Here is a 56,825-nt window from a genome sequence, read left to right on the forward strand (position 1 = left end):
CTGCGCGGCAACATCGGCCGCCCGGGCGCCGGCGTGTGCCCCGTGCGCGGCCACTCCAACGTGCAGGGCGACCGCACGATGGGCATCTTCGAGCGCCCCGCCCCCGCCTTCCTGGACGCCCTGCAGAAGGAGTTCGGCTTCGCACCCCCGCGCGCGCACGGCTACGACGTCGTACGGGCCATCCGCGCCCTGCGCGACGGCGAGGCGAAGATCTTCTTCGCCATGGGCGGCAACTTCGTCTCCGCCTCACCCGACACCGATGTCACCGAGGCCGCCATGCGGCGCGCACGGCTCACCGTGCACGTGTCGACGAAACTCAACCGCTCGCACGCCGTCACGGGCGCGCGTGCCCTGATCCTGCCCACCCTGGGCCGTACCGAGCGCGACCTCCAGGACGGCGGCGAGCAGTTCGTGACCGTCGAGGACTCCATGGGCATGGTGCACGCCTCCCAGGGCCGTCTGGCCCCCGCGAGCCCGCACCTGCTGTCGGAGCCCGCCATCGTCTGCCGGCTGGCACGCCGGGTGCTCGGCGCGGACAGCACCGTGCCGTGGGAGGAGTTCGAGAAGGACTACGCCACGATCCGCGACCGCATCGCGCGCGTGATCCCCGGTTTCGAGGACTTCAACACGCGCGTGTCGCGCCCCGGCGGCTTCACCCTCCCGCACGCCCCGCGCGACGAACGCCGCTTCCCGACGGCCACCGGCAAGGCCAACTTCACGGCGGCGCCGGTGGAGTACCCCGAACTGCCCGAGGGCCGGTTGCTGTTGCAGACACTGCGCTCGCACGACCAGTACAACACCACGATCTACGGCCTGGACGACCGCTACCGGGGCATCAAGAACGGCCGCCGAGTGGTGCTGGTGAACCCCGAGGACGCCCGCGCGCTGAAGCTCACGGACGGCTCGTACGTCGACCTGGTCGGCGAGTGGAAGGACGGCGTGGAACGGCGCGCGCCCGGCTTCCGCGTCGTGCACTACCCCACCGCGCGGGGCTGCGCCGCCGCCTACTACCCCGAGACCAACGTCCTCGTCCCGCTGGACGCCACCGCCGACACCAGCAACACCCCGGCGAGCAAGTCCGTCGTCGTACGTCTGGAACAATCGACCACCGACTGAGCGTTTGCTCAGACGGTTGGGCCGGACGGCCCGACCCTCCCGACGAATGGAGACCGGGCCCCATGGGCGAGCAGCAGTTCGTTAACTTCCCGCCGGAGGTCATCGACGAGTACGCGGCACTCGGCGTCGACCTCCACGCCCTGTTCTCCGCGGGCCACCTCGGGACGCGCATGGGCGTGGAGATCGTCGAGGCCTCGGCGGAGCGGGTCGTCGCGACGATGCCGGTGGAGGGCAACACCCAGCCCTACGGGCTGCTGCACGGAGGCGCCTCCGCGGTGCTCGCCGAGACCATCGGGTCGATCGGCGCGATGCTGCACGCCGGCAGCTCCAAGATCGCCGTCGGCGTCGACCTGAACTGCACCCACCACCGCGGCATCCGCTCCGGCCTCGTCACCGGCGTCGCCACACCCGTCCACCGGGGACGCACCTCGGCGACGTACGAGATCGTGATCAGCGACGAGGCCGGCAAGCGCGTGTGCAGCGCCCGCCTGACGTGCGTCCTGCGGGACGTACGGCCCGGCGACGCGGGGCACATCAAGACAGAGAACTGACGGCTCGTCGACTCACGCCCCGCAATCCGGCATGTCCAGGAATGCGGGGCTTTGTCGACTACGCCGGTCCACCTTTCCTTGGCGTAACTCTGCGTAATGCAGGCGCAATGGCAAACCTCGGAGAACCGGGGCCCATTACGGCCGCCCGCCCCGCCCCGGACGCCCCCGAAGAGCACTCAAGTCGCCTGCGGCAACGACTTCTCGTCATCACCAAAAACGAAAACACTGCTGAAAAGGCCAGCACGCGTCCTGCGGGTTCTCACTATGCGGACGGGGCGAATCGGCCCGAATTCCACGCATCCCCCCACCGAGTACCGCTCTGCATTACGTCGTGTCATAACAAGAGCGTCACAGCCTTGGTCAGACACTCCTCCACCTTCCCCGCACACGCTTAGAGTCACGCCCAGTCACCGCGCCATCGGATTCGAAGTCAATTCGGCCCAGCGCTCGACTCGGCGCGTTCCAGGGGGGACCGCCGTGCCAGGGAAAGGACCTGATTCGTGCGTCAACGTTCGATCATCGCCATCACCGCCGCGCTCGCGGCGGGATCGCTGACACTCACCGCCTGTGGGTCGCGTGACGACGACGGCAAGAGCAGCAGCGGAGACAAGACCACCGTCGTGATCGGCGTCGACGCCCCGCTCACCGGCGACCTGTCCGCGCTCGGCCTCGGCATCAAGAACTCCGCCGACCTCGCCGTGAAGACCGCCAACAAGCAGGAGTTCGTCAAGGGCGTCGAGTTCAAGATCGAAGCCACCGACGACCAGGCCCAGCCCTCCGTCGGCCAGCAGAACGCCCAGAAGTTCATCAGCGACAAAACCGTCCTCGGCGTCGTCGGCCCACTGAACTCCGGCGTCTCCCAGCAGATGCAGAAGCCCCTCAACGACGCGGGCCTCACCCAGATCTCCCCCGCCAACACGGGCACCGAGCTCACCCAGGGCGACGGCTGGAAGACCGGCAAGTCCGTCCGCCAGTTCAAGACCTTCTTCCGCACCGCCACCACGGACGAGATCCAGGGTGCCTTCGCCGCCGAGTACCTCTACCAGAAGGCCGGCAAGAAGAAGGTCTACCTGATCGACGACCAGAAGACCTACGGCGCCGGCCTCGCCGCCTCCTTCAAGACGAACTTCACCAAGCTCGGTGGCAAGATCGTCGGCAGCGACCACGTCAACCCCGACGACCGCGACTTCAACGCCGTCGTCGCCAAGATCAAGAAGACCGGCGCCGACGCCCTCTACTACGGCGGCGAGTACCCCGCCGCCGCCCCCCTGAGCCAGCAGCTCAAGGACAGCGGCCAGAACATCCCGCTCATGGGCGGCGACGGCATCTACTCCGGCGAGTTCCCCAAGCTCAACAAGAAGGCCGAAGGCGACCTCGCCACCTCCGTCGGCAAGCCCGTCGAGCAGCTCCCCTCGGCGAAGGAATTCATCGCCAACTACAAGAACGCCGGCTACAAGGACGCCTACGAGGCCTACGGCGGCCTCACCTACGACGCGACCTGGGCCATCATCGAGGCCGTCAAGATCGCCGTCGAGGGCAACGACGGCAAGGTCCCGTCCGACGGCCGCAAGGCAGTCCTGGACGCCATGGCCAAGGTCAAGTTCGACGGCGTCACCGGCACCATCTCCTTCGACGAGTTCGGTGACACCACCAACCACATGATGACCGCCTACAAGGTCAAGAACGGTGCGTGGGCCCCCGAATACAGCGCCGCACCCAACGTCAGCTGAGCGAGGCCGAGCAACACACCCTCCCCACCTCACATTGATCCAGGCCGCGCGGGAGTGCCCACCAGCGCTCCCGCGCGGCGCCATATCCGAACCACTCCAACGGAGGCCCTGCGGTGCACGAACTGCCGCAACAGCTGGCCAATGGACTCATCCTCGGCGCGATGTACGGTCTCATCGCGATCGGTTACACGATGGTCTACGGCATCGTTCAGCTCATCAACTTCGCCCACGGCGAGATCTTCATGGTCGGGGGCTTCGGGGCCCTCACCGTCTGGCTCACCCTCCCCGACGGCTTCGCCCTCGGCGCAGCCATCCCCCTCATGATCCTCGGCGGCGTCATCGTCTCCGTCGCCGTCGCCACCGCAGCCGAGCGCTTCGCCTACCGGCCCCTGCGCACCGCCCCGCGACTGGCACCCCTCATCACCGCCATCGGCCTCTCCATCGTCCTCCAGCAGGCCGTATGGATGTGGTACCCCGACGCCAAGAAGGACCGCCCCTTCCCGCAGTTCAGCGGCGGCCCCATCGACGTCCTCGGCGCCAACGTCCAGCGCGGCGACCTCTTCGTCCTCATCGCCGCACCCCTGTGCATGGTCGCCCTCGGCCTCTTCGTCACCAAGACCCGCTCCGGACGCGGCATGCAGGCCACCGCACAAGACCCCGACACCGCCAAACTCATGGGCATCAACACCGACCGCATCATCGTCATGGCCTTCGCCATCGGCGCCGCGTTCGCCGCCATCGCCGCCGTCGCCTACGGCCTCAAGAACGGCCAGGTCGGCTTCCGCATGGGCTTCCTCATGGGCCTCAAAGCCTTCACCGCAGCCGTCCTCGGCGGCATCGGCAACATCTACGGCGCCATGCTCGGCGGCATCGTCCTCGGCGTCGCCGAATCCCTCGCCACCGGCTACATCGGCGACATCCCCGGCATGGACCTCTTCGGCGGCGGCGCCTGGAAGGACGTATGGGCCTTCGCCCTCCTCATCCTCGTCCTGCTGTTCAGGCCACAAGGTCTACTCGGCGAACGCGTCGCGGATCGGGCGTGATAACCATGACCACCAACATCCCCACCCAGAAGACCACCGACGCGACCAAGTCGCCCACCACACAAGCGACTCCGCTGGTCCCGCTCCCCCCGGCCGTGGCACGCATCGTCACCATCGCCGGAACCGCCGTCGCCCTCGCCGGCACCTTCCTCGCCTGGACCTGGACCGAGGAGTTCCCCGGCAACCTCACCGTCACCGGCTACCCCGGCGGCCTCCAGGTCCTCACCCTCGTCGGCACCATCCTCACCCTGCTGTTCGCCCTCTCCGGCTACGGCATCAAGGGCCTCGGCTGGCTCACCCCCGGCGGCACCAACAGCCCCGTCCTCGTCCTCACCCTCGGCGTCCTCGGCACCACCGGCTACGCCATCGGCGCCATCGCCCAGGAACTCGGCGGCCTCGTCAACCTCGAACCCGGCGCCTGGGTATCCGGCATCGGCGCCCTCATCGCCGTCATCGGCGCCCTCGGCCTCCCCGTCGACCAGCCCTACGACGACGAAGACACCCCCAACGCCTGGGGCCGCATCCGCCACGCCCTCACCGCCCCCGAACCCGGCCGCGCCAAGGACCTCCCCTCCTGGGCCGAGATCCTCATCATCGCCGCCGGCTTCGGCGCCGGCCTCTACGTCTTCGCGTACGGCATCGGCACCGAATACTCCGAACTGTTCATCGGCTTCCTCATCCTCGCGGCCTTCGGCTTCACCGCCCTCAACCGCGCCGGACTCCTCAAGCGGCTCTCGGCCCTCACCGCCAAGCACCGCACCGTCACCCTCGCCGCCGCCTTCGCCGCCGCGATCTGCTTCCCCTTCACCCAGACCAACGACCAGTTCGCCCTCATCGGCGCCAACATCCTCATCTTCGCCACGGTCGCCCTGGGCCTCAACGTCGTCGTCGGCCTCGCCGGCCTCCTCGACCTCGGATACGTCGCCTTCCTCGGCGTCGGCGCCTACGCCGCCGCCCTGGTCTCCGGCTCCCCCCAGTCGACCATCGGCGTCCACTTCCCCTTCTGGGCAGCGGTCATCACCGGCGCCCTCGCCTCACTGATCTTCGGCGTCGTCATCGGCGCCCCGACCCTGCGGCTGCGCGGCGACTACCTCGCCATCGTCACCCTCGGCTTCGGTGAGATCTTCCGCATCACCATGAACAACCTCAACGGCAACAGCGGCCCCGACGTCACCAACGGATCCACCGGCATCCCTAACATCCCCGACCTGGAGATCTTCGGCTTCAACCTCGGAGTCCCCCACAACGTCCTCGGCCACGAACTGACACGCCCCGGCAACTACTACCTGCTGATGCTGCTGTTCACCGCCATCATCGTCACGGTCTTCCGACGCTCCGCCGACTCCCGCATCGGACGCGCCTGGGTCGCCATCCGCGAAGACGAGACCGCCGCCACCGCCATGGGCATCAACGGCTTCCGCCTCAAGCTCCTCGCCTTCGCGCTCGGCGCCAGCCTCGCCGGCCTCGCCGGCACCGTCCAGGCACACGTCTCCTACAGCGTCACCCCCGAGCAGTACCAGTTCGCCGGCTCCGTGCCGCCCAACTCGGCCTTCCTGCTCGCAGCAGTCATCCTCGGCGGAATGGGCACCATCAGCGGGCCGCTCGTGGGCGCCGCACTGCTCTACCTCATCCCCGCCAAACTCCAGTTCATGGCCGAATACCAGCTGCTCCTCTTCGGCATCGCGCTCATGCTCCTCATGCGCTTCCGCCCCGAAGGCCTCGTCGCCGACCGCAGGAAGCAGCTCGAATTCCACGAGACCGGACAGCTCGACGTACCCGACGACAAGGGCCTGCCCGAGACCGCCACCGGCGTCGCCAAGGCAGGGGCGTGACCGCGATGACCACCACCACAACCACCACGACCGCCACGGTCCTCGACGCCACCGGCGTCACCATGCAGTTCGGCGGCCTCACCGCCGTACGCTCCGTCGACCTCACCGTCGGCAGCGGCGAAATCGTCGGACTCATCGGCCCCAACGGCGCCGGAAAAACCACCTTCTTCAACTGCCTGACAGGCCTCTACGTCCCCACGACCGGCACCGTCAGCTACAAAGGCACGGTCCTCCCGCCCAAGCCCCACCTGGTCACCCAGGCAGGCATCGCCCGCACCTTCCAGAACATCCGGCTCTTCGCCAACATGACCGTCCTGGAAAACGTGCTCGTCGGCCGCCACACCCGCACCAACGAAGGCCTCTGGTCCGCACTCCTGCGCCTGCCCAGCTTCAAGAAGGCGGAAGAAGCCTCCCGCGAACGAGCCATGGAACTCCTCGAGTTCGCCGGCCTCGCCGCCAAGGCCGACCACCTCGCCCGCAACCTCCCCTACGGCGAACAGCGCAAGCTGGAAATCGCCCGGGCGCTCGCGAGCGAGCCCGGTCTGCTCCTGCTGGACGAACCGACCGCCGGCATGAACCCCCAGGAGACCCGGGCCGCCGAAGACCTCATCTTCGCCATCCGCGACAAGGGCATCGCCGTCCTCGTCATCGAGCACGACATCCGGTTCATCATGAACCTCTGCGACCGCGTCGCCGTGCTCGTCCAAGGCGAAAAGATCGTCGAAGGCCCCGCCGAAGTCGTCCAGGCCGACGAACGCGTCATCGCCGCCTACCTCGGCACCCCCTTCGAAGGCGCACCCGGCGCCGAGGAAGCGGCAGAGGTCGAAGCAGCCGAAGAAGCAGCCGAAGCCACGGAGGCGCCCAGCACCACAGAAGGAGACAACAAGTGACCGCACTGCTCGAGGTCGAAGACCTCAGGGTCGCCTACGGCAAGATCGAGGCGGTCAAGGGCATCTCCTTCAAGGTCGACGCCGGCGAAGTCGTCACCCTCATCGGCACCAACGGCGCCGGCAAGACCACCACACTGCGCACCCTGTCCGGCCTGCTCCAGCCCCTCGGCGGCCAGATCAAGTTCGACGGCAAGGTGCTGAACAAGATCCCCGCCCACAAGATCGTCTCGCTGGGACTGGCCCACTCCCCCGAAGGCCGGCACATCTTCCCCCGCATGACCATCGAGGACAACCTCCGCCTCGGCGCCTTCCTCCGCGACGACAAGGACGGCATCGAAAAGGACATCGCCCGCGCCTACGACCTCTTCCCCATCCTGGGCGAACGTCGCAAGCAGGCCGCAGGCACCCTCTCCGGCGGCGAACAGCAGATGCTCGCCATGGGCCGCGCACTCATGTCCCGCCCCAAACTGCTCATGCTCGACGAACCCTCCATGGGCCTCTCACCGATCATGATGCAGAAGATCATGGCCACCATCAAGGAACTCAAGTCCCAGGGCACCACCATCCTGCTCATCGAGCAGAACGCCCAGGCGGCCCTCTCCCTGGCGGACCACGGCCACGTCATGGAAGTCGGCAAGATCGTCCTCTCCGGCACGGGACAGGACCTCCTGCACGACGAATCCGTACGCAAGGCGTACCTCGGCGAGGACTAACACGCATCCACGCGTATAAGAGGAAGGCCCGCGCCCCACTTCTCCGGGGGCGCGGGCCTTCGTCGTCCGTCTGTTCTCAGCCCTTGTTGGCCTTCTTCTCGTCCGCGTCCAGAATGACCGCCTCCGCGACCTGCTGCATCGACATGCGCCGGTCCATCGACGTCTTCTGGATCCACCGGAACGCGGCCGGCTCCGTCAGCCCGTACTCCGTCTGCAGGATCGACTTCGCCCGGTCCACCAGCTTGCGCGTCTCCAGCCGCAGCGTGAGGTCCGCGACCTCCTTCTCGAGCTCCTTCAGCTCCGTGAACCGCGAGACGGCCATCTCGATCGCCGGTACCACGTCACTCTTGCTGAAGGGCTTCACGAGGTACGCCATCGCACCGGCGTCCCTCGCGCGCTCCACGAGGTCGCGCTGCGAGAAGGCCGTGAGCATCAGCACGGGGGCGATGCGCTCCTCCGCGATCTTCTCGGCCGCCGAGATGCCGTCCAGCTTCGGCATCTTCACGTCGAGGATCACGAGGTCCGGCTGGTGCTCCCGGGCGAGCTCGATGGCCTGCTCTCCGTCCCCGGCCTCCCCGACGACCGAGTAGCCCTCCTCCTCCAGCATCTCTTTGAGATCCAGCCGGATCAGGGCCTCGTCCTCGGCAATGACGACACGGGTCGTCAGCGGAGGCACGTGCGACTTGTCGTCGTCGGGCGCGTCTACGGGCTGGGGCGACTCGGGGGAGGTCACGGGGGCTCCTTGTTCAGGCAGGGGTGGTGCTGACAAGAGCGTACCTAGCTGCGGTAAGGTGGGTGCGCGGAGGGTCAGGGGAAACCTTTGATTCTGCGAGCCCCGGTAGCCCAATTGGCAGCAGGCAACGGATTCAAAACCCGTACAGTGTCGGTTCGAGTCCGACCCGGGGCACTTTTCCTTCGATTCTAAGGTCGCCATTAAGGAAGCGGATGTTCCCGTTCTCGTGAACATCCGCTTTTTGCTGCGTGTCGTCGCGATCACTCTCACAGAGTGGCCGCATGTACAACGTCAGCACACGCAAGCGAGCACTCGCGCTAGTCGCAAAGGGCCGCAGCCTGAACTCGGTGAGCCGAGAGACCGGCATCTCACGTGCCGCGATCCGATCCTGGCAAGGGCGACTCGAACCACTGCCCCGCATGGCGGCTCCGCCACCCGGCCCACCTGCCGACGAAGTCGCGTACGCCTACCTGTTGGGCCTGTACCTCGGCGACGGCTGTATCAGCGCGCACCCGCGCGGCACGGGCTATTACCTCCGCATCGCGTGTGCGGACGCCTGGCCGGGGCTGATCGACGCCTGCGAGAACGCGATGCGTGCGGTCAACCCCTCGCGCAATGCCTACCGCACGCAGACTCAGGGCTACGTGTCGGTAGTCGGCTATTACCCGCACTGGCCCCATCTCTTCCCTCAGCACGGACCGGGAAAGAAACACGAGCGCCCCATCGCCCTCAAGCCCTGGCAGCAAGCCATCGTCGACGCCCACCCCTGGGAGTTCGTCCGAGGCCTCATCCATTCGGACGGTTGCCGCATCACCAACTGGACCACACGGCTCGTCCGCGGGGAGCGCAGGCGCTACGAATACCCGCGGTACTTCTTCACCAACATGTCCGCTGACATCGTCCGCCTCTTCACCGAGACGCTCGACCGCGTGGGCGTCGAATGGAAACAGGCGAACGCCAAGAACATCTCCATCGCCCGCAAAGCCTCCGTCGCCCTACTCGACAACCACGTAGGCCCCAAACACTGACCCACTCCCCTACTTGTCGTCCTCCCCGATGTGATGCACCCGCACCATGTTGGTCGACCCCGACACCCCAGGAGGCGAGCCGGCCGTGATCACCACCACGTCGCCCCGCTCGCACCGCCCGTACTGCAACAGCAGCTCATCCACCTGGTCGACCATCGCGTCCGTCGAGTCGGCCTCCGGGGTCAGGAACGTCTCCACGCCCCACGTCAGGTTCAACTGCGAACGCGTCGCCGGCTCGGGGGTGAAGGCAAGCAGCGGGATCGGCGACCGGTAGCGGGACAACCTGCGCGCAGTGTCGCCCGACTGGGTGAAGGCGACCAGGTACTTCGCGCCGAGGAAGTCGCCGATCTCCGCTGCCGCTCGGGCGACCGCGCCGCCCTGGGTGCGGGGCTTGTTGCGGTCGGTCAGGGGCGGGAGGCCCTTCGCGAGGATGTCCTCCTCCGCCGCTTCGACGATCTTCGCCATCGTGAGGACGGTCTCGATCGCGTGCTTGCCCACGCTCGTCTCGCCGGACAGCATCACCGCGTCCGTGCCGTCGATGACGGCGTTGGCCACGTCGCTGGCCTCGGCGCGAGTCGGGCGGGCGTTTTCGATCATGGAGTCCAGCATCTGGGTGGCGACGATCACCGGCTTCGCGTTCCGTTTGGCCAGTTTGATCGCGCGCTTCTGGACAATGGGGACCTGTTCGAGGGGCATCTCGACGCCGAGGTCGCCGCGGGCGACCATGATGCCGTCGAAGCAGGCCACGATGTCGTCGATGGCGTCGACGGCCTGCGGTTTCTCCACTTTGGCGATGACGGGCAGCCGACGCCCTTCGGCGTCCATGATGCGGTGGACGTCCTCGATGTCCTTGCCGGTGCGGACGAAGGACAGGGCGATGACGTCGAAGCCCATGTGGAGGGCCCAGCGGAGGTCCTCCTTGTCCTTCTCGGAGAGGGCGGGGACGCCCACGGCCACGCCGGGGAGGTTCAGGCCCTTGTGGTCGGAGATGAAGCCGCCTTCGATGACCCGTGTGTGGACGCGGGGGCCTTCGACCGAGGTCACTTCCAGGCAGACCTTGCCGTCGTCGACGAGGATGCGCTCGCCGGTCGCCACATCGTCCGCCAGGCCGGCGTACGTCGTTCCGCAGATGTTGCCGTCGCCTTCCACGCCCTCCTCCACGGTGATGGTGAAGGTGTCGCCGCGTTCGAGAAGTACGGGGCCTTCGGCGAAGCAGCCGAGTCGGATCTTCGGTCCCTGAAGGTCGGCGAGAAGGCCGACGCTGCGGCCGGTTTCGTCGGAGGCCTTGCGGACGCGCCGGTAGCGCTCCTCGTGCTCGGCGTAGCTGCCGTGGCTGAGGTTGAAGCGGGCGATGTCCATTCCTGCGTCGACCAGGGCTTTGATCTGGTCGTACGAGTCGGTGGCGGGGCCCAGGGTGCAGACGATCTTTGCTCGGCGCATGTTTCGAGCTTATGACTTACTGGTGGGTAGGGAATTGGCGGAGCATGACTACTCAACAACCTTTGGGGAACGGGTTATTGACAAGTGTTGAATTGTGCGGCGGGGCGCTCCTATGAGCATCCGAGCTTATGAGCGTCACAATTTCGGGGGTGCCATCGTGAATCGCGCGTTGATCGCCGCTTGGACGCGTTGGCGCTGGGGTTCGAGGTCCAGGGGTGGGGCGGCGGTTTCTTCGGTGGCTGCCGCGGACATGGAGCGCATGCGACCGCCGGGGGCTGCAGGGTAGGCAGGCCTGGGGGCCTCCGCTCCGATGTCGGCGAGTTCGACGAGGGCGGCCAGGGACGTACCCAGGGCCTCGGCGTATTCGCGGGCGCGCTGGACGGCTTCGCGTACGGCTTGCTGGCGGGCTTTGCGGTGGGCGGGTGAGGTGGGGCGCAGGGACCACCAGGGGCCGGTGATGCGGGTGAGGTCGAGGTCGGCGAGGCGGGTGGTGAGTTCGCCGAGGGCGGTGAAGTCGGTGAGTTCGGCGGTGATGTGGACGTTGCCGTGGTAGGTGCGGATGTGTTCGCCGCGGCCGCGTTTGGCGAGTTCGGGGGTGATGGAGAAGGCGCCGGTCTCCAGGCGTTCGACGGCGTCTCCGTAGGACTTGACGAGGTCGAGGACGGCTGTGTTGCGGCGGGTGAGGTCGTCGAGGGCGGAGCGGCGGTCGCGGCCGCGGGCGGCGACGGTGATGCCGATGCGGGCGATTTCGGGGTCGACTTCGAGGTGGGCCTCGCCGCGGACGGCGATGCGGGGTGCGTCGGGGGTGCCGTAGGGGACGTGGGTGGGTTCGTCGGGCGAGGTCATACGCCCCACTCTGTCACGTCTTCGCTGGTTACCGGCTTGTGGTTGGTGGATTAGGTCACCAATTCGAAACCTCGTGGATCTGTTGCGATCCGTCATGAACGGGTCAGAATCTACGCGCGTTGTTGACCTTTCCCCTAGGAGACCCAGACATGCCGTTGAACCGCCGGAAGTTCCTGAAGAAGTCGGCCGCCACGGGGGCGGGGGTGGCGGTCGCGGGCGCGGCGGCCGCTCCGGCGGCGCAGGCCGCGGAGGCCACGCAGGCGAAGAGGCCCGCGAAGCGGTACGCGTTCACCGTGATGGGCACGACGGACCTGCACGGCAATGTCTTCAACTGGGACTACTTCACGGACAAGGAGTTCGACGACAAGGCGCACAACGACGTCGGTCTGGCGAAGATCTCGACCCTGGTGAATCAGATCCGCAAGGAGAAGGGTCGCCGCAACACGCTGCTCATCGACGCGGGCGACACGATCCAGGGCACGCAGTTGTCGTACTACTACGCGAAGGTCGACCCGATCACCGCCAAGGGTGGTCCGGTGCATCCGATGGCGCAGGCGATGAACGCGATCGGCTATGACGCGGCGGCGCTGGGGAATCACGAGTTCAACTACGGCATTCCGGTGCTGCGCAAGTTCGAGGAGCAGTGTCGTTTCCCGTTGCTGGGTGCGAACGCGCTGGACGCGAAGACGTTGCGGCCGGCGTTCGCGCCGTACAGCATGCACCGGCTGTGTACGCCGTTCGGCCGTGACGTGAAGGTGGCCGTCCTCGGTCTGACGAACCCGGGTATCGCGATCTGGGACAAGGCGAATGTGCAGGGCAAGATGACGTTCCCGGGTCTGGAGGAGCAGGCGGCGAAGTGGGTGCCGAAGCTGCGTTCGATGGGTGCGGATGTGGTGATCGTGTCGGCGCACAGTGGTTCGTCGGGTACGTCGTCGTACGGTGACCAGCTGCCGTACATCGAGAACGCGGCGGGACTCGTGGCCGAGCAGGTGCCGGGGATCGACGCGATTCTGGTCGGGCACGCGCACACGGAGATCCCGGAGTACTTCGTCGCCAACAAGGAGACGGGTCAGCAGGTCGTGCTGTCGGAGCCGTTGAAGTGGGGGCAGCGGCTGACGTTGTTCGACTTCGAGTTGGTGTGGGAGAAGGGCCGCTGGGCGGTCGAGAAGGTGGGTGCCAAGGTCCTCAACTCGAACACCGTCGAGGAGGACACGAAGATCACGAAGCTGCTGGGTGACGAGCACGCGAAGGTCGTGGCGTACGTCAACCAGGTCATCGGTACGAACACCGCCGAGATGACCTCGGTGGAGGCTCCGTACAAGGATGTGCCGATCATCGATCTGATCAACCACATCCAGGCGGACACGGTGAAGCAGGCGCTGTCGGGTACGGAGTACGCGGCGCTGCCGGTGTTGTCGCAGGCGGCGGCGTTCTCGCGGAGCGCGGTGATTCCGGCGGGGCAGGTGACGATCCGGGACGTGGCGGGTCTGTACGTCTTCGAGAACACGTTGGAGGCGCGTCTGATGACGGGTGCGCAGATGAAGGCGTATCTGGAGTTCTCGGCGAACTACTACGTCCAGACGGCGCCGGACGCGCCGGTCGACCCGGCGAACCTGACGAACGCGAACGGTACGCCGGACTACAACTATGACGTGGTGGGTGGTCTGACGTACGAGATCGACATCGCGAAGCCGGCGGGTTCGCGGGTGACGAACGTGCGGTTCGAGGGGGCGCCGTTGGTGGACGACAAGCAGTTCGTGTTCGCGGTGAACAACTACCGGGCCAATGGTGGTGGCAACTTCCCGCATGTCGCGGCGGCCAAGGTGCTGTGGTCGAACTCGGACGAGATCCGTAACACGATGATCGCCTGGGTGAAGGCGAAGGGGTCGATCGATCCGGCTGCGTTCGCGTCGGTGGACTGGAAGCTGACGCGGAACGGTGTGCCGGTGTTCTAGTCGGCGGGTCCTGTGCCTCGTCTCGCTTTTCCGCGGGGCGAGGCACGGTCGTTTTTCAGGGTCCTTCGACGAGTGGGGTGAGGGTGTGTGGTGGGCGGGTTTTGGGGATCTGGGGGTGGGGGTGGAGTCCGAAGGTGGTGAAGGCGGTTCGGGTGGGGAGGGGGTAGGTCTCCTTGCCGGTGAGGTCGTTGAGGATGGTGGCGCTTCGCCAGGCGGCGAGGCCGAGGTCGGGTGTGCCGACGCCGTGGGTGTGGAGTTCGGTGTTCTGGACGTAGACGGTGCCGGTGATGGTGGGGTCGAGGACGAGGCGGAAGTGTTCGTCGATGCGGGGGCGTTCGCTGTTGTCGCGGCGGATGTAGGGGTCGAGTCCGGCGAGGATGCGGTCGAGGGGGCGTGGGCGGTGGCCGGTGGCGAGGACGACGGCGTCGGTGGTGAGGCGGGTGCGGGTGTTCTGCTGGGTGTGTTCGAGGTGGAGTTCGATTTTGGTGGTGGCGATTCGTCCTGCGGTGCGGACGCGGACGCCGGGGGTGAGGACGGTGGTGGGCCAGCCGTTGTTCAGGGTGCGGCGGTAGAGCTCGTCGTGGATGGCGGCGATGGTGTCGGCGCCGATGCCTTTGTGGAGTTGCCATTGGGAGGCGGTGAGGCGGTCGCGGACGGGTTCGGTGAGGGCGTGGAAGTAGTGGGTGTAGTCGGGGGTGAAGTGTTCGAGGCCGAGTTTGGAGTTCTCCATGGGGGCGAAGGATTCGGTGCGGCCGATCCAGTGGAGGTTTTCGTGGCCCGGGGGGCGGTGGCGTAGGAGGTCGAGGAAGACTTCGGCGCCGGATTGTCCGGAGCCGACGACGGTGATGTGGTCGGCGGTGAGGAGGGTGTCGCGGTGGGTGAGGTAGTCGTTGGCGTGGATGACGGGGACGCCGGGGGTGTCGACGAGGGGGCGTAGGGGGTCGGGGATGTGGGGTTCGGTGCCGATGCCGAGGACGATGTTGCGGGTGTAGGTGCGGCCGAGGGCTTCGGCTTGTCCGTCGGCGTCGAGTTGGGTGTGGTCGACTTCGAAGAGGTCGCGTTCGGGGTTCCAGCGGGCGGCGTCGACCTGGTGGCGGAAGTGGAGTCCGGGGAGGTGGGCTGCGACCCAGCGGCAGTAGGCGTCGTATTCGGTGCGTTGGATGTGGAAGCGTTCGGCGATGTAGAAGGGGAAGAGGCGGTCGCGGGCTTTGAGGTGGTTGAGGAAGGTCCAGGGGCTGGTGGGGTCGGCGAGGGTGACGAGGTCGGCGAGGTAGGGGACTTGGAGGGTGGTGCCGTCGATGAGCAGGCCGGGGTGCCAGTCGCAGTCGGGGCGTTGTTCGTAGAAGGCGGTGTCGAGTTCGGTGAGGGGGTGGGCGAGGGCGGCGAGGGAGAGGTTGAAGGGGCCGATGCCGATGCCGACGAGGTCGCGGGGGGTGTCGGGGGCGGAGTGGGGTGGGTGTGGTGGGGTGCTCATGCGGGGGTGTGTCCTTCTACCAGGGTGAGGAGGGTGGCCAGGTCGTCGGGCCGGGTGTGGGGGTTGAGGAGGGTTGCTTTGAGCCAGAGGCGGCCGTCGCGGTGGGCGCGGCCGAGGACGGCGCGGCCGTTGGTGAGGAGGGTGCGGCGTGCGGTGGCGACGGCGGTGTCGGTGGCGGCGGTGGGGCGGAAGAGGACCGTGCTGAGGGTGGGCCGGTCGTGGAGTTCGAAGGCGGGGTGGGCGGCGACGAGGTCGGCGAGGGTGTCGGCTTGGGCGCAGATGTGGTCGACGAGGGTGGCGAGGCCGGTGCGGCCGAGGGTTTTGAGGGTGGCGGCGATTTTGAGGATGTCGGGGCGGCGGCTGGTGCGGAGGGAGCGGGCGAGGAGGTCGGGGAGGCCGGCGTCGGTGTCGTCGGCGGCGTTGAGGTAGTCGGTGTGGTGGTGCAGGGCGGTGAGGTCGTGGGGGTCGCGGATGGCGAGGAGGCCGGCGGCGAGGGGTTGCCAGCCGATTTTGTGGAGGTCGAGGGTGACGGTGTGGGCGGTGTGGAGTCCGGTGAGTTTGGGGCGGTGGCGGTCGCTGAAGAGGAGGCCTCCGCCGTAGGCGGCGTCGATGTGGAGGCGGGCGTGGTGGGTGGTGCAGCGGGTGGCGATGTCGGGGAGGGGGTCGATGAGCCCGGCGTCGGTGGTGCCGGCGGTGGCGGCCACGACGAGGGGGCCGGGGAGTTGGGTGAGGGGATCGTCGAGGGCGGTGGGGTCGAGGGTGCCGGTGGGGGTGGGCACGATGACGGGGTGGGGCAGGCCGAGGAGCCAGGCGGCGCGGGGCAGGGAGTGGTGGGCGTTGGCTCCGCAGACGAGTTGGACGTGGGGGCCGTGCTTTTCGCGGGCGAGGAGGAGGGCGAGTTGGTTGGATTCGCTGCCGCCGGTGGTGACGAGGGCGTCGCTCGCGTTTGTGTGACCGTAGATTTCCGCGGCGAGTGTTTTTGTGACCAGTGCTTCCAGTTCTGAGGCTGCTGGGGCTTGGTCCCAGGAGTCGAGGGACGGGTTGAGGGCGGAGGCGGCGAGGTCGGCGGCGGTGGCGACGGCGAGGGGTGGGCAGTGGAGGTGGGCGGCGCAGAGGGGGTCGGCGGGGTCGGCGGCGCCTTCGGTGAGGGCGTGGACGAGGGTGCGGAGGGCGTCGGGGTCGCCGGTGTGGGGCAGTACGTCGCCGACGGCGGCTCGGAGGCGTGCGGCGACGGCGTCGGGGCCGCCGGCGGGGAGTGGTCCGCCGCGGGCGCGGGTGCCGGTGTGGAGGGCGTCGAGGACGGTGTCGAGCAAGGGCCGCAGCGCGTGGGGGCCTTGGGGGCCTGAGGCGAGGGGCGGCGTGCGCATGGGGTTTCTCCGGGGCGCGCGGGGCGAGTGGGGCTCGCCCCGCGGTGGGGTGTCCGCAGGGGGACTTTCAGCTTGTACCCGGTTGCGATGACGCGCCCGAAAAGCCCAGTGATGAGAACCCGAAAGAGGTATGTCCGCCCGGGCCGGAAGTCGGGCCGGACGTCGGGCGGGAGGTCGGCCCGGAAGTCGGGCTGGAGAGGCCGGGCCTGAGGTCAGGCGGCCGTGAAGTCCTTCGCGTGGTCGGTGGCCCAGGTGGCGAAGGTGCGGGCGGGGGTGCCGGTGATGTCCTCGACGGTGGTGGTGATCTCCGGGGGTACGCCGACGGTGGCCGCGAAGGAGGCCATGAGGGCCTGCACCATGGCGGGCGCAGGTGCGGAAGATGGGGTTCTTCCGATGGGGCGGGGGCTGATCGGCCTTCCTCGGCCCGGTCGGGCCCAGGAAGGTCGATCAGTGCCCCGGCATCGTCGGCAGGGACCAGCCGCGCCCTATGTCGGTGGTCCTACGCCTCTCGTACGCGCAATGCCCGGGCGAGGTCGTCGAGTTGGTCGGCGAGCTTGCGGCGCAGGGCGGGGATGGGGTCGGCGTCGCGCAGGCAGGCCTGGCCGAGGTGGAGGGTGTCGGCGTCGACGGCGTGGGCGGGGAAGGCCCAGCGGCCGGCGGCCTCGGCGATGGCGGGGCCGCGGCGGTCGGCGAGGGCGACGGCGTCCTCGTAGAAGCGGGGCACGTACTGCCGTACGAGGTCGGCCTGTTCGGGCTGCCAGAAGCCCTGGGCGGTGGCGGTGAAGAGGTAGTTGGAGAGGTCGTCGCCGGTGAACATCGCTTCCCAGGCCTTGGCCTTGGTCTGTGGGTCGGGCAGGGCGGCGCGGCAGCGGGCGGCGCCTTCCTGGCCGGTGGCGCTGGGGTCGCGTTCGAGTTCGGCGGCGATGGCGTCCTCGTCGGTGGCGCCGAGGACGGCGAGGCGGCCGAGGACGCGCCAGCGCAGGTCGGGGTCGAGTTCGGGGCCGCCGGGGACGGTGCCGTCGGCGAGCCAGGCGGCGATGGTGTCGGGGTGGGCGGCGACGTCGATGAACTGGCGTACGGCGATGAGGCGCAGGCCGGGGTGGTCGCCGTCCTCGGTGCGGCGGATGAGGTCGCGGCAGAGGGAGGCGAGGGTGCTGAGGGCGGCGGGCCGTTCCTCGGGGGTGAGGTAGCGGTCGGCGATCTGGGTGTGGGCGAAGGCGAGGACGCCCTGGACGAGTGCGAGGTCGGTTTCGCGCGGGAGGTGGGCGCGGGCGGTCTCGAGGTAGGTGGTCGGGGGGAGTTCGCCGTCGCGTACGGCGTCGCGCAGGGCGTTCCAGACGACGGCGCGGGTGAGGGGGTCGGGGAGGCCGGACAGGCCTGTGCGCAGGGCCTGGAAGGACTGGGGGTCGAAGCGGATCTTGGCGTAGGTGAGGTCGCCGTCGTTGAGGAGGAGCAGGGCGGGGCGTTTGCCGATGGGGTGGGGTTCGCTCTGCGGGACGTCGAGGTCGAGGCGGTCGCGCAGGGTGAGGCGGCCCTCGTCGGTGAGGTCCTGGTCGTAGAGGCCGACGGCGATGCGGTGGGGGCGGCTGCCGGTGTGGGTGACGGTGAGGGTGCGTTCGCCGTTGTCGCCGGTGATGACGGGGGTGAGGGTGTCGACGCCGGTGGTGCGCAGCCAGGCGTCGGCCCAGGCGTGGACGTCGCGTTCGGTGCTGTCGGCGAGGGAGTCGATGAAGTCGGCGAGGGTGGCGTTGGCGAACTTGTGGCGGGCGAAGTGGGTGTTGATGCCGGCCAGGAAGTCCTTCTCGCCGAGCCAGGTGACGAGTTGGCGGAGGGCGGAGGCGCCCTTGGCGTAGGAGATGCCGTCGAAGTTGAGCAGGGCGGAGGCGGTGTCGTCGACGTTCTCGGGGGCGACGGGGTGGGTGGAGGGGCGCTGGTCGGCGTCGTAGCCCCAGGCTTTGCGGACGACGCCGAAGTCGGTCCAGGTGTCGGTGAAGCGGGTGGCTTCGAGGCAGGTCTGGTAGCCCATGTATTCGGCGAAGGACTCGTTGAGCCAGATGTCGTCCCACCATTTGAGGGTGACGAGGTCGCCGAACCACATGTGGGCCATTTCGTGGGCGATGACCATGGCGCGGGTCTGGCGTTCGGTGTCGGTGACGGCGGAGCGGTAGACGAATTCGTCGCGGAAGGTGACGAGTCCGGGGTTCTCCATGGCGCCGGCGTTGAACTCGGGGACGAATGCCTGGTCGTAGGAGTCGAAGGGGTAGGGCTCTTCGAATTTCTCGTGGTAGCGGTCGAAGCAGGCGCGGGTGACGTCGAGGATTTCGTCGGCGTCGGCGTCGAGGTGGGGGGCGAGGGAGCGGCGGCAGTGGATGCCGAAGGGCAGGCCGCGGTGTTCGGTGCGGATGGAGTGCCAGGGGCCGGCGGCGACGGCGACGAGGTAGGTGGAGATGCGGGGGGTGGGGGCGGCCTGCCAGCGGCCGTGGCCGTCGTGTCGGGTGATGCCGTTGGCGAGGACGGTCCAGGGTTCGGGGGCGGTGACGGTGAGTTCGAAGACGGCCTTGAGGTCGGGCTGGTCGAAGGCGGCGAAGACGCGCTGGACGTCTTCCATGAAGAGCTGGGTGTAGGCGTAGGTTTCGCCGTCGGTGGGGTCGGTGAAGCGGTGCATGCCTTCGCCGGTGCGGGAGTAGCGCATGCGTGCCTGGACGCGCAGTTCGTGCTCGCCGGCGGTGAGGTTGTTCAGTGGCAGCCGGTTCTCGTCCAGGGTGTCCGGGTCGAGGGGCTGTCCGTCGAGGGTGACGGAGCGCAGCTCGGCGGGCTTGACCTCGACGAAGGTGGACCCGTCCGACCGTGCGGTGAACCGGATGACGGTCTGGGACTCGAAGGTCTCGTCGCCGGTGGTCAGGTCGAGCTCGATCGTGTAGCGGTGAACGTCGATGAGCTGTGCTCGGGCTTGCGCTTCGTCGCGCGTCAGTACGGACATGGTGGACATGCTGCCTGATGGCGGGGTCATGGCACAGAGGCGGATCGGTACGCGCCCTATGTCCCCTCTCGCGCCGGAGCCGCCTGTTCGGTGTCGCGCCGGCCGGGCACGCGGGTGGCGGGGCGGGGCAGGGTGCGGCGCGGTGTGGGGTGGGCGGGGGCGGTGGGGTCCCTGCCAGGGGCGTTGGCGGGGTCGGTGGGGTTCCGGCCGGGGGCGTTGGCGGGGTCTGCGAGGAGGGCGCGGAGTTCGCGGACCTCTTGTTCGAGGGCGAGGTGGCGTTGGTGTGCGTCGTAGAGGTAGCGGACCTTGGTGCGCAGGGCCCAGGGGTCGACGGGTTTCATGACGAGGTCGGCGACGCCGAGGCCGAAGGCGGTGGCGGTGAGTTCCTGGTCGGGGCCGAAGCCGGTGAGCAGGACGACGGGTATGTGCTGGGTCTGTTCCAGGCGCCGCATGTAGCGGACGACGTCGAGGCCGCTGACGCCGGGCATGCGTACGTCGAGCACGAGGAGTCCGACGGGGCCGCGCAGTACCTGTTTGAGTGCCTCGTCGCCGCTGGTGGCGCGGCTGAGTCGGTAGCCCAGCGGGGCCAGGGCGTTCTCCAGTGCGTAGAGCGTGTCCTGGTGATCGTCGACGATGAGGATCTTGGCATCAGACGGCATGGCCCGACGTCCCTCCCGCGGTGGGACAACCAGCTTACGTCCGGCTGCCGACGCGCGGTGCCCGTCGGTTGACGAGCGGTGCGCGGCGCGTGCTGCCGCCGGTGCGTCGGCGTGTCCTGCCCGCGGTGGTGTCGGGCGAGGTCAGTGGGGTGCGGGGGCGGTGCCGTTGACGGTGTCCTCGGCGATGCTCTCGTGGTGGCGGATCACCTCGGCGATGATGAAATTGAGGAACTTCTCAGCGAACGCCGGGTCGAGCTTGGCGCTCTCGGCGAGGGCGCGCAGCCGGGCGATCTGGCGGGCCTCGCGGTCGGGGTCTGCGGGCGGCAGCTGGTGGCGGGCCTTGAGGTGGCCGACCTGCTGGGTGGCCTTGAAGCGCTCGGCGAGCATGTGCACGACGGCGGCGTCGATGTTGTCGATACTGGCGCGCAGCCGGGCGAGCTCCTCGCGGACGGCGGGGTCGACGTCGCCGTTGCCGTTGCCGCCGTTGCCGGTGTAGCTGGTGGTCATGGATGTTCACCCTAGTCGTCGTCGGGGGTGGCGCTCAGCCCGGTCCGACGGGCGAGATCCGGCACGGTCACAGCAGGATCCCCGTGGGTGGGCGGGGATTGCCCGTAGAGTGGATTCGGGTTCTGGGCGTCTTGGGGGTACGGGCGTGGCGAACGGCGGACCGGTCGAGCACGGCTACCCACATCTGGAGACGGTGCGGGCCGCGATCACGGCGCTGTACAGACGTCTGTCGTACGACACGGTCCAGACGTTCGCGAGCAGTGTGGTGCTGGCCGATGTGGCGTTCTGCGACACGGACGACCTGTATCTGGGGGCGCAGCGGGTGGCGCGTGAGCTGGTGCGTCACTTTCGGCTTCCGGACGCGCGGATGATCGTGAGTTTCCGGGAGATGCGGCATGCGGCGAACATCGAACTCGCGGCGGGTCCTGAGTACTTCGTGGAGTTGAACGACCGGTTCCGCACGCATCGGCGGGACATCGGGGCGGCGCTGGCCCACGAGATCATGCACGTCTATCTGCACCGCCTGGACCTGTCGTTTCCGGGGACGCGCGAGAACGAGATCCTCACGGACACGGCGACGACGTATCTGGGTGCGGGGTGGCTGCTCCTGGACGCGTTCCGGGAGGACGCGGCGTCGTCGCAGAAGCTGGGGTATCTGACGCCGGAGGAGTTCGGTTATGTGCTGGCGAAGCGGTCGCTGGTGTTCGGTGAGGATCCCTCGGTGTGGTTCACCAGTCCGCAGGCGTACACGGCGTATGTGAAGGGCATGCGGCGGGCCCGGCAGGACGAGCAGCAGCCGCCGTTGACTGCGGCGGGGTGGGCGGGCCGCCGCCGCTACGCCCACGACCGCCGCCACGCCCAGGACCACGTCCCGGTGCCGCTCACGGGCACGCCGTACACCTTCGCCCCGGACGCGCGCGGGCCGCTGCGGGTGACGTTCCCGTGCCCGACCTGCCACCAGCGGATCAGGGTGCCGGTGCGGGGTCGGGTACGGGCGCGGTGCGGGTTGTGCCGGACGGTGCTGGAGTGCGACACATAGGTGTCTAGGCGGTCGTCCGCCGAGGCAGCGCGGTGCACAGGGTCGCGCAGAGGATGAAGGCGGCTGTCACCCAGGGCATCGCGGCGTTGAGCGCGTCGGTGGGGCCCTCGTGGGTGTGGGCGAAGAACACCGTGCCGATCACCGCCGCTCCGAGCGCGCCGCCGAACTGCTGGGCCGTGGAGAAGATCCCTGACGCCCCGCCCGCGAGGTCGCCCGGGACGGCGGACAGGACGACGTTGACCAGCGGCACCACCAGGAACCCGAGCCCCGCGCCGGCGATCACGAGGCCGGGTACGAGCGGCCACGCCCCGGTGTGTACGTCGGCGGTGTCGTCGACGGCGGCCCACACCCAGGCGAATCCGCCCGCCATCAGCAGCGCCCCGGCCGCGAGGACGAGCCGCCCGAAGCGTACGGCGAGCCCGTCGGCGGCGGGCGCGGTCAGGAAGCCGCCGACCGAGAAGGCGACGGTCAGCACCCCGGCCTGCGTGGGCGTGTATCCCTCGCCGCCCTGCAGCCAGACGGCGAAGACGAGGAAGAAGCCCTGCATGCCGACGGAGAACAGCAACTGGACCAGGACACCGACGGAGAACGCGGGCAGCCGGAAGGCGCGCCCCGGCAGCAGCGGCAGCGTCCCGTCGGCCCGGCGCCGCGTCTCGACCACCACGAGCCCGGCGATCGCGAGCACCCCGGTGGCGAGGCAGACCCAGCCCCACAGCGGCCAGCCGTACTGCCGTCCCTGCACCAGCGGCAGCACGATCGCCACCAGCCCGCCCGCCAGCACCAGACTGCCGAGCGCGTCCGGCCGGCCCGCCGACCTCTCCTTCGTCGTCGGCACCAGGATGGTCCCGGCGACGAACGTCACCAGCGCGACCGGCACGTTCACCAGGAACACCGACCGCCATCCCCACCCGAAGAGGTCGGCGTCGGTGAGTACGCCACCCAGCAGCAGCCCGATCGCCGAGGCGAATCCGGCGACGGCCCCGTACATGCCGAAGGCCGCCCCGCGTTCCTTGCCCTGGAACAGGGTGCGGAAGGAGCCGATCACCTGGGGCACCAGCACCGCGGCGAGTACGCCCTGCACGGCCCGCGCCGCGATCAGCTGCGCCGGGGACTGGGCGATCCCGCACGCCAGGCTCGCCAGTCCGAACCCGGCGGTGCCGACGAGGAAGAGGGTGCGGCGGCCGTAGCGGTCGCCGAGGTGTCCGGAGACGATCAGGAAGGCGGCGAAGCCCAGCAGATAGGCGGAGACCGTCCACTGGAGGTCGCCGGTGGAGGCGTGCAGGTCGCGGCCGATGGAGGGGATCGCGACGTTCACGATGGTCGTGTCCACGAGGTCCATCAGCGCCGCGACCATCATCACGGCGGCGGCGGTCCAGCGGTGGGGGTGGGGTTCCGGCGTGGTGGTGGGCGGGGGTGCGGTGAGGGGGGTGGTGGGCATGGCTGTCTCCTGTCGTCCCGATTTATTTCGTTCGACCTAACGAAAGGCTTGCATCGCTGGAGCGGGCGGCACAAGTGTTTAGTTCGGCCGAACGAAATATTTGCTAGGCTGATCGCCATGAGCGGCACGGAGACGACTACGGAGACGCCGGCGGAGACGCCGACGGACGAAGAGCGGCGGGCGGCCGCCCTGGACCGCCTCATGACCGTGGGGCGGCAGCACAGTGCCGCCACGGTGATGTTCCATTCGGCGATCGCCGCCAAGCAGGGACTGAACGCCACGGAGGAGAAGACCCTCGACTTCCTCCAGCGCCAGGGACCGCTCACCGCGAAGGACCTGGCGGAACGGACCGGCCTCGCGCCGGCCTCCGTCACCGGCCTGGTGGACCGGCTGGCGGCCAAGGGCTTCGTACGCCGCGTCAAGCACCCCACGGACAAGCGCCGCGTGCTCGTCGAACTGAACGAGGCGCGGATCGCCGAACTCGCCGGGTTCTTCGAGGACTGGGCCCGCGACATCGTCACGGCGTGCGAGGAGTTCACGACGGACGAGTTGGAGACCGTGAACCGTTTCCTCGCCGTGATGACCGAGCAGCAGCGCAGGGCGACCACGCGGCTGACGGAGGGGCGGTCGGACTGAAGCTGGGGCGGGTCGGGCCGAAGGTGGGGCGGGCGGGCCGAGGAAGCAACGGGTCGGGCTCAGGGAGGGGCGGACGGGGCCGACGGGGCCGACGGGTAAGCGGCCCCGCCGGCGTCCGGCTCACGCCCCGTACACCGCCCCCGGCTCCTCCGCCCGTGCCAGCAGTGTCCGCACCCGCTCCCCCACGTCCGCGGGGGTCCACCGGCCTCCCTTGTCGGCGCTCGGGCCCCGTCGCCAGCCCTCCATGACGGTCACCCGGCCCCCTTCCGTCTCGAAGACGCGCCCGGTGACGCCCGCGCTCGCGGCGGAGCCGAGCCAGACGACCAAGGGGGAGACGTTCTCGGGGGCCATCGCGTCGAAGCCGGAGTCCGGCGCGGCCATCATGTCGGCGAAGGCGCGCTCCGTCATCCGGGTGCGCGCGGCGGGCGCGATCGCGTTGACCTGGACGCCGTACCGGCCGAGTTCCGCCGCGGCCACCAGGGTCAAGCCGACCACACCGGCCTTCGCCGCGCTGTAGTTGCCCTGTCCGACGGCCCCCAACAGGCCCGCACCACTGCTGGTGTTGACGATCCGCGCCTCGGGCGTACGTCCCGCCTTGGCCTCGGCTCGCCAGTGTGCGGCGGCGTGCTTCAGCGGCAGGAAGTGACCCTTGAGATGGACGCGCAGTACGGCGTCCCAGTCGTCCTCGTCGAGATTGACCAGCATGCGGTCGCGCAGGAAGCCCGCGTTGTTGACGAGCGTGTCGAGCCGTCCGTACGTATCCAGCGCGATGCGCACGAGGGACGCGGCACCCTCGCTGGTGGCGATGTCGGCACCGTGGGCGACGGCCTCCCCGCCCGCCGCGCGGATCTCGTCGACGACGGCTGCGGCGGGGCTGAGGGGAGCTTGGGCGAGGACGGGGGTGCTGCCAGGCGCAGGTGAGCCGTGGGGGGCGGGGGCGCGGCGGGGCGTAGGCGTGCCGTCGGCACTGGGCGCGCCGCTGGGGCCGTGCGTGCCGTCGAGGGCGAGCGCTCCGCCGGGCCATGGCGTGCCACCGGCGCCGGGCGTGCCGTCAGGCCCAGCCGTACCGTCGAGGCGGGACGTGCCGCCAGGCCCAGGCATGCCATCAGCGCCGGATGCGCCGCCAGGCCCAGACGCGCCACCGGCACCGGAAGCACCGCCAGGCGCAGGCGTGTCCTCAAGGCCAGGCGCGCCGCCGTGCCCAGGGGCGCCCCCGCCCCCACGCGTGCCGTCAAGGCTCACGTCCAAGTCGTTGACGACGACGCGGGCGCCTTCGGCGGCGAAGGCGAGGGCGTGGGCGCGGCCGAGGCCGCGGCCGGCGCCGGTGATGACGACGACGCGGCCTTCGCAGATTCCGCTCATCTCACTTCTCCTTGTTGGCGGTCGCGGCGTCCAGGAAGGCCGGCCGTTCCCCGCCGCCGTGGACGAGGAGACTCGCTCCGCTGATGTAGGCGGCCGCGTCGGAGGCGAGGAAGACGGCTGCGGCGCCGATGTCGGCGGGGTCGGCGAGTCGTCCGAGCGGAACGGTGCGGGAGACGGCGGCGAGGGCGTCCGCACCGCCGTAGTGGAGGTGGGACAGCTCAGTGCGGACCATGCCGACAACCAGGGTGTTGACGCGGATGTCCGGTGCCCACTCGACGGCCATGGAGCGGGCGAGGCTGTCGAGGCCGGCCTTGGCCGCCCCGTAGGCCGCGGAGCCGGGCGAGGGGCGGCCGCCGCTGACGCTGCCGATCATGACGATGGAGCCTTTGGCCCGTCGGAGGTGCGCGTGGGCGGCGAGGGAGGCGGTCAGCGGGGCGATCAGGTTGAGCTCCACCACGCGCGCGTGCCGCTCGGCGTCCGCGTCGGTGAGTGGTCGGTAGGGGGTGCCGCCCGCGTTGTTGACGAGGACGTCGAGGCGGGGCAGCGCGGCGAAGAAGGCGCTCACCGCGTCGCGGTCACGCAGGTCGAGGGGTATGAACTCGGTGCCCTTGACGGGGGTTTCGGGTGGTCGGCGCGCGCACGTCACGACATCGGCTCCCGCCTGCGCGAAGGCCCTGGCGATTCCGGCGCCGACGCCTCGGGTGCCACCGGTGACGACGACGGTTCTGCCGGTCAACGACGGGTCTCGCGGGGTTTCCGGGGGCTCCACGGGCTCCGGGCGTTCCGGGTTTTCCACAGGCCCTCCCGCATGTCGGTGCCTACTGCTAGCTTCGAAGTCGCACACCTAACAAATGTTTGGTGGAAAGGTAGCTGAGTGCGAAGGTAGCTGATGCGTCCATGGGTGTCTCCACCTCGTCCCCGGAAAAGGGGATTTCCGTCGTCACCGTCGACTTCCCGCCGGTGAACGCCCTGCCGGTGGACGGCTGGTTCGCCCTGGCCGGCGCCGTGCGCGCCGCCGGCCTGGACCCGGAGGTCAGGTGCGTGGTGCTGGCCGCCGAGGGGCGGGGGTTCAACGCGGGCGTGGACATCAAGGAGATACAGGCCCGGGGACAGAGCGCCCTGCTCGGAGCGAACGCGGGCTGCGCGGAGGCGTTCGCGGCGGTGTACGAGTGCGAGGTGCCCGTGGTGGCGGCGGTGCGGGGCTTCTGCCTGGGCGGGGGCATCGGGCTCGTGGGGAACGCGGACGCGATCGTGGCGAGCGAGGACGCCACGTTCGGGCTGCCCGAGCTGGACCGGGGGGCGCTGGGCGCGGCGACCCATCTGGCCCGGCTCGTCCCGCAGCACCTGATGCGTGCCCTGTACTACACCTCGCGCACGGCGACCGCGGCCGAGCTGCACGCCCACGGTTCGGTGTGGCGGGTGGTGCCCGGCGACCTGCTGCGGGCCGCCGCGCTGGAGCTGGCCCGCGAGATCGCCGCGAAGGACGGGCGTCTGCTGCGGCTCGCCAAGGCCGCCATCAACGGCATAGACCCCGTGGACGTCCGCCGCAGCTACCGCTTCGAACAGGGCTTCACCTTCGAGGCCAACCTCAGCGGTGTGGCCGACCGGGTCCGGGACACGTTCGGGAAGGAGGGTGCGTAGGTGAGTGACAAGACGATGACCGCCGACGAGGTCGTCTCCCGTCTGGAGAGCGGCATGACCCTCGGCATCGGCGGCTGGGGTTCGCGCCGCAAACCGATGGCGCTGGTCAGGGCGCTGCTGCGGTCGGAGATCACCGAGCTGACCGTCGTCTCCTACGGCGGACCGGACGTGGGCATGCTGGCCGCCGCCGGACGGATCCGGAAGCTGGTCGCCGCCTTCGTCACCCTCGATTCGATCCCCCTCGAACCCCACTACCGAGCGGCCCGCGAGCGTGGCGCCTTCGAACTGATGGAGATCGACGAGGCGATGTTCATGTGGGGGCTGCGCGCGGCGGCGCACCGGCTGCCGTTCCTGCCGGTGCGGGCCGGGATCGGGTCGGACGTGATGCGGGTCAACCCCGGGCTGCGGACGGTCACTTCCCCCTACGAGGACGGGGAGACGTTCGTGGCCATGCCCGCCCTGCGTCTGGACGCGGCGCTGGTGCACGTCAACCGCACGGACCGACAGGGCAACGGCCAGTATCTCGGCCCGGACCCGTACTTCGACGACCTGTTCTGCGAGGCGGCGGACACGGCGTACGTCTCGTGCGAGCGGATCGTGGACACGGTCGAGCTGACGAAGGAGGCGGCACCGCAGTCGCTGCTCATCAAGCGGCACGCGGTGACGGGTGTCGTCGAGGCGCCGAACGGAGCGCACTTCACGTCCTGCGCACCCGACTACGGCCGGGACGAGGCGTTTCAGAAGCGGTACGCGACCACGCCCTGGCCGGAGTTCGCGGCAGGCTTCCTCGCCGGGGACGAGCAGGCGTACCAGTCGGCGGTCGGGGAGGAACGGTGAACGCGGTCACCCGCGCCGAGTACTGCGTGGTCGCCTGTGCTGAGGCATGGCGTGGCGCGGGCGAGGTCCTGGCGAGCCCCATGGGTGTGGTCCCCTCCGTCGGTGCCCGTCTCGCCCGGCACACCTTCGCGCCGGACCTGCTGCTGACCGACGGCGAGGCGCTCCTCGTCGGCCTGGACGGCACGGTCGAGGGCTGGTTGCCGTACCGGCAGCACCTGGCGCTGGTCACCGGCGGTCGACGGCACGTGATGATGGGCGCGAGCCAGATCGACCGGTACGGCAACCAGAACATCTCGTGCATCGGCGACTGGGCGAGGCCGGCGCGGCAGCTGCTCGGGGTGCGCGGCGCGCCCGTCAACACGCTCAACAACCCGACGAGTTACTGGATACCGAGGCATTCGCGGCGGGTCTTCGTCGAGAAGGTCGACATGGTGTGCGGGGTGGGGTACGACCGTGCGGCCGGCGCGCGCCACCACCGCATCCCGCGTGTCGTCTCCGACCTCGGTGTCTTCGACTTCGCCACGCCCGACCGTTCGATGCGGCTGGCCTCGCTGCATCCCGGGGTGAGTGTCGAGCAGGTCCGGGAGGCGACGGGCTTCGCTCTCGTGGTCCCGGACGAGGTGCCGTACACCCGTGAGCCGACCGCGGGGGAACTGCGCCTGATCCGCGAGGTGATCGACCCGGGCAACACCCGCGCCCGGGAGGTCCCCGAGGGGGTGACGCCCTGATGGAAACGGCGCTCACCCGGCTGGTCGGGGCCCGTCATCCGATCGTGCAGACCGGGATGGGGTGGGTCGCCGGCCCGCGTCTGGTGTCCGCGGCGGCGAACGCGGGGGCGCTGGGCGTCCTGGCCTCGGCGACCATGACCCTCGACCAGTTGCGGGAGGCGATACGCGAGGTCAAGTCGCGTACGTCCGCGCCTTTCGGGGTGAATTTGCGGGCCGACGCGGCGGACGCGGGTGACCGGGTGCGGATCATGCTCGACGAGGGGGTGCGGGTGGCGTCCTTCGCCCTCGCACCGTCCCGGGAGCTGATCGGCGCGCTGAAGGAGGCGGGTGTCGTCGTCATCCCCTCCGTAGGGGCTCGGCGGCATGCGGAGAAGGTCGCCGCGTGGGGCGCGGACGCGGTGATCGTGCAGGGCGGCGAGGGCGGCGGGCACACCGGCGAGGTGGCGACGACGGTGCTGCTGCCGCAGGTGGTGGACGCCGTGGACATCCCGGTGGTGGCGGCGGGCGGCTTCTTCGACGGGCGGGGTCTGGTGGCCGCCCTGGCGTACGGCGCGGCGGGCGTCGCGATGGGCACGCGGTTCCTGTTGACGGCGGACTCGACGGTGCCGGACGCGGTGAAGGCGAGGTATCTGGCGGCGACGGTCAGGGACGTGACGGTGACGCGGGCGGTCGACGGTCTGCCGCACCGCATGCTCCGGACGGAGCTGGTGGCCGCCCTGGAGGACTCCGGCCGTGCGAGGGCGCTGCTCCAGGCCGTGCGCAGGGCGGCGGGCTTCCGGAAGCTGTCCGGGCTGACATGGCGGCAGATGGTCCGGGACGGGCTCGCCCTGCGGCACGGCAAGGACCTGTCCTGGAGTCAGGTCCTGCTCGCCGCGAACACCCCGATGCTGCTCAAGGCGTCGATGGTGGACGGGCGTACGGATCTGGGAGTCATGGCCTCCGGGCAGGTCGCCGGGGTGATCGACGACCTGCCGTCGTGTGCGGAGCTGGTGGAGCGGATCATGAAGGAGGCGGAGGAGACGCTGATGCGGCTCACAGCCTCTCGATGATCGTGACGTTGGCCTGGCCTCCGCCTTCGCACATGGTTTGGAGGCCGAAGCGGCCGCCGGTGCGCTCCAGTTCGTGCAGCAGGGTCGTCATGAGTTTGACGCCGGTCGCGCCGAGCGGGTGGCCGAGGGCGATGGCGCCCCCGTTGACGTTGACCTTGTCGGGATCCGCGCCGGTCTCCTTCAGCCAGGCCAGGACGACCGGGGCGAAGGCCTCGTTGATCTCGACGAGGTCGATGGCGTCGATCGACAGGCCGGTCTTCTTCAGGGCGTGGGCGGTGGCCGGGATCGGCGCGGTCAGCATGCGGATGGGGTCCTCGCCGCGCACCGAGAGGTGGTGGACGCGGGCCCGGGGCGTGAGGCCGTGCTCGCGCACCGCCCGCTCCGAGGCCAGCAGCATCGCCGCCGCGCCGTCGGAGACCTGGGAGGAGCAGGCGGCGGTGACGGTGCCGCCGTCGATGACCGGCTTCAGCGCGGCCATCTTCTCCAGGGAGGTGTCCCGCCGGGGCCCCTCGTCGACGGTCACCTCGCCGTACGGGACGGTCTCGCGGGTGAAGCGCCCCTCGTCGATGGCTCGCACCGCCCGCTGGTGGGACCGCAGCGCGAACTCCTCCTGGTCGCGGCGGCTGATCCCCCACTTCGCGGCGATCATCTCGGCCCCGGCGAACTGGTTGACGGGCCGGTTCCCGTACCGGGCCCGCCAGCCCTCGCTGCCCGCGAAGGGGCCTTCGGTGAAGCCCAGCGGTTCGGCCGCCTGCCGGGTGGCGAAGGCGATCGGTATCTGCGACATGTTCTGGACCCCGCCGGCGACCACCAGGTCCTGGGTGCCGGACAGCACCCCCTGCGCGGCGAAGTGCACGGCCTGCTGCGAGGACCCGCACTGCCGGTCCACGGTGACGCCCGGCACCTCCTCGGGAAGTCCGGCCGCCAGCCAGCAGGTCCGCGCGATGTCCCCGGCCTGCGGCCCCACGGTGTCCAGGCAGCCGAAGACGACGTCCTCGACGGCCGCCGGGTCGACGCCCGAGCGCGCGACCAGCTCCTTCAGCACATGCGCGCCGAGGTCCGCCGGATGGACCCCGGAGAGCCCTCCCCGGCGCCGCCCCACGGGCGTACGGACCGCTTCGACGATGTAGGCCTCGGCCATGGCGACTCCCCTGTGTGGATCGGCTAGGTACGTACGGCGATCCCGTCCAGCACCATCGACAGGTACTGCCGGGCGATCTCCTCCGGGCTGTGCTGTCCGCCGGGCCGGTACCAGGACGCGGCGACCCAGACGGTGTCGCGGACGAAGCGGTAGGTGAGGCGGACGTCGAGGTCGGCGCGGAAGACGCGGTCGGCGACCCCGCGCTCCAGCGTGGACAGCCACGCCTTCTCGAACCTGCGCTGCGAGTCGGCGAGGAAGGTGAACCGGTCCTGCGCGACGAGCTGCTTGCTCTCCTTCTGGTAGATCGCGACGGCGGCGCGGTGCCGGTCGATCTCCCGGAACGACTCGGTGACCAGGGCTTCGAGGGTCTCGCGGGGGCCCTCACCGGCGGCCAGGACGGTGTCGTACCCGTCCCACAACTCCTCGAGGAAGGTGCGCAGGATCTCCTCGAGCATCGACTCCTTGGAGTCGAAGTGGTAGTAGAGGCTGCCCGCGAGCATGCCCGCATGGTCCGCGATCTTGCGTACGGTGGTGGCGTTGTAGCCCTGTTCGGCGAAGACCTCGGCGGCGGTGTCGAGGAGTTCGCGGCGGCGGGCCGGCGCGGCGGTCACCTGGGGCTTCTTCTTGGTCGGCACGCGTTCATTGTCGTCCTAGGCGTGCTGGCTGCTGACAGGGACGACTTCTCCCGTCATGTACGAGGAGTAGCCCGACGCCAGGAACACGATCACGTTGGCCACCTCCCAGGGCCGCGCGTACCGCCCGAAGGCCTCGCGTGCGGTCAGCTCCTCCAGCAGCTCGGGGGTCGTCACCTTCACCAGGTGCGGATGCATGGCGAGGCTCGGCGCGACGGCGTTGACCCGCACCCCGTACGCGGCCGCCTCCACGGCCGCACACCGGGTCAGCGCCATCACTCCGGCCTTCGCGGCTGCGTAGTGCGCCTGTCCGGCCTGGGCTCGCCAGCCGACCACGGAGGCGTTGTTGACGATGACCCCGCCGCCGGTCTCCCGCATCAGCCGCAGCGCCGCCCGGGTGCAGCGGAAGGTGCCGTTGAGCGTCACGTCCAGCACGCGCGACCACTGTTCGTCCGTCATGTCGACGAGCGTCGAAGTGCCACCGAGCCCCGCGTTGTTGACGACCACGTCCAGCCGTCCGTGGGCCCGTACGGCCGTCTCGAACAAGGCCCGCACCTGGGTCTCGTCGGTGACGTCGCAGGGGGCCGCGGCGACCGACTCCGCGCCGAACTCGCCGGCCAGCTCCGCCTCGTACTCCTTGAGCCGCCGCGCGTGCGCGTCGCTGATCAGGACCCGCGCGCCCTCCTCCAGGAAGCGCCGCGCGGTCGCACCGCCGATCCCCGCGCCCGCCGCTGCCGTGATGACGGCGGTGCGTCCCTCCAGCAGCCCGTGCCCGGCCACGTAGGCGGGACTCTCGACGTCTGTCATGGGGCCACGCTAACCTACCAAACACTTGTTAGGGAAGGATGGCAGCCCATGGATCTCCACGTCACACAGGAGGACGAGGCCTTCCGTGCCGAGGCCCGCGCCTGGCTCCAGGCGCACGTGCCCACCACTTCGCTGCCCTCCCTGGAGACGGAGGAGGGCTTCGCCGCGCACCGCGCGTGGGAGGCCGAACTGGCCGCGGACCGCTGGTCGGTGGTGAACTGGCCGACGGCGTACGGCGGGCGGGACTGCGGGCTGCTCGGGTGGCTGCTCTTCGAGGAGGAGTACTACGCGGCGGGCGCCCCCGGACGCGTCAACCAGAACGGGATCAGCCTGCTCGCCCCCACCCTCCTCGACCACGGCACCGAGGAGCAGCGCGCCCGTGTCCTGCCGCCCATGGCGCGCGGCGAGGTGGTCTGGGCGCAGGCCTGGTCGGAGCCGGAGGCCGGGTCCGACCTGGCCTCCCTGACCTCGCGGGCCGTCCGCACGGACGGCGGCTGGCTGCTCAGCGGCCAGAAGACCTGGTCGTCACGGGCGGCCTTCGCCGACCGCGCCTTCGGCCTGTTCCGCAGCGAACCGGGCCTGCCCAGACCCCACCAGGGCCTGACGTACCTGATGTTCGACCTGCGCGCCGCCGGCGTGACGGTCCGCCCCATCGGCCGTCTCGACGGGAAGCCGGCGTTCGCGGAGCTGTTCCTGGACGAGGTGTTCGTGCCGGACGAGGACGTGATCGGCGAGCCGGGTCGGGGCTGGCGGATCGCGATGTCGACGGCGGCCAACGAGCGCGGGCTCACCCTGCGCTCTCCCGGCCGCTTCCTCGCCTCGGCGGACCGACTCCGGGAGCTGTGGCTGGATCGGGGCGGTCCGCACGCCACGCGCGACCGCGTGGCCGACGCGCTGATCGGCGCCCGCGCGTACCAGTTGTTCACCTACGCCGCCGCGTGCCGCTTCCTGGAGGGCGCGCCTCTCGGCCCGGAGTCCAGCCTGAACAAGGTCTTCTGGTCGGAGTACGACATCGCGCTGCACGAGACCGCCCTCGACCTGCTGGGGGACGAAGGCGAGTTGGCGGACACCGAGTGGTCCGAGGGGTACGTCTTCTCCCTCGCGGGCCCCGTCTACGCGGGCACGAACGAGATCCAGCGCGACCTGGTCGCCGAGCGCCTGCTCGGCCTGCCGAAGGGACGCCGCTGATGCGTTTCCTCCTCGACGCCGAACAACGGGCCTTCGCGGCCTCCCTGGACGCGATGCTCACGGCCGCCGACACGCCGGCGGTGGTACGGCGGTGGAGCCGCGGCGCGCACACCACCGGGCGCGCGCTGTGGTCCCGTGTCGCGGACGCGGGCGTGTTCGCGCTGGCGGTGCCGGAGGCGTACGAGGGGCTGGGTCCCCGGCCGGTCGACCTCGCGGTCGCCTTCGTCGAGCTGGGCCGCCATGCGGTGCCGGGCCCCCTGGTGGAGACGGTCACGGCGGCCGCGCTGCTGACCGAACCGGCCCTCGCCAAACGCTTCCTCGGGTCACTGGCATCGGGCACCACGATGGCGACGGTCGCCCGCACCGGCTCCTACACCCTCGGCAACCGGCCCGCCGACGAGAGCCCGCACGCCCGCGACGGCTCCTACGCCCTGGACGGCGACGCCGCGACGCTCCTGCTGGCCCTGGGTCCCGACGGCCTGCGCCTCGCCCCCGGCCACGGCCCGGTCCGCCACTCCCTCGACCCGGCCCGCCGTCTCACCCCGCTCGGACCCGGTGGTGAACTCCTCACCCCCTCCCCGCCGCTCGACCACGCCCTCATCTGGGCCCGCCTCGCCACCGCCGCCCAGGCCCTCGGTGTCGGTCTCGCGCTCCTGGACCGGACCGTGGCCCATGTGAAGCGGCGCGTGCAGTTCGGTGTCCCCGTCGGTTCGTTCCAGGCGGTCAAGCACCGGCTGGCCGACGCCGAAACCGGGTTGGAGTTCGCCCGGCCGTTGGTGTTCGGCGCCGCGACGACGATGACCCCGGCCGATGTCGCCGCGGCCAAGGTCAGCGCCTGCGAGGCCGCGTACGCCACCGCCCGTACCGCGCTCCAACTGCACGGCGCGATCGGCTACACGGCGGAGTACGACCTGTCGCTCTGGCTGACCAAGGCCCGTGCCCTGCGCACGGCGTGGGGCACCCCGGACGAGTGCCGGACCACGGTGCTCAGCGAGCGTGCCCGCCGCTCATGAGCGTCACGCGCGCACGATCCCCTGTGCCCGGGCGGCGACCAGCCACTTGGGGAACTCGCTCACGAGACGGTCGTAGAGCTCGCCGTCCGACACCTGCCGCGGATCCGAACCGGCGTGGAAGAAACCGGCGTTGTCGACGACCCGCTTTCCCGGCACGGCCAGCTCGTCGAGCTTGCGCAGGAAGTCGAACTGCTTGCTCGTCGCGTCCCCGAACCCGACGAACTGCCAGAACATCGGCAGCTTCGCCGCCTTGCACAAGTACCGCTCGGCGGCGAGCTTGTTGATGGGACCGCCGTCGGTCTGGAAGACGACGAGGGCGGGCTCACGGGAGCCGCTGTCGAGATAGTGGTCGATGACGGCGTCCATCGCCAGGTGGTAGCTGGTCTTGCCCATGTGGCCCAGCCCGGCCACGATCCGGTCCACCCGTCCCCGGTGGTCGGCGAGCGCGATGTCGGTCTCGGCGTCCACGTCGGTGGAGAAGAACACCACCGGCACCCGCCCGTCGTCGTCGAGATGCGCCGACAGTCCCAGCACCCGGTCGGCCAGCGCCTGCACACTGCCGTCCTTGTAGTACGGCTTCATCGACCCCGAGTAGTCGACCACGAGGTACACGGCGGCCCGCAGCCCGTCCAGACCGTGCTTCGTGAGGGAGACCCCGGCGCTCTTGTACAGATCGACCAGCGCGGGCGCCGTTTCCTGGACCTTGCTGAGACTGATCGCGACCATGCGGCACACCCTCCCACACCCGGACAGGCGACGGCGCCTGCCCGGTCGTCCGGTCGGGGACTGTTGGGCAGGCGCCGTCTGGTGTTCCGTACGCCGTTGTACGGGACGTCTGTGAGGTTGTTCTTCCTGCGACCCGTCAGACCATCAGCGAGCGGTCCGTCGGACGGATCGGGGCCGGCAGGTCGCTGGCGCCGGTGAGGAACCGGTCGACGCCGCGGGCGGCCGAGCGGCCCTCCGCGATCGCCCACACGATGAGGGACTGGCCGCGGCCGGCGTCACCGGCGACGTACACGCCCGGGACGTTGGTCTGGAAGTCGGCGTCGCGGGCGATGTTGCCGCGCTCGTCGAGCTCCAGGCCGAACTGGTCGACGAGGCCGTTCTCGCGGTCGGTGCCGGTGAAGCCCATGGCGAGGGTGACCAGCTGGGCGGGGATCTTGCGCTCCGTGCCCGGCTTGGAGGTCAGCTTGCCGTCGATGAACTCCACCTCGCTGAGGTGCAGCCACTGGACGTTGCCGTCCTCGTCGCCCTCGAAGTGGGTCGTCGAGACGGAGTAGACCCGCTCGCCGCCCTCCTCGTGCGCCGAGGTGACCTTGTACAGCATCGGGAAGGTCGGCCACGGCTGGTTGGTCACGTGCCGCTCGTCGTTCGGGCGGGGCATGATCTCCAGCTGCGTGACGGAGGCCGCGCCCTGGCGGTGGGCGGTGCCCACGCAGTCGGCGCCGGTGTCGCCACCGCCGATGACGACGACGTGCTTGCCCTCGGCGGAGATCGGGGGCGCCACGTAGTCGCCCTCCTGCACCTTGTTGGCCAGGGGCAGGTACTCCATCGCCTGATAGATGCCCTTGAGCTCGCGGCCGGGGACCGGGAGGTCACGGGCGGTCGTCGCGCCGGCGGCGATGACGATGGCGTCGTAGCGCTTCTTCAGGTCGGTCGCCTTGAGGTCGCGGCCGATCTCGACGCCCGTGCGGAAGCGGGTGCCCTCCGCGCGCATCTGCTCGATACGGCGGTTGATGTGCCGCTTCTCCATCTTGAACTCGGGGATGCCGTAGCGGAGGAGGCCTCCGATGCGGTCCGCGCGCTCGTAGACGGCGACGGTGTGACCGGCCCGGGTCAGCTGCTGGGCGGCGGCCAGGCCCGCCGGGCCCGAGCCGATGACGGCGACCGTCTTGCCGGACAGGCGCTCGGGGGCCTGCGGCTTGACGTCACCGCTGTCCCACGCCTTGTCGATGATGGAGACCTCGACGTTCTTGATGGTGACCGGCGGCTGGTTGATGCCGAGCACACACGCCGACTCGCAGGGCGCCGGGCACAGCCGGCCCGTGAACTCCGGGAAGTTGTTCGTGGCGTGCAGACGCTCGGACGCCTCGGTCCAGTCCTCGCGGTAGGCGTAGTCGTTCCACTCGGGGATCAGGTTCCCCAGCGGACAGCCGTTGTGGCAGAACGGGATGCCGCAGTCCATGCACCGGCTGGCCTGCTTGCTGATGATCGGCAGCAGGGAGCCGGGGACGTAGACCTCGTTCCAGTCCTTGACGCGCTCCTCGACGGGGCGGGACCTGGCGACCTCGCGGCCGTGGTTGAGAAAGCCCTTGGGATCAGCCATTGGTCGCCGCCTCCATCATCTTCTCGGTGATCTCGGTCTCGGAGAGACCGGCTCGCTCGGCGGCGTCCTTGGCGGCGAGCACTGCCTTGTACGTGCTGGGGATGATCTTGCTGAACCGCTCCACGGCCGCGTCCCAGTCGGCGACCAGCTTCTCGGCGACCGTCGAGCCGGTCTCCTCGGCGTGGCGGCGCACCACGTCGTGCAGCCACTGCTTGTCCGTGTCGTCCAGCGCCTCGATCGCGTCGAGGTTGCCGACGTTGACGTTGTCGCGGTCGAGGTCGATGACGTACGCGATACCGCCGGACATGCCGGCCGCGAAGTTGCGGCCCGTCTCGCCGAGGACCACCGCGTGACCGCCGGTCATGTACTCGCAGCCGTGGTCGCCCACGCCCTCGGAGACGACCGTCGCGCCGGAGTTGCGGACGCAGAACCGCTCGCCCGTGCGGCCGCGCAGGAACAGCTCACCGCCGGTCGCGCCGTACGCGATGGTGTTGCCCGCGATCGTCGAGAACTCGGCGAGGTGGTCGGCGCCCCGGTCCGGGCGCACGATCACCCGGCCACCGGAGAGGCCCTTGCCGACGTAGTCGTTGGCGTCGCCCTCCAGGCGCAGCGTGACACCGCGCGGCAGGAACGCGCCGAAGGACTGGCCGGCGGAACCGGTGAAGGTGATGTCGATGGTGTCGTCGGGCAGGCCCGCGCCGCCGAACTTCTTGGTCACCTCGTGGCCGAGCATGGTGCCGACCGTGCGGTTGATGTTGCGGATGGCGACCTGGGCGCGCACCGGCTGGGCGTCGGTGGCGCTGGAAGCGGCGAGGGCGTCGGCGGCGAGCTTGATGAGCTCGTTGTCGAGCGCCTTCTCCAGGCCGTGGTCCTGGGCGATGACGTGGTGCATGGCCGCGCCCTCGGGCAGCGCCGGCACGTGGAACAGCGGCTCCAGGTTCAGACCCTGCGCCTTCCAGTGGTCGACGGCGCGCTGCACGTCGAGGACCTCGGCGTGGCCGACGGCCTCCTCGATGGAGCGGAAGCCCAGCTCGGCGAGGAGCTCGCGGACCTCCTGGGCGATGAACTGGAAGAAGTTCACCACGTACTCGGCCTTGCCGTTGAACCGGTCGCGCAGCGTCGGGTTCTGGGTGGCGATGCCGACCGGGCAGGTGTCGAGGTGGCAGACGCGCATCATGACGCAGCCGGAGACGACGAGCGGCGCGGTCGCGAAACCGAACTCCTCGGCGCCGAGCAGCGCGGCGATGATCACGTCACGGCCGGTCTTCAGCTGGCCGTCGGTCTGCACGACGATACGGTCGCGCAGGCCGTTGAGCAGCAGCGTCTGCTGGGTCTCGGCGAGGCCGAGCTCCCAGGGGCCACCCGCGTGCTTCAGGCTCGTGAGAGGCGAGGCACCCGTGCCGCCGTCGTGGCCGGAGATGAGCACGACGTCCGCGTGGGCCTTGGAGACACCCGCGGCGACCGTGCCGACGCCGACCTCGGAGACCAGCTTCACGTGGATCCGCGCCTGCGGGTTCGCGTTCTTCAGGTCGTGGATCAGCTGGGCCAGGTCCTCGATGGAGTAGATGTCGTGGTGCGGCGGCGGGGAGATGAGCCCCACGCCCGGCGTCGAGTGCCGGGTCTTCGCCACCCACGGGTACACCTTGTGGCCGGGCAGCTGGCCGCCCTCGCCGGGCTTGGCGCCCTGGGCCATCTTGATCTGGATGTCGTCCGCGTTGACCAGGTACTCCGAGGTCACGCCGAAGCGGCCGGAGGCGACCTGCTTGATCGCGGAGCGGCGCACCGGGTCGTACAGACGCTCCGAGTCCTCGCCGCCCTCACCGGTGTTGGACTTGCCGCCCAGCTGGTTCATGGCGATGGCGAGGGTCTCGTGCGCCTCCTTGGAGATGGAGCCGTACGACATGGCGCCGGTGGAGAAGCGCTTGACGATCTCGCTGACCGGCTCGACCTCGTCGATGGAGATCGGCTGCCGGTCCTCGCTCTTGAAGCCGAACAGGCCGCGCAGCGTCATCAGGCGCTCGGACTGCTCGTTCACGCGGTCGGTGTACTTCTTGAAGATGTCGTAGCGGCCGGTGCGCGTGGAGTGCTGGAGGCGGAAGACCGTCTCCGGGTCGAACAGGTGCGGCTCGCCCTCGCGGCGCCACTGGTACTCGCCGCCTATGTCGAGGGCGCGGTGGGCCGGCGCGATGCCGGAGGCCGGGTAGGCCTTGGCGTGGCGGGCGGCGACCTCCTTGGCGATGACGTCGATGCCGACGCCGCCGATCTTGGTGGTGGTGCCGTTGAAGTACTTCTCGACGAAGGCCTCGTCGAGGCCGACGGCCTCGAAGACCTGGGCGCCGCGGTAGGAGGCGACGGTCGAGATGCCCATCTTGGACATGACCTTCAGAACACCCTTGCCGAGGGCGTAGATCAGGTTGCGGATGGCCTGCTCGGCCTCGATGTCCGACAGGAAGGTGCCCGCGCGGACCAGGTCCTCGACGGTCTCCATGGCCAGGTACGGGTTGACGGCCGCGGCGCCGAAGCCGATGAGCAGGGCGACGTGGTGGACCTCGCGGACGTCACCGGCCTCGACGAGCAGGCCCACCTGGGTGCGCTGCTTGGTGCGGATGAGGTGGTGGTGGACGGCCGCGGTGAGCAGCAGGGACGGGATCGGCGCGTGCTCGGCGTCGGAGTGGCGGTCCGACAGGACGATCAGGCGGGCGCCGTTGTCGATGGCCGCGTCGGCCTCGGCGCAGATCTCCTCGATGCGGGCGGCGAGGGCGTCGCCGCCGCCGTGCACCCGGTACAGGCCGGAGAGGGTCGCGGCCTTGAAGCCGGGCATGTCGCCGTCGGCGTTGATGTGGATGAGCTTGGCCAGCTCGTCGTTGTCGATCACCGGGAAGGGCAGGGTGACCGAACGGCAGGACGCGGCCGTGGGCTCGAGCAGGTTGCCCTCGGGGCCGAGCGACGAGCGCAGGGAGGTGACGAGCTCCTCGCGGATCGCGTCCAGCGGCGGGTTGGTGACCTGCGCGAACAGCTGGGTGAAGTAGTCGAACAGCAGCCGCGGGCGGGAGGAGAGCGCGGCGATCGGCGAGTCGGTGCCCATCGAACCGATCGGCTCCGCGGCGGCCTTGGCCATCGGCGCGAGGATGACGCGCAGCTCTTCCTCGGTGTAGCCGAAGGTCTGCTGGCGGCGGGTGACCGAGGCGTGGGTGTGCACGATGTGCTCACGCTCGGGCAGGTCGCCCAGCTCGATCTCGCCGGCCTCCAGCCACTCGGCGTACGGCTTCTCGGCGGCGAGCTGCGCCTTGATCTCGTCGTCCTCGATGATGCGGTGCTCGGCGGTGTCGACGAGGAACATGCGGCCGGGCTGGAGGCGGCCCTTGCGGACGACCTTGGCCGGGTCGATGTCGAGGACGCCGACCTCGGAGCCGAGGACGACGAGGCCGTCGTCGGTGACCCAGTAGCGGCCGGGGCGCAGACCGTTGCGGTCGAGCACGGCGCCGACCTGGGTGCCGTCGGTGAAGGTGACGCAGGCCGGGCCGTCCCAGGGCTCCATCATCGTGGAGTGGAACTGGTAGAAGGCGCGCCGGTCCGGGTCCATGGAGTCGTGGTTCTCCCACGCCTCCGGGATCATCATCAGCACGGAGTGCGGCAGCGAGCGGCCGCCCAGGTGCAGAAGTTCGAGCACCTCGTCGAAGGACGCGGAGTCGGAGGCGTCCGGCGTACACACCGGGAAGATGCGCTCGAGGGCCTTCTCGTCCGACCCGAAGACGTCGGACACCAGCTGCGACTCGCGGGCGACCATCCAGTTGCGGTTGCCCTTGACGGTGTTGATCTCACCGTTGTGCGCCACGAAGCGGTACGGGTGGGCGAGCGGCCAGCTCGGGAAGGTGTTCGTCGAGAAGCGCGAGTGGACCAGGGCGACGGCCGAGGCGAAGCGGCGGTCGGACAGGTCGGGGAAGAAGGGCTCCAGCTGGCCGGTGGTCAGCATGCCCTTGTAGACGATGGTGCGCGCGGAGAGCGACGGGAAGTAGACGCCGGCCTCGTGCTCGGCGCGCTTGCGCAGCACGAAGGCCTTGCGGTCGAGGTCGATGCCCGTAGCAGGCACGGCGGCGCCGTCGGCCACGAAGACCTGGCGGAAGGCGGGCATCGTGGAGCGGGCCGTGGCGCCGAGCAGCTCGGGGGCGACGGGGACCTCGCGCCAGCCGAGGACGGTCAGGCCCTCGTCCGCGGCGATCGTCTCGATCCGCGAGACGGCGTCGGCCGCCCCGTCCTCGGGCAGGAAGGCGATACCGACGGCGTAACCACCGGCCGCGGGCAGCTCGAATCCGGCCACCTCGCGGAGGAAGGCGTCGGGGACCTGGGAGAGGATGCCGGCGCCGTCGCCCGAGTCGGGCTCGGAGCCGGTGGCACCGCGGTGTTCGAGGTTGCGCAGGACCGTCAGGGCCTGTTCGACCAGGGTGTGGGACGCCTCGCCGGTGAGGGTGGCGACGAAGCCGACGCCGCACGCGTCGTGCTCGTTGCGGGGGTCGTACATACCCTGCGCAGCAGGGCGAGCATCCATGAACGACCAATTCTGGCCATTCGCGGAATGCTGGGACGGCTGGCGCGGCGTACGCATCGGCTCTCCCGTCGTCGTCTCAAGTGGCATATGTGCTTGCGAAGGGACGACGTTGGCCCTCTGCGTGTGCGCAAAATTTCGTGCAGGTTACATGATGGAGCGGTTCTCGGGAACCGGATACTCCGTTCCAGCATGCGGACGCCGCGGGGGTGGCGGCGGGCACCGCGCGCGGCGGTGGAAACAGGGGTGGCCGACACGGACAGATCGATGTCCGTCGGTCCGGGGGGTGGGGCGAGCGTCGTCGCTCACTCCGCGGCGCACCGCAAGCACCATTGCCCGCAGCGCTTACGGCTCATGCCCCGTGGTCATGCATTCGAAACCAGCGAGTAACGGCTACTTATGCGGCCCCTCGCATAAGTAGCATCCGCACTATCCTACGGCCGTCCCGAACAAGCTGCCCAGGGCGTACGTCACACCGGCCGCCGCACCACCCAGAGCGAGCTGCCGCAGACCACTGAACCACCAGGTGCGCGCCGTCACCCTGGCCACCACGGCACCGCACGCGAAGAGCCCGACGAGCGCGAGGAGCACGGCGGGCCACAGGGCACTGGCGCCGAGCAGGTAGGGCAGCACGGGGAGCAGCGCGCCGAGCGCGAACGCGCCGAAGCTGGAGACGGCGGCGACCAGCGGCGAGGGCAGATCGCCGGGGTCGATGCCGAGCTCCTCGCGGGCGTGGATCTCCAGGGCCTGCTCGGGATCCTTGGACAACTGCCGGGCGACCTGCCGCGCCAGGTCGGGCTCGACGCCACGAGCCACGTAGAGCGCGGCGAGCTCGGCCTCCTCGTCCTTGGGGTGCTTTCTCAGCTCCCGCCGCTCGACCTCCAGTTCCGCCTCGACGAGTTCGCGCTGCGAGGCGACGGAGGTGTACTCACCGGCGGCCATCGAGAAGGCTCCGGCGGCGAGGCCCGCGAGTCCGGTCAGGACAATGGTGTGCTGACCGACCGAGCCGCCGGCGACACCGGTCATCAGGGCGAGGTTGGAGACCAGACCGTCCATCGCGCCGAAGACGGCGGGGCGCAGCCAGCCACCGTTCACATCCCGGTGAGTGTGGTTGTCGCGGTGCGCCTCGTGCAGCGCCGCCTCGTTCTCCATGAGTGCCATGCGGGTCTCCAGCCATGCCTTCTGGACTGATTCTATTTTTCGACAACGCTCACCGTACGCCTCGAATTCCGTGCCCGCCAGCAAGGAAAGGCTGGGCTAACCTGCGGTTTTACCGCTCTCCGCTCATCCGTGTACAGGGCCGCACATATGTCGACCGGGTGACGCTGCGGTCGGTCAGGCTGCGCCGAAGACCGCACCGGGGACAGTTCCGCAAAGGGTTCCGCGCCCTGGCGGGCACCCTCGAGAGGAGCCGCGTATGGCATCGATCGCCTGCATTCCCTCCGTCCCGGCGCCCCAGGACGCCACCGGACTGCGCGACCGGGCGCGTGGCGCGCTGCTCGGCCTGGCTGTGGGTGACGCCCTCGGGGCACCGGCCGAGAACCTCAAGCCCTCCGAGATCCGCGCGCGCTGGGGCCGTATCACCGGGTACGTCGCCGAGAAACCGGCGGGCACGGACGACACGGAGTACGCGATCTTCTCGGGTCTGCTGCTGGCCCGGCACGGCTCGTCGCTCACGGCGGCGCACGTCGAGGCGGCCTGGCACGAGTGGATCGCCGACCGCGAGGAGGGCCCCTTCCGCGGGGCCGGCTTCAGTGAACGCGGCACGCTGGAGAACCTCCGCCGGGGCCTGGCCGCCCCCATCTCCGCCCAGCACCGCCACGCGTGGAGCGACGGTCTCGCCATGCGCGCGGCGCCCTTCGGCGTCTTCGCGGCGGGCCGCCCGGCGGAGGCGGCCCGCCTGGTCGCCATCGACGGCTCGGTCAGCCACGACGGCGAGGGCATCTACGGCGGCCAGGCGGTCGCGGCGGGAGTCGCCGCGGCGATGGCGGGCGCCCCCACGATCGCGGTCGTGGCCTCCGCCCTCGCCGTCGTCCCGGACGACTCCTGGACGGCCCGCTCCCTGCGCCGGGCCGTGACCGTCGCCCACCGCGGCGAACGCGCGGTCCGCTCGGCCGTCGTGATCGGCGGCTACCCGTGGACCGACCTGGCCCCGGAAGCCGTCGCCCTCGCCTTCGGCGCGTACGCGGCGGCCGACGGCGACTTCCGGCACGCCGTCCTGACGGCGGTCAACATGGGTCGCGACGCCGACACCACCGCGGCGGTCGCCGGCGCCCTCGCGGGCGCGACCCAGGGCGCCTCCGCGATTCCGGCGGACTGGGCGGCCGCCATCGGCCCGGCCCGCGGCAGCTGCCTCCCGTCCATGGCCGGCCACCACGTCGTCGACATCGCCGACGCCCTCGTACGAGACGAGACTCCCGTACGGCAGGACACCTGGCCGACGGCCTTCACCGCGGCGCCGGGCTCCGACCGGGCAACGGTGCGCTCATGACGCCGCCACCGGGGCCGTGGGGGGCGGACCCGGGTGCCGGGGCGGAGGGGGCGCCGGAACACCCGGCCGACGCGGCGAACCCGACCGACACCCCGCCGGGCACCACCGGGGCTCCACCACACCTCGCCCCGCCCGCACCCGCGCCCGCCGAGGCGGAGACCAACTCGGTCGGCACAGCCGACACCCCGCCGACCTCCACCGGGACTCCACCACACCTCGCCCCGCCCTCGCCCGCCGACGAAGCGGAGACCAACTCGACCGGCACAGCCGACACACCGGACCCGACCCACACCCCGCCGGGCGCCACCGGGGCTCCACCACACCTCGCCCCACCCGCGCCCGCCGACGAGACGGAGACCGACTCGGTCGGCACAGCCGAGGCGCCGACCGCCTGCACCGGCGCTCCGGCCACCCCCGCCCCACCTCCCGCGGACCCCGCACCCCTCACGCCCTCCCCCGCGAGTCCAGTGGCTGCCCCTGCGGGTGTCGTTCCGGATGCGCCCGTCGCTCCCGCCGCCGTCCCGGAGACCCGCGCCCACCGCATCGAAGGCCTCCTCCTCGGGCTCGCCGCCGGTGACGCGGCAGGCTGGCCCGCCGCTCGGCACCGGGCGGCCCGGATGCCGGAGTGGACCAGGCGTCTCACCCGTGAGCTGGACACCTTCGCCGAGCAGAACGCGACGACCACGCTTCCCGTGCCCATCGCCCTGAACCAGCCCCCCGAGCCGCTCCGGCTGGGTCCCTCCGACGACGCCGAGTGGGCGGTGTTCTCGGCGGAGGCCGTGCTGCGGGCCGGGGACGACAGCGCGCTCGGCGACCTGAGCCGGGAACGCCGGATGCGGGCCGCGATCGACCTCACCTGGAACGCGGTCGCGAGCGAGGTCGCGGCGGCCGCGGAACGCGCCCCCGAGGTCGAGTCGGCGGTACTGCCCCTGCGCGCCCGCATCTCCGTCCGGGCCGGCCTCGGCAACCTCGCCACCGGCCTGCGCCCGCCCGCCACCGGCCACGACAACCCGCACTACTTCGACGACGCCGCCTGCGTACGCGCCTGCGTCCTCGCCGTCGCCCATCCCGGCGACCCGCGACTCGCCGCCGACCTCGCCGAGTTCGACGCCCGCTACACCCAGGACGGCGACGGCGTGCACGGCGCCCGGGCGATGGCGGCGGCGCTCGCGCTGGCCCTGGTCGGCGCGGACGTGGACACGTGCGTGCGGGCGGCCCTGGCCGAACTCCCCGCGGAGACGGAGATCGGCCGCAACGCCCGCGAGGCACTGCGGCTGGCCCACGCCGCCGAGAGCACGTTCGCCCTGGTCCCGCCGCTGGAACACCGCATCGTCGATCACGTCTACAGCTACGGCGTCGCGGCCGCCGAGACGGTCCCCGTGGCCCTCGCCCTGGCCACGGCGGCCCGGGGCCGTATCGCGGAGGCGGTCCCGGCGGCGGCCTGTCTGTCCCGCGTGGCCGACTCGGCCCCGGCCCTCGCGGGAGCCCTCACCGGCGCACTGGGCGGCGGCGAGGCGATCCCCGACTCCTGGCGCGCCACCTGCCGCACCCTCCCCGGCTGCGTCCTCCCCCGCCTGACCGGCACGGACCTCGTGGAACTCGCCGAACTCCTGGAAGCCGCACAACCGGCCCCGCCAGGAGGATGATTCGGGGCATGACGCCCAAAGCAACAGAAAGCACGGCACCGGTTCACGGGGCGAGCCTCGACGAACGGATCACCGGCGCCCTGGTCGGAGCCGCCGTCGGCGACGCCCTGGGCGGCCCGGTCGAGGGCTACTCCCCCGACCAGATCGTGCAGCGCCACGGCGGCCGCGTCCACGGCGTCGTCGGCCCCTGGAACGGCGACGCGTGGCGCACCGCCCGCCCCATCGCCCCGTACCACAAGGGCGACGGCCACGTCACCGACGACACCTTGATGACGCACGCCCTGGTACGGGTGTACGCGCAGGTCCGCGACCACCTCGACGCGTACGCGATCGCCGACCACCTCGTCCCGGACCTGATGACCACACCGCGCTGGATCCCGGAACTGGAAGCCGAGGCGCTCCCGCTCCAGCGGATCTTCCTCGCGGAGAAGTGGCTGGTGGCACGGCTCCACTACGCCCACGTCGACCCCCGCGAGGCAGGCGTCGGCAACATCGTCAACTGCGGCGCGGCGATGTACATGGCCCCCGTCGGCCTGGTCAACGCGGCCCACCCGGCGGCCGCGTACGCCGAGGCCCTGGACGTGGCGGGCGCCCACCAGTCGTCGTACGGCCGTGAGGCGGCGGGGGTCTTCGCGGCGGCGGTGGCCGCGGCGTGCGCACCGGGCGCGACCCCCGACTCGGTGGTCTCCGCGTGCCTCGCCCTGGCGAAGGACGGCACCCGGGCGGCGATCGAGAAGGTCTGCGAAACGGCGTCCCGCCACTCGGACTTCGAGTCCGCGCTGGTCCCGCTGCGGGAGGCGGTGGCCCCGTACGACACGGTGGGCCCCGACTACAAGTGTCCCGCGCTGACCGCCCGCCGCCCCTCCCGCGTCCACGCGATCGAGGAACTCCCGGTGGCCCTGGGCATGTTGGTCGTGGCCGGCGGCGACTACCGGCACGCGGTCCTGGGCGCGGTGAACTACGGCCGCGACTGCGACTCGATCGCCACGATGGCGGGTGCGCTGTCCGGGGCCCTGGGCTCCCCCGTCCCGGAGGACTGGGCGAAGACCGTCGCGGAGGCGAGCCGCCTGGACCTGTGGGCCCCGGCGCGGACCCTCACGGAGGTCGCCCGGGAGATCTTCGACCAGGACGTACGGCGCCGACGGGCCCACGAGGAGGCGTTCGGCGCGATCGGGGGCCCGAGATGCTCCGACTGACATGGGTCCAACCGGAGGACCTGCTGGGCCACGAACTGCGCCAGGCGACCCAGGACGGCCGCGAGCCCTCGGCGATCGCAGCCAGATGGCGGGCGGCGGGCGGCCTCGACGCCCCACCCCGAGCGGGAGCCTCCCCCCACCCGGCCTCCCGCTACCTGCGCCTCCTCGCGGAGGACCTGCTGGACGAACTGGCGGACCTACCGAGCAGCTGGTCGGAGCACGAACCGACGGAGCCGACGAGGATCAGAACCCTGTGCCCGGACTGGCCCAGCCCGCAAGGCAGCACCACCCCGGCACCCACCCCCGCCCACCTCGAAGCCGCGTGGCTGGGCAGAGCAGCAGGCTGCCTCCTGGGCAAGCCGGTCGAGAAACTCCCCCTCGAAGCCATCCGCCAACTGGCGGCAGCAACCGGCAACTGGCCACTGAACACCTACTTCACAGCCCGAGGAGTCCCCCAGGACCTCCTCACCACCCACCCCTGGAACCGCCGCTCAGCGCCCACCTCCCTCGCCGAGAACATCGACGGCATGCCCGAGGACGACGACCTCAACTACCCCCTCCTCAACCTCCTCCTGCTCCAACGCCACGGCACCGCCTTCACCACCGCCGACGTGGCCCGACTCTGGCTCGAGGAACTCCCCGCAGGCCGCGCCTTCACCGCCGAACGCATCGCGTACCGCAACCTCCTCCTCGGCCTCGAACCCCCACACACCGCCCGCCACCGCAACCCCTTCCGCGAATGGATCGGCGCCCTGATCCGCGCCGACATCCACGGCTGGACCAACCCCGGAGACCCCGCGGCCGCCGCCGAGCAGGCACACCGCGACGCCACCCTCACCCACACCGCCAACGGCGTCTACGCGGCGATGTTCACCGCGGCGACCATCGCCACCGCGGCCACCGGCACGCACGACGTCCACACCTGCCTGCGCACCGGCCTCACCGTCGTCCCGCCCCGCTCCCGACTGTCCCTCGCCGTCCACCACGCGATCCGGCTCGCCGAGACCCACGACGACTTCGACACGGTCGTGGGCGAACTCCACGCCACCCACGCGGCGACCCACCACTGGGTCCACGCCGTCCCCAACACCGCCCTGATCGCCGCCGCCCTCACCCACGCCGACGGCGACTTCACCGGCTCCATCTGCCGTGCCGTGTCCGGCGGCTGGGACACCGACTCCAACGGCGCGACGGCCGGCGGCATCGCCGCCCTCCTCGCGGGCTCCCCCGCCGCCCTCCCCGACCGCTGGACCGCGCCCCTCAAGAACCGCCTGGCCACCTCCGTCGGCGACTTCAACGGCATCGGCTTCGACACGCTCGCCCAGCTCACCCACGCCCTCATCCCCCGGGAGGCACCCGCCTGATGACCGACTCCCCCGCGACCCGCTCCCCCCTGACCGGCCTGCGCGTCCTCGACCTCGCCACACTCTTCGCCGGCCCCCTCGCCGCCACCCTGCTCGGCGACTTCGGCGCGGAGGTCATCAAGGTCGAGCACCCCACGAAACCCGACCCCTCCCGCGGACACGGCCCGTCGAAGGACGGCGTCGGCCTGTGGTGGAAGGTCCTGGGCCGCAACAAGCGCACCACGACCCTGAACCTCTCCACGCCGGGCGGCCGCGCCACCCTCCTGCGCCTCGCCGCCACCGCCGACGTCGTCATCGAGAACTTCCGCCCCGGCACCCTGGAGAAGTGGGACCTGGGCTGGGAGGAGCTGTCCGCCGCCAACCCCCGCCTGATCCTCACCCGCGTCACCGGCTTCGGCCAGTTCGGCCCGTACGCGCACCGCCCCGGCTTCGGCACCCTGGCCGAGGCGATGAGCGGCTTCGCCGCGATCACCGGCGAACCCGACGCGCCCCCGGTCCTCCCGCCGTTCGGCCTGGCCGACTCGATCGCCGGCCTGGCCACCGCCTACGCCGTCCTGACGGCCCTCGCCGCCCGCGACCGCACCGGCGACGGCCAGGTCGTCGACATGGCCCTGATCGAGCCCATCCTGACCGTCCTCGGCCCGCAGCCCACCTGGTACGACCAGCTCGGCCACGTCCAGCCCCGCACCGGCAACCGCTCCCAGAACAACGCCCCGCGCAACACCTACCGCACCGCGGACGGCACCTGGGTCGCCGTCTCCACCTCGGCCCAGTCGGTGGCGGAACGCCTGATGCACCTGGTCGGCCGGCCCGAGCTGATCGACGAGCCCTGGTTCGCCACGGGCGCCGACCGCGCCCGCCACGCGGACGTCCTCGACGAGGCGGTCGGCACCTGGATCGCCCGCCGCACCCGCGCCGACGTCCTCGCGGCCTTCGAGAAGGCGGAGGCCGCGGTGGCCCCCGTCCAGGACGTACGGGACGTCATGACCGACCCGCAGTACGCGGCCCTCGGCACCGTCACCACCGTCGACGACCCCGAGCTGGGCCCGCTGCGCATGCAGAACGTTCTCTTCCGCCTCTCCGCCACACCGGGCGCGATCCGCTGGGCCGGCCGCCCGCACGGCGCGGACACGGAGGAGGTCCTGACCGAGCTGGGCCTGACCCCGTCCGAACTCGCCACGCTACGCGCGGAGGGTGCCCTGTGACCTACCCGCTGACCTGGCTTTACGTCCCGGGCGACCGCCCCCACGTCGTCGCCAAGGCGCTGCTCTGCGGCGCCGACGTGGTGGTGATCGACCTGGAGGACGCGGTCGCCCCCGACCGCAAGGACTACGCCCGCGCCGCCACCGCCGAACTCCTCTCCGACCCCCAGCCGGTCCCGGTCCACGTCCGCGTCAACACCCTGGACGGCCCGTGGGCGGCCGCCGACCTGGAGGCGGTGGCCTGCCTCCGGGGCGTCGCCGGCCTTCGCCTCCCCAAGGTCGTCTCTCCGGAACAGGTGATCCGTGTCGCGGAAGGCGCGCATGCGACCGCCCCGGCCCTCTACGCCCTGCTGGAAACGGCCCTGGGCATCGAGCGGGCCCATGCCATCGCCTCCGCCCATCCGGCCCTGCGCGGCATCTCGCTCGGCGAGTCGGACCTCCGCGCCGATCTGGGAGTACGGGACGACACGGGCCTCGACTGGTCGCGCTCACGGATCGTCGTGGCCGCGCGGGCGGCGGGACTGCCCCCGCCCGCCCAGTCGGTGTACCCGGACATCCGGGACCTGGACGGACTGGCGGCCTCCTGCGCCCGCGGCCGCACCCTCGGCTTCCTGGGCCGCACCGCGATCCACCCCCGCCAGCTCCCGGTCATCAAGCGGGCCTACCTGCCCACCCCTCGGGAGATCGAGCAGGCCGAGACGATCGTCAAGGCGGCGGCCGCGCAACAGGGTGCCCAGGCGCTGCCCGATGGCCGCTTCATCGACGCGGCGGTCGTGGCGGCGGCCCGACGGACCCTGTCCCTGGCCCGCCGCCTCTGACTCTGCCTCCCTGCACGCGATGAGGGCGCCCGGAAAACCCGGGCGCCCTCATCGTCGTACGACAGCCGTCGGCTCAGCTCTTCTTGCTCCCCGACGGGGCTTCGTCCTTCACGTCGCCGTCGGCCTTCTCAGCCTTCTCAGCCTCCTTGGCCTGGTCGGCCTTGTCGGCGTCGGCGGTCTTGTCAGCCTCGGTGGACGCAGCGGCGTCGCTCTTCGACTCGCTCTCACCGTCCCCCTCGGTCCCACCGTCGGAGACACTCTCGGAAGCACCCGGCTCCACGACCTCTTCCCGCCCCGGCCGCTTCTTCGCCGACACCACGATGTACACGACGGCGAGCAGGAACACCAGCAGCGCGGTCCAGTTGTTCAGGCGCAGGCCCAGGATGTGGTGGGCGTCGTCGACACGCATGTACTCGACCCAGAAGCGGCCCACGCAGTACGCCGCGACATACAGGGCGAACGCCCGGCCGTGGCCCAGCTTGAAGCGGCGGTCGGCCCAGATGACCAGGACGGCGACGCCGATGCACCACAGGGACTCGTAGAGGAACGTCGGGTGGTAGTAGCCCGGCACCCGGCCGTCCGCCGAGGACGTGATGTGCAGCGCCCAGGGGAGGTCGGTCTGCTTGCCGTACAGCTCCTGGTTGAACCAGTTGCCCCAGCGGCCGATCGCCTGCGCGAGGGCGATGCCGGGTGCGACGGCGTCGGCGTAGGCGGGCAGCGGGATGCCACGGCGGCGGCAGCCGATCCAGGCACCCAGCGCGCCGAGCGCGATCGCGCCCCAGATGCCGAGGCCGCCCTCCCAGATCTTGAAGGCGTCCACCCAGTCGCGGCCCTCGCTGAAGTACAGCTCGTAGTCCGTGACCACGTGGTAGAGCCGGCCGCCGAGCAGGCCGAAGGGCACGGCCCAGACCGCGATGTCGGCCACCGTGCCGGCCCGCCCGCCCCGGGCGATCCAGCGCTTGTTGCCGAGCCAGACGGCAACGAAGACGCCGATGATGATGCAGAACGCATAGCCGCGCAGCGGAATGGGGCCGAGGTGGATCACCCCGCGCGACGGGCTGGGAATGTAGGCAAGTTCCATGGCAAGGTCGACGCTACCGTGCCGGGCCGGGCCCACGGCGGGCGGCCCGGCTACGGCTCCATAACGGGCCGGTGAGAAATGCTCACCCCTTGTCGGCCTCCTCCACCATCTGCTTCAGCTTCGCGGGGGTCATCGACTGGTCCTGGTAGATGTTCGTGCCGTTGAGCAGGACGGTCGGGGTGCCCGAGAATCCGCCGCGCTGAAAGGCCTGACCGGACTTGGCGACCCAGCTGTCGTGCGTGCCGTCCTCCACACAGGTGCGGAACGCGGGGGTGACCAGTCCGTCGACCTTGCCCGCCAAGTCGATGAGCTTGGCGCTGTCGGCGTAGGCGTCGTCGGTCTCCGGTGGCTGGTTCTCGTACAGCACGTCGTGGTACGCGGGGAACTTGGCGGCGTCCTGGGCGCAGGCCGCCGCGTTGGCCGCCGTGCGGGAGCCGCTGCCGCCCATGTTGCCGTCGATGATCGTGGCCAGGTGGTACTCCACCTTGAGCTTTCCGGAGGCGGTCAGCTCGTGGACCGTCGAGCGGTATCTGTCCTCGAAGCCCTTGCAGGCGGGGCAGCGGAAGTCCTCCCACACCGTGAGCGTGGACTTGGCGCTCTCCTTGCCGACCGGGATCGCGAGGGCGTCCTTGCCCTGCGCGCCCGAGGGCGCCACGACAGGGCCCGCCTTGTCGCCGCCCTTGTCCTTGCCCGCGTTGGCGGCGAGGACTCCGATGACCGCGGCCAGGCCCAGCACGCACACCACGCTCGCGCCGACGATCAGCGCCCTGCGCCGCCGCTCCGCGGACTTCTGCTTCTCGCGCTCGACCGCCAGCCGCTCCCGGGCGGTGCGCTTCCCCTCACGATTCTTCTCGCTCACACCACCAGAACGAACCGGGGAGGCGCAGCGCGCCTCCCCGGTCCCAGGTCCACCCTTACGAGGGACCCGTGTGCGTACTCCCGCTCCCTCAGGCCTGTCGGCGCACGCCCTTGGCCAGCTCACCCGCGAGCGTGCGGACGGCCTCGACACCGGCCGCGTGGTCCGGGGCGTCCAGCATCCGCTTGACGAACGCGGAGCCGACGATCACGCCGTCGGCGAAGCCGGCGACCTCTGCGGCCTGCTCGGCGTTGGAGACGCCGAGGCCGACGCAGACGGGCAGGTCGCCCGCGGCCCGGGTACGGCCCACCAGGTCCTCCGCCTGCGCGCCGACCGACTCACGGGTGCCGGTGACGCCCATCAGGGAGGCCGCGTAGACGAAGCCACTGCCCGCCGCGGTGATGTCGGCGAGCCGCTCGTTCTTGCTGCTCGGCGCCACGACGAAGACCGTCGCCAGGCCGTGCTTCTCGGCGTGCTCCCTCCACAGCGCCGACTCCTGCACGGGCAGGTCGGGCAGGATCGCCCCGGCACCGCCCGCCTCGGCGAGCTCGGCGGTGAACCGCTCGACGCCGTAGCGGTCGATGGGGTTCCAGTACGTCATCACCAGCACCGGCTTCCCGGTGGCCTCGTGGGCCTCCCGGACCGTGCGCATCGCGTCGGCGATCCTGACACCGCCGCGCAGGGCGATGTCGTCGGCGGTCTGGATGACGGGGCCGTCGAGGACGGGGTCGCTGTGCGGCAGGCCCACCTCGACGACGTCGGCGCCGCCGTCGAAGGCGGCCTTGATCGCCTCGATGCCGCCGTCCACGGTCGGGAACCCGGCCGGGAGGTAGGCGATGAGGGCGGAGCGGCCCTCCGCCTTGGCGGCGGCGAGGGTGTCGGACAGCAGCTGAATGTTCCCGCTCACTTGGCGTCCCCCTCGATCTCGGCGGTGCCGGAGGCGTCCTCGGCGACCTCGGCGTCGGTGTCGTACAGGCCGAAGTAGCGGGCGGCCGTGTCCATGTCCTTGTCGCCGCGGCCGGACAGGTTGACCACGATCAGCCCGTCCTTGCCCAGCTCCCGGCCGACCTCCAGGGCTCCGGCGAGGGCGTGGGCGCTCTCGATGGCCGGGATGATGCCCTCGGTCCGCGACAGCAGGCGCAGGGCCTGCATGGCCGCGTCGTCGGTGACCGCGCGGTACTCGGCGCGGCCGCTGTCCTTGAGGTAGGAGTGCTCGGGGCCGATTCCGGGGTAGTCCAGACCGGCCGAGATGGAGTACGGCTCGGTGATCTGGCCCTCGTCGTCCTGGAGGACGTAGGAACGCGATCCGTGCAGGATGCCGGGCTCGCCGGCGGTGAGGGTGGCCGCGTGCTCACCGGTCTCGACGCCATGGCCGGCCGGCTCGCAGCCGACGAGGCGCACGGAGGCGTCCGGGATGAAGGCGTGGAAGAGGCCGATGGCGTTGGAGCCGCCGCCGACGCAGGCGACGGCCGCGTCGGGCAGTCGTCCGGCGCGCTCCAGGAGCTGGCGTCTGGCCTCGACGCCGATGACGCGGTGGAAGTCGCGGACCATGGCCGGGAAGGGGTGCGGTCCGGCGACGGTGCCGAACAGGTAGTGCGTGTGGTCGACGTTGGCGACCCAGTCGCGGAAGGCCTCGTTGATCGCGTCCTTCAGCGTGCGGCTGCCGGACTTCACGGCGACGACCTCGGCACCGAGCATGCGCATACGGGCCACGTTGAGGGCCTGGCGCTTGGTGTCGATCTCACCCATGTAGATCGTGCACTCGAGGCCGAACAGCGCGCAGGCGGTGGCGGTGGCCACGCCGTGCTGACCGGCGCCGGTCTCGGCGATGACGCGGGTCTTGCCCATGCGCTTGGTGAGCAGGGCCTGACCGAGCACGTTGTTGATCTTGTGGGATCCGGTGTGGTTCAGGTCCTCGCGCTTGAGGAAGACGCGGGCGCCGCCGGCGTGCTCGGCGAACCGGGGCACCTCGGTGAGGGAGCTGGGGCGGCCGGTGTAGTGGACGAGCAGGTCGTCGAGTTCGCGGGCGAACTCGGGGTCGGCCTTGGCTTTGTCGTACTCGACGGCGACCTCGTCCACGGCGGCGACGAGGGCCTCCGGGATGAACTTGCCGCCGAAGGCACCGAAGTAGCCTTCGGTGCTGGGGACTTGACCCTCCGGGTCAGGGATGAAGAACTCGCTGGGCATACGGAAACCTCACGGTGAGTTTTTGTGAAAAAACCGATCGCCGTGGGGGCGGGGAGGGTCAGTTGGCTGCGGGCCCGCTGTGGCTGGTCGCGCAGTTCCCCGCGCCCCTAGGTCAGCTGTTGCCATCGCATGCCGTTTACCTGCCCCGGCTCGTCACCGATGACGTACCTCACCCGGCGACCGTGCACCCTGCGTGCGGGCGCGCGGCAGCCACGGGGACGGCAGCCGCGCGCGAGGCCGGCGTAGCGGTCCGTGGCTGTCACGGTGCTCAGTAGCGTCATCGGGCCCTACCCTACCGGGAGTTCAGTCCCGGCCCTGGCGCAGTGCGGGGTGGGCGCCCGCTGCGACGAGGTCGGCGACTGCGGTCTTGGGGTCTCGGCCGGTGACGAGGGATTCGCCGACCAGGACGGCGTCGGCGCCGGCGTTGGCGTAGGCGATGAGGTCGTGCGGGCCGCGGACGCCGGACTCGGCGATCTTGACGATGTTCGCGGGGATCTCGGGGGCGATGCGTTCGAAGGTGCCCCGGTCGACCTCCAGCGTCTTGAGGTTGCGCGCGTTGACGCCGATCACCTTGGCGCCCGCGTCCACCGCCCGCTCGACCTCGTCCTCGTCGTGGACCTCGACGAGCGGGGTGAGGCCGATGGAGACGGCACGCTCGATGAGCGACTCCAGGGCGGGCTGGTCGAGGGCGGCGACGATCAGCAGCGCGAGGTCGGCGCCGTAGGCGCGGGCCTCCCACAGCTGGTACGCCGTGACGATGAAGTCCTTGCGCAGGACGGGGATGTCCACCCGCGCGCGGACGGCCTCCAGGTCGGCGAGCGAGCCGCCGAAGCGGCGCTGTTCGGTGAGGACGGAGATGACGGCGGCACCGCCCGCCTCGTAGTCGGCGGCCAGGCCCGCCGGGTCGGCGATCGCGGCCAGCGCGCCCTTGGAGGGGCTGGAGCGCTTGACCTCGCAGATCACCTTGACGCCGTCGCCCTTGAGCGCGGCCACTCCGTCCTTGGCGGCGGGAGCCTTGGCCGCGCGCTCCTTGAGCTCGTCGAGGCTGACGCGCGCCTGCCGCTCCGCGAGGTCGGCACGGACTCCGTCGATGATCTCGTCGAGCACACTCACGCGAGCGGCCCCCTTCCAGACGGTTGACTGTTCAAGCGGTTGGGCTTCCGCCGAGCGTCCGCCCCTCGGGCGGAACCAGCAGCCGAAAACCCATGGTCACTGCGATGGTATCCGGAGGACGGCGAAGGCCCCGCATCCGGCCGACAGCGGTCCCACTACCTGGACATTCCGTTGTTGATCAAGGATGGAGCCAGCCACCGAACGGCAGGTTCCGGACAACGGTGAAGACCAGCACCAACGCACCGAGGGTCCACAGGTGCACAGAACCGACGTCGGTCCGCATCGGCCGCCCGCGCGCCGCGCGGACCACCCAGACGGTCCACAGCACGGCGAAGCCCAGGTAGGCGACCACGGCCGCCGCGTTGTCCTGCAGCGCGGTCAGGAAGTCCCCGTGCACGAAGGCGTGGGCGCTGCGCAGTCCGCCGCAGCCGGGGCAGTAGACGCCGGTGTAGCGCAGGAGGGGGCAGACGGGGTAGTGGCCGGGTTCGTTGGGGTCGACGGCCCCGACGTAGGCGAAGGCCCCGGCGACGGCCGCGAGCACTCCGGCGGGGACGGCGAGGCGTCCCAGGACGGTCCCGGGGGCGGGCCGTTGCGGGGGCGGCGCCAGTCTCTGGCTGTCGGCGTTCACGTCTCGCATTGTGCCCGCCCGGCCGCACACGCGCGCGAAGGGGCGGCCCGGCACCGATGGCGCCGGACCGCCCCTTCGCACAGCGGGGTCGGTCGGTCCGCGAGGCTCAGCTCTCGACGCTCGCCGGCTCGGCCGTCGCCGAGACCTTGTGCACCGGGTGGACCGACTTCGACTGGCCGAGGCCCATGGCGCTCATGACAGCGCCGACGACACCGCCGAGCACCACGATCACCATGCCGGCCCAGAAGCCCAGCGGCTCGGCCATCACCATGAACGCGCCGGCGACGGCGAAACCGATGATGGCGATGGTGACACCGGTCCAGGCGGCCGGGGTGTGTCCGTGGCTGCTGCCCGCCATGACTTGCTCCTCGTTGCTGTGTACGTGTCGTACGTGTCTGAGCCGGCGTGTCGGAGCCGGATGTTCGCGGTCCATTGTCCCGCACGCGTGCGGGTGCCCCGAGCGGGGGTGTGTTCCACCCGCGTCCGACGCCCCACATCGGGACCGGTGGCGGGGTCCTCGGTCACGCCGGACCCGTGCCTGTCGGGTCCTCGCCCCGGTCCAGCGCCTTCCACAGGTCCTCGGGGCGGTCGGGGTCGACGGCCGGGGCGGCGCGGCGCGGGCGGGGGGCGCCCGCACGCTCGTAGCGGCCGGACATGGCGGGCCACAGGCGGCCGTAGCGCAGGGCGAGCAGGCCGGCCAGGAGGATCAGGACACCGCCCGCCGTCGCGACGTACGGCCAGGCGGTGTGGCTGAAGGCGGTCACGGTGGACGCGGTGTCACCGGTGGCCTTCGCGGCCTGCTCGTCGAGGGCGGAGCTGTCGGAGGCGCCGAGCAGGGCCGCGACGATCGTCCCGACGCCGGAGAGCGCGAGCACGGCGGAGACCAGGTGGCGGCCGGCCCTGCGGACGGCGAAGACGGCGACGAGCGCGGCGAGGCCCACTATGGCGAGCGCCGCGGGGACGCCGGTGACGTCGCTGCCCTTGGCGGTCAGGGGGAAG

At 70.7% G+C, this 56,825-nt stretch carries 50 protein-coding genes, 1 tRNA gene and 1 pseudogene (2 of these 52 cut by a window edge); 24 read left to right on the top strand and 28 right to left on the bottom strand.

The window, feature by feature from the left end:
* From ACGFNV_RS21060 to ACGFNV_RS21090, 7 genes are all read left to right on the top strand, one after another.
* Window positions 1-1,116: the 3' end of an FdhF/YdeP family oxidoreductase gene (locus tag ACGFNV_RS21060; RefSeq protein ID WP_393624473.1), read on the top strand. Its footprint begins 1,164 nt before the window's first position; the window shows 1,116 of its 2,280 coding nt (coding positions 1,165-2,280); its start codon lies off the left edge, out of view; its stop codon occupies window positions 1,114-1,116.
* Between the two features lie 62 nt (window positions 1,117-1,178).
* Window positions 1,179-1,667, top strand: coding sequence for a PaaI family thioesterase (locus ACGFNV_RS21065; RefSeq protein WP_393624474.1), 489 nt, complete (start codon window positions 1,179-1,181; stop codon window positions 1,665-1,667).
* 500 nt (window positions 1,668-2,167) lie between these two features.
* A complete protein-coding gene (locus ACGFNV_RS21070) occupies window positions 2,168-3,397 on the top strand; it encodes a branched-chain amino acid ABC transporter substrate-binding protein (RefSeq protein ID WP_393624475.1) in 1,230 nt (409 codons plus the stop codon).
* A 113-nt stretch (window positions 3,398-3,510) separates the two neighbouring features.
* Complete coding sequence (locus ACGFNV_RS21075) at window positions 3,511-4,440, top strand: branched-chain amino acid ABC transporter permease (RefSeq protein ID WP_393624476.1); 930 nt, start codon at window positions 3,511-3,513, stop codon at window positions 4,438-4,440.
* Window positions 4,441-4,445: 5 nt separating this feature from the next.
* Window positions 4,446-6,272, top strand: coding sequence for a branched-chain amino acid ABC transporter permease (locus ACGFNV_RS21080; protein ID WP_393624477.1), 1,827 nt, complete (start codon window positions 4,446-4,448; stop codon window positions 6,270-6,272).
* Window positions 6,269-7,162: an ABC transporter ATP-binding protein gene (locus ACGFNV_RS21085; protein WP_393624478.1), complete on the top strand. Its 894-nt coding sequence runs from the start codon at window positions 6,269-6,271 to the stop codon at window positions 7,160-7,162. Before ACGFNV_RS21080 ends, ACGFNV_RS21085 begins: the two co-directional genes overlap by 4 nt.
* Window positions 7,159-7,875 (top strand): ABC transporter ATP-binding protein, encoded by a 717-nt coding sequence (locus ACGFNV_RS21090; RefSeq protein ID WP_393624479.1) that lies wholly within the window; start codon window positions 7,159-7,161, stop codon window positions 7,873-7,875. Before ACGFNV_RS21085 ends, ACGFNV_RS21090 begins: the two co-directional genes overlap by 4 nt.
* Window positions 7,876-7,951: 76 nt before the next feature.
* On the opposite strand, the gene ACGFNV_RS21095 is transcribed toward ACGFNV_RS21090, so the two are convergent.
* Complete coding sequence (locus tag ACGFNV_RS21095; protein WP_393624480.1) at window positions 7,952-8,608, bottom strand: ANTAR domain-containing response regulator; 657 nt, start codon at window positions 8,606-8,608, stop codon at window positions 7,952-7,954.
* A 99-nt stretch (window positions 8,609-8,707) separates the two neighbouring features.
* Between ACGFNV_RS21095 and ACGFNV_RS21100 the strand changes: the two genes are divergently transcribed.
* Window positions 8,708-8,782: transfer RNA gene (locus ACGFNV_RS21100), tRNA-Leu, on the top strand.
* Between the two features lie 107 nt (window positions 8,783-8,889).
* Entirely contained in the window at window positions 8,890-9,636 is a 747-nt protein-coding gene (locus ACGFNV_RS21105; RefSeq protein WP_393624481.1) for a helix-turn-helix domain-containing protein, read from the top strand.
* 9 nt (window positions 9,637-9,645) lie between these two features.
* On the opposite strand, the gene pyk is transcribed toward ACGFNV_RS21105, so the two are convergent.
* Window positions 9,646-11,076 (bottom strand): pyruvate kinase, encoded by a 1,431-nt coding sequence (gene pyk / locus ACGFNV_RS21110; protein ID WP_393624482.1) that lies wholly within the window; start codon window positions 11,074-11,076, stop codon window positions 9,646-9,648.
* 135 nt (window positions 11,077-11,211) lie between these two features.
* Window positions 11,212-11,922: an SIMPL domain-containing protein gene (locus tag ACGFNV_RS21115; RefSeq protein ID WP_393624483.1), complete on the bottom strand. Its 711-nt coding sequence runs from the start codon at window positions 11,920-11,922 to the stop codon at window positions 11,212-11,214.
* Window positions 11,923-12,071: 149 nt separating this feature from the next.
* On the opposite strand from ACGFNV_RS21115, the gene ACGFNV_RS21120 reads away from it, so the two are divergent.
* Window positions 12,072-13,877 carry a bifunctional metallophosphatase/5'-nucleotidase gene (locus ACGFNV_RS21120; protein WP_393624484.1) on the top strand — a complete coding sequence of 602 codons (1,806 nt, stop codon included), beginning with the start codon at window positions 12,072-12,074 and terminating at the stop codon, window positions 13,875-13,877.
* Window positions 13,878-13,932: 55 nt separating this feature from the next.
* On the opposite strand, the gene ACGFNV_RS21125 is transcribed toward ACGFNV_RS21120, so the two are convergent.
* The 6 genes from ACGFNV_RS21125 to ACGFNV_RS21150 all read right to left on the bottom strand — a co-directional run bounded on the left by ACGFNV_RS21125 (window position 13,933) and on the right by ACGFNV_RS21150 (window position 20,864).
* Window positions 13,933-15,351 carry a lysine N(6)-hydroxylase/L-ornithine N(5)-oxygenase family protein gene (locus tag ACGFNV_RS21125; RefSeq protein ID WP_393624485.1) on the bottom strand — a complete coding sequence of 473 codons (1,419 nt, stop codon included), beginning with the start codon at window positions 15,349-15,351 and terminating at the stop codon, window positions 13,933-13,935.
* Entirely contained in the window at window positions 15,348-16,718 is a 1,371-nt protein-coding gene (locus ACGFNV_RS21130; protein ID WP_393624486.1) for a pyridoxal phosphate-dependent decarboxylase family protein, read from the bottom strand. The genes ACGFNV_RS21125 and ACGFNV_RS21130 overlap by 4 nt, the downstream gene beginning before the upstream one ends.
* A gap of 212 nt (window positions 16,719-16,930) precedes the next feature.
* On the bottom strand, window positions 16,931-17,062 hold the full coding sequence (locus ACGFNV_RS21135; protein ID WP_393624487.1) for a hypothetical protein: 132 nt from the start codon (window positions 17,060-17,062) through the stop codon (window positions 16,931-16,933).
* Between the two features lie 155 nt (window positions 17,063-17,217).
* Window positions 17,218-19,698, bottom strand: coding sequence for an aminopeptidase N (pepN, locus tag ACGFNV_RS21140; protein ID WP_393624488.1), 2,481 nt, complete (start codon window positions 19,696-19,698; stop codon window positions 17,218-17,220).
* Between the two features lie 56 nt (window positions 19,699-19,754).
* Entirely contained in the window at window positions 19,755-20,357 is a 603-nt protein-coding gene (locus tag ACGFNV_RS21145) for a two-component system response regulator (RefSeq protein WP_393624489.1), read from the bottom strand.
* 141 nt (window positions 20,358-20,498) lie between these two features.
* Entirely contained in the window at window positions 20,499-20,864 is a 366-nt protein-coding gene (locus ACGFNV_RS21150) for a chorismate mutase (protein ID WP_393624490.1), read from the bottom strand.
* 145 nt (window positions 20,865-21,009) lie between these two features.
* On the opposite strand from ACGFNV_RS21150, the gene ACGFNV_RS21155 reads away from it, so the two are divergent.
* Window positions 21,010-21,903, top strand: a complete 894-nt coding sequence (locus ACGFNV_RS21155; RefSeq protein WP_393624491.1) for a hypothetical protein — start codon at window positions 21,010-21,012, stop codon at window positions 21,901-21,903.
* 4 nt (window positions 21,904-21,907) lie between these two features.
* Here ACGFNV_RS21155 and ACGFNV_RS21160 read toward each other — a convergent pair whose 3' ends face one another.
* Window positions 21,908-23,341, bottom strand: coding sequence for an MFS transporter (locus ACGFNV_RS21160; protein ID WP_393624492.1), 1,434 nt, complete (start codon window positions 23,339-23,341; stop codon window positions 21,908-21,910).
* A gap of 117 nt (window positions 23,342-23,458) precedes the next feature.
* Between ACGFNV_RS21160 and ACGFNV_RS21165 the strand changes: the two genes are divergently transcribed.
* A complete protein-coding gene (locus tag ACGFNV_RS21165) occupies window positions 23,459-23,977 on the top strand; it encodes a MarR family winged helix-turn-helix transcriptional regulator (RefSeq protein ID WP_393624493.1) in 519 nt (172 codons plus the stop codon).
* Window positions 23,978-24,097: 120 nt separating this feature from the next.
* Here ACGFNV_RS21165 and ACGFNV_RS21170 read toward each other — a convergent pair.
* Window positions 24,098-24,859, bottom strand: a pseudogene (locus ACGFNV_RS21170) (SDR family oxidoreductase); the annotation flags it as partial.
* Window positions 24,860-25,340: 481 nt separating this feature from the next.
* Window positions 25,341-26,075, bottom strand: coding sequence for an SDR family oxidoreductase (locus tag ACGFNV_RS21175; protein WP_393624494.1), 735 nt, complete (start codon window positions 26,073-26,075; stop codon window positions 25,341-25,343).
* Window positions 26,076-26,236: 161 nt separating this feature from the next.
* Here ACGFNV_RS21175 and ACGFNV_RS21180 point away from each other — a divergent pair, with 161 nt between their 5' ends.
* The 4 genes from ACGFNV_RS21180 to ACGFNV_RS21195 are packed head-to-tail and all read left to right on the top strand — an operon-like array spanning window position 26,237 to window position 29,594.
* A complete protein-coding gene (locus tag ACGFNV_RS21180) occupies window positions 26,237-26,980 on the top strand; it encodes an enoyl-CoA hydratase family protein (RefSeq protein WP_393624495.1) in 744 nt (247 codons plus the stop codon).
* On the top strand, window positions 26,981-27,817 hold the full coding sequence (locus ACGFNV_RS21185) for a CoA transferase subunit A (RefSeq protein WP_393624496.1): 837 nt from the start codon (window positions 26,981-26,983) through the stop codon (window positions 27,815-27,817).
* Complete coding sequence (locus ACGFNV_RS21190) at window positions 27,814-28,545, top strand: CoA-transferase subunit beta (RefSeq protein WP_393624497.1); 732 nt, start codon at window positions 27,814-27,816, stop codon at window positions 28,543-28,545. Before ACGFNV_RS21185 ends, ACGFNV_RS21190 begins: the two co-directional genes overlap by 4 nt.
* Window positions 28,545-29,594 carry an NAD(P)H-dependent flavin oxidoreductase gene (locus ACGFNV_RS21195; RefSeq protein ID WP_393624498.1) on the top strand — a complete coding sequence of 350 codons (1,050 nt, stop codon included), beginning with the start codon at window positions 28,545-28,547 and terminating at the stop codon, window positions 29,592-29,594. Before ACGFNV_RS21190 ends, ACGFNV_RS21195 begins: the two co-directional genes overlap by 1 nt.
* Here the strand turns inward: ACGFNV_RS21195 and ACGFNV_RS21200 are convergent.
* Genes ACGFNV_RS21200 through ACGFNV_RS21210 form a run of 3 tightly spaced genes read right to left on the bottom strand, consistent with a single transcriptional unit; the run spans window position 29,578 to window position 32,174 of the window.
* Window positions 29,578-30,735, bottom strand: a complete 1,158-nt coding sequence (locus ACGFNV_RS21200) for an acetyl-CoA C-acetyltransferase (protein ID WP_393624499.1) — start codon at window positions 30,733-30,735, stop codon at window positions 29,578-29,580. The genes ACGFNV_RS21195 and ACGFNV_RS21200 overlap by 17 nt on opposite strands.
* 23 nt (window positions 30,736-30,758) lie before the next feature.
* On the bottom strand, window positions 30,759-31,370 hold the full coding sequence (locus ACGFNV_RS21205) for a TetR/AcrR family transcriptional regulator (RefSeq protein ID WP_393624500.1): 612 nt from the start codon (window positions 31,368-31,370) through the stop codon (window positions 30,759-30,761).
* Between the two features lie 15 nt (window positions 31,371-31,385).
* Window positions 31,386-32,174: an SDR family oxidoreductase gene (locus ACGFNV_RS21210; protein ID WP_393624501.1), complete on the bottom strand. Its 789-nt coding sequence runs from the start codon at window positions 32,172-32,174 to the stop codon at window positions 31,386-31,388.
* Between the two features lie 48 nt (window positions 32,175-32,222).
* On the opposite strand from ACGFNV_RS21210, the gene ACGFNV_RS21215 reads away from it, so the two are divergent.
* Entirely contained in the window at window positions 32,223-33,362 is a 1,140-nt protein-coding gene (locus tag ACGFNV_RS21215) for an acyl-CoA dehydrogenase family protein (protein WP_393624502.1), read from the top strand.
* On the top strand, window positions 33,362-34,375 hold the full coding sequence (locus tag ACGFNV_RS21220; RefSeq protein WP_393624503.1) for an acyl-CoA dehydrogenase family protein: 1,014 nt from the start codon (window positions 33,362-33,364) through the stop codon (window positions 34,373-34,375). The genes ACGFNV_RS21215 and ACGFNV_RS21220 overlap by 1 nt, the downstream gene beginning before the upstream one ends.
* Before the next feature lie 3 nt (window positions 34,376-34,378).
* On the opposite strand, the gene ACGFNV_RS21225 is transcribed toward ACGFNV_RS21220, so the two are convergent.
* The 4 genes from ACGFNV_RS21225 to ACGFNV_RS21240 all read right to left on the bottom strand — a co-directional run bounded on the left by ACGFNV_RS21225 (window position 34,379) and on the right by ACGFNV_RS21240 (window position 42,405).
* Entirely contained in the window at window positions 34,379-35,101 is a 723-nt protein-coding gene (locus tag ACGFNV_RS21225) for a vWA domain-containing protein (protein ID WP_393624504.1), read from the bottom strand.
* Window positions 35,102-35,237: 136 nt separating this feature from the next.
* Window positions 35,238-36,701, bottom strand: a complete 1,464-nt coding sequence (locus ACGFNV_RS21230; protein ID WP_393624505.1) for a glutamate synthase subunit beta — start codon at window positions 36,699-36,701, stop codon at window positions 35,238-35,240.
* Complete coding sequence (gene gltB / locus ACGFNV_RS21235; RefSeq protein ID WP_393624506.1) at window positions 36,694-41,304, bottom strand: glutamate synthase large subunit; 4,611 nt, start codon at window positions 41,302-41,304, stop codon at window positions 36,694-36,696. Before gltB ends, ACGFNV_RS21230 begins: the two co-directional genes overlap by 8 nt.
* Window positions 41,305-41,673: 369 nt before the next feature.
* Window positions 41,674-42,405 carry a VIT1/CCC1 transporter family protein gene (locus ACGFNV_RS21240; RefSeq protein WP_393624507.1) on the bottom strand — a complete coding sequence of 244 codons (732 nt, stop codon included), beginning with the start codon at window positions 42,403-42,405 and terminating at the stop codon, window positions 41,674-41,676.
* 256 nt (window positions 42,406-42,661) lie between these two features.
* On the opposite strand from ACGFNV_RS21240, the gene ACGFNV_RS21245 reads away from it, so the two are divergent.
* The 6 genes from ACGFNV_RS21245 (at window position 42,662) to ACGFNV_RS21270 (ending at window position 49,961) form a co-directional block, all read left to right on the top strand.
* Window positions 42,662-43,735, top strand: a complete 1,074-nt coding sequence (locus ACGFNV_RS21245; protein WP_393624508.1) for an ADP-ribosylglycohydrolase family protein — start codon at window positions 42,662-42,664, stop codon at window positions 43,733-43,735.
* Between the two features lie 467 nt (window positions 43,736-44,202).
* Window positions 44,203-45,381, top strand: coding sequence for an ADP-ribosylglycohydrolase family protein (locus ACGFNV_RS21250; protein WP_393624728.1), 1,179 nt, complete (start codon window positions 44,203-44,205; stop codon window positions 45,379-45,381).
* A gap of 8 nt (window positions 45,382-45,389) precedes the next feature.
* Window positions 45,390-46,577 (top strand): ADP-ribosylglycohydrolase family protein, encoded by a 1,188-nt coding sequence (locus ACGFNV_RS21255; protein WP_393624509.1) that lies wholly within the window; start codon window positions 45,390-45,392, stop codon window positions 46,575-46,577.
* Window positions 46,565-47,941, top strand: a complete 1,377-nt coding sequence (locus ACGFNV_RS21260; protein ID WP_393624510.1) for an ADP-ribosylglycohydrolase family protein — start codon at window positions 46,565-46,567, stop codon at window positions 47,939-47,941. Before ACGFNV_RS21255 ends, ACGFNV_RS21260 begins: the two co-directional genes overlap by 13 nt.
* The gene (locus ACGFNV_RS21265; protein ID WP_393624511.1) at window positions 47,941-49,146 is read left to right on the top strand and encodes a CaiB/BaiF CoA transferase family protein; all 1,206 of its coding nucleotides are present in this window, start codon (window positions 47,941-47,943) and stop codon (window positions 49,144-49,146) included. Before ACGFNV_RS21260 ends, ACGFNV_RS21265 begins: the two co-directional genes overlap by 1 nt.
* A complete protein-coding gene (locus tag ACGFNV_RS21270) occupies window positions 49,143-49,961 on the top strand; it encodes an HpcH/HpaI aldolase/citrate lyase family protein (RefSeq protein WP_393624512.1) in 819 nt (272 codons plus the stop codon). Before ACGFNV_RS21265 ends, ACGFNV_RS21270 begins: the two co-directional genes overlap by 4 nt.
* Window positions 49,962-50,034: 73 nt before the next feature.
* Here the strand turns inward: ACGFNV_RS21270 and lgt are convergent, their stop codons facing one another.
* From lgt to ACGFNV_RS21315, 9 genes are all read right to left on the bottom strand, one after another.
* The gene (lgt, locus tag ACGFNV_RS21275) at window positions 50,035-51,042 is read right to left on the bottom strand and encodes a prolipoprotein diacylglyceryl transferase (protein WP_393624513.1); all 1,008 of its coding nucleotides are present in this window, start codon (window positions 51,040-51,042) and stop codon (window positions 50,035-50,037) included.
* An 82-nt stretch (window positions 51,043-51,124) separates the two neighbouring features.
* Window positions 51,125-51,901, bottom strand: a complete 777-nt coding sequence (locus tag ACGFNV_RS21280) for a DsbA family protein (protein WP_393624514.1) — start codon at window positions 51,899-51,901, stop codon at window positions 51,125-51,127.
* Window positions 51,902-51,989: 88 nt separating this feature from the next.
* Window positions 51,990-52,805, bottom strand: a complete 816-nt coding sequence (gene trpA, locus ACGFNV_RS21285; protein WP_393624515.1) for a tryptophan synthase subunit alpha — start codon at window positions 52,803-52,805, stop codon at window positions 51,990-51,992.
* Window positions 52,802-54,085 carry a tryptophan synthase subunit beta gene (gene trpB, locus ACGFNV_RS21290; RefSeq protein ID WP_393624516.1) on the bottom strand — a complete coding sequence of 428 codons (1,284 nt, stop codon included), beginning with the start codon at window positions 54,083-54,085 and terminating at the stop codon, window positions 52,802-52,804. The genes trpA and trpB overlap by 4 nt, the downstream gene beginning before the upstream one ends.
* A 107-nt stretch (window positions 54,086-54,192) precedes the next feature.
* Window positions 54,193-54,366 carry a tryptophan biosynthesis modulator TrpM gene (gene trpM / locus ACGFNV_RS21295; RefSeq protein ID WP_393624517.1) on the bottom strand — a complete coding sequence of 58 codons (174 nt, stop codon included), beginning with the start codon at window positions 54,364-54,366 and terminating at the stop codon, window positions 54,193-54,195.
* Between the two features lie 22 nt (window positions 54,367-54,388).
* A complete protein-coding gene (trpC, locus tag ACGFNV_RS21300; protein WP_393624518.1) occupies window positions 54,389-55,198 on the bottom strand; it encodes an indole-3-glycerol phosphate synthase TrpC in 810 nt (269 codons plus the stop codon).
* 178 nt (window positions 55,199-55,376) lie between these two features.
* Entirely contained in the window at window positions 55,377-55,835 is a 459-nt protein-coding gene (locus ACGFNV_RS21305; protein ID WP_393624519.1) for a DUF2752 domain-containing protein, read from the bottom strand.
* A gap of 97 nt (window positions 55,836-55,932) precedes the next feature.
* Entirely contained in the window at window positions 55,933-56,184 is a 252-nt protein-coding gene (locus tag ACGFNV_RS21310) for an HGxxPAAW family protein (RefSeq protein ID WP_393624520.1), read from the bottom strand.
* Between the two features lie 163 nt (window positions 56,185-56,347).
* On the bottom strand, window positions 56,348-56,825 hold the 3' portion of the coding sequence (locus tag ACGFNV_RS21315) for a TIGR02234 family membrane protein (protein WP_393624521.1). The gene runs 173 nt beyond the window's last position; 478 of the gene's 651 nt are visible here — the last part of the coding sequence; its start codon lies beyond the right edge, outside the window; the stop codon is at window positions 56,348-56,350.

Source organism: Streptomyces sp. NPDC048751, from assembly GCF_043198595.1.
Lineage (GTDB): Bacteria > Actinomycetota > Actinomycetes > Streptomycetales > Streptomycetaceae > Streptomyces.

What these genes read in the sequence shown, in the direction of transcription:
- ACGFNV_RS21065 (WP_393624474.1), top strand. Translation starts at nt 1,179, where the DNA reads ATGGGCGAGCAGCAGTTCGTTAACTTCCCGCCGGAGGTCATCGACGAG.
- ACGFNV_RS21080 (WP_393624477.1), top strand. Translation starts at nt 4,446, where the DNA reads ATGACCACCAACATCCCCACCCAGAAGACCACCGACGCGACCAAGTCG.
- ACGFNV_RS21105 (WP_393624481.1), top strand. Translation starts at nt 8,890, where the DNA reads ATGTACAACGTCAGCACACGCAAGCGAGCACTCGCGCTAGTCGCAAAG.
- pyk (WP_393624482.1), bottom strand. Translation starts at nt 11,076, where the DNA reads ATGCGCCGAGCAAAGATCGTCTGCACCCTGGGCCCCGCCACCGACTCG.
- ACGFNV_RS21115 (WP_393624483.1), bottom strand. Translation starts at nt 11,922, where the DNA reads ATGACCTCGCCCGACGAACCCACCCACGTCCCCTACGGCACCCCCGAC.
- ACGFNV_RS21120 (WP_393624484.1), top strand. Translation starts at nt 12,072, where the DNA reads ATGCCGTTGAACCGCCGGAAGTTCCTGAAGAAGTCGGCCGCCACGGGG.
- ACGFNV_RS21125 (WP_393624485.1), bottom strand. Translation starts at nt 15,351, where the DNA reads ATGAGCACCCCACCACACCCACCCCACTCCGCCCCCGACACCCCCCGC.
- ACGFNV_RS21130 (WP_393624486.1), bottom strand. Translation starts at nt 16,718, where the DNA reads ATGCGCACGCCGCCCCTCGCCTCAGGCCCCCAAGGCCCCCACGCGCTG.
- ACGFNV_RS21135 (WP_393624487.1), bottom strand. Translation starts at nt 17,062, where the DNA reads ATGGCCTCCTTCGCGGCCACCGTCGGCGTACCCCCGGAGATCACCACC.
- pepN (WP_393624488.1), bottom strand. Translation starts at nt 19,698, where the DNA reads ATGTCCGTACTGACGCGCGACGAAGCGCAAGCCCGAGCACAGCTCATC.
- ACGFNV_RS21145 (WP_393624489.1), bottom strand. Translation starts at nt 20,357, where the DNA reads ATGCCGTCTGATGCCAAGATCCTCATCGTCGACGATCACCAGGACACG.
- ACGFNV_RS21150 (WP_393624490.1), bottom strand. Translation starts at nt 20,864, where the DNA reads ATGACCACCAGCTACACCGGCAACGGCGGCAACGGCAACGGCGACGTC.
- ACGFNV_RS21160 (WP_393624492.1), bottom strand. Translation starts at nt 23,341, where the DNA reads ATGCCCACCACCCCCCTCACCGCACCCCCGCCCACCACCACGCCGGAA.
- ACGFNV_RS21165 (WP_393624493.1), top strand. Translation starts at nt 23,459, where the DNA reads ATGAGCGGCACGGAGACGACTACGGAGACGCCGGCGGAGACGCCGACG.
- ACGFNV_RS21180 (WP_393624495.1), top strand. Translation starts at nt 26,237, where the DNA reads ATGGGTGTCTCCACCTCGTCCCCGGAAAAGGGGATTTCCGTCGTCACC.
- ACGFNV_RS21195 (WP_393624498.1), top strand. Translation starts at nt 28,545, where the DNA reads ATGGAAACGGCGCTCACCCGGCTGGTCGGGGCCCGTCATCCGATCGTG.
- ACGFNV_RS21200 (WP_393624499.1), bottom strand. Translation starts at nt 30,735, where the DNA reads ATGGCCGAGGCCTACATCGTCGAAGCGGTCCGTACGCCCGTGGGGCGG.
- ACGFNV_RS21210 (WP_393624501.1), bottom strand. Translation starts at nt 32,174, where the DNA reads ATGACAGACGTCGAGAGTCCCGCCTACGTGGCCGGGCACGGGCTGCTG.
- ACGFNV_RS21215 (WP_393624502.1), top strand. Translation starts at nt 32,223, where the DNA reads ATGGATCTCCACGTCACACAGGAGGACGAGGCCTTCCGTGCCGAGGCC.
- ACGFNV_RS21220 (WP_393624503.1), top strand. Translation starts at nt 33,362, where the DNA reads ATGCGTTTCCTCCTCGACGCCGAACAACGGGCCTTCGCGGCCTCCCTG.
- ACGFNV_RS21225 (WP_393624504.1), bottom strand. Translation starts at nt 35,101, where the DNA reads ATGGTCGCGATCAGTCTCAGCAAGGTCCAGGAAACGGCGCCCGCGCTG.
- ACGFNV_RS21230 (WP_393624505.1), bottom strand. Translation starts at nt 36,701, where the DNA reads ATGGCTGATCCCAAGGGCTTTCTCAACCACGGCCGCGAGGTCGCCAGG.
- gltB (WP_393624506.1), bottom strand. Translation starts at nt 41,304, where the DNA reads ATGCGTACGCCGCGCCAGCCGTCCCAGCATTCCGCGAATGGCCAGAAT.
- ACGFNV_RS21240 (WP_393624507.1), bottom strand. Translation starts at nt 42,405, where the DNA reads ATGGCACTCATGGAGAACGAGGCGGCGCTGCACGAGGCGCACCGCGAC.
- ACGFNV_RS21245 (WP_393624508.1), top strand. Translation starts at nt 42,662, where the DNA reads ATGGCATCGATCGCCTGCATTCCCTCCGTCCCGGCGCCCCAGGACGCC.
- ACGFNV_RS21255 (WP_393624509.1), top strand. Translation starts at nt 45,390, where the DNA reads ATGACGCCCAAAGCAACAGAAAGCACGGCACCGGTTCACGGGGCGAGC.
- ACGFNV_RS21260 (WP_393624510.1), top strand. Translation starts at nt 46,565, where the DNA reads ATGCTCCGACTGACATGGGTCCAACCGGAGGACCTGCTGGGCCACGAA.
- ACGFNV_RS21265 (WP_393624511.1), top strand. Translation starts at nt 47,941, where the DNA reads ATGACCGACTCCCCCGCGACCCGCTCCCCCCTGACCGGCCTGCGCGTC.
- lgt (WP_393624513.1), bottom strand. Translation starts at nt 51,042, where the DNA reads ATGGAACTTGCCTACATTCCCAGCCCGTCGCGCGGGGTGATCCACCTC.
- trpB (WP_393624516.1), bottom strand. Translation starts at nt 54,085, where the DNA reads ATGCCCAGCGAGTTCTTCATCCCTGACCCGGAGGGTCAAGTCCCCAGC.
- trpM (WP_393624517.1), bottom strand. Translation starts at nt 54,366, where the DNA reads ATGACGCTACTGAGCACCGTGACAGCCACGGACCGCTACGCCGGCCTC.
- ACGFNV_RS21305 (WP_393624519.1), bottom strand. Translation starts at nt 55,835, where the DNA reads ATGCGAGACGTGAACGCCGACAGCCAGAGACTGGCGCCGCCCCCGCAA.
- ACGFNV_RS21310 (WP_393624520.1), bottom strand. Translation starts at nt 56,184, where the DNA reads ATGGCGGGCAGCAGCCACGGACACACCCCGGCCGCCTGGACCGGTGTC.